This window comes from Limosilactobacillus mucosae (assembly GCF_046939755.1).
Classification (GTDB): domain Bacteria; phylum Bacillota; class Bacilli; order Lactobacillales; family Lactobacillaceae; genus Limosilactobacillus; species Limosilactobacillus mucosae_A.
The window spans coordinates 1-57,671 of record NZ_JBKZAY010000009.1 but is presented as its reverse complement, the minus strand read 5'-3'; the positions used below and the strand labels follow the sequence as shown (position 1 = coordinate 57,671).

At 47.3% G+C, this 57,671-nt stretch carries 54 protein-coding genes, 1 tRNA gene and 1 other annotated feature (1 of these 56 running past the window's edge); of the genes, 7 read left to right on the top strand and 48 right to left on the bottom strand.

Features of this window, described 5'->3' with window-relative positions; translation table 11 throughout:
* A protein-coding gene (gene mfd, locus ACLUWI_RS04755; protein WP_412146370.1) for a transcription-repair coupling factor crosses the window boundary here: on the bottom strand, positions 1-2,780 show its 5' portion. It extends 787 nt beyond the left edge of the window; the window shows 2,780 of its 3,567 coding nt (coding positions 1-2,780); it begins with the start codon at positions 2,778-2,780; its stop codon lies off the left edge, out of view.
* 18 nt (positions 2,781-2,798) lie between these two features.
* Positions 2,799-3,359: an aminoacyl-tRNA hydrolase gene (gene pth / locus ACLUWI_RS04750; RefSeq protein WP_412146369.1), complete on the bottom strand. Its 561-nt coding sequence runs from the start codon at positions 3,357-3,359 to the stop codon at positions 2,799-2,801.
* Between the two features lie 197 nt (positions 3,360-3,556).
* On the opposite strand from pth, the gene cbpA reads away from it, so the two are divergent.
* Positions 3,557-4,201, top strand: coding sequence for a cyclic di-AMP binding protein CbpA (gene cbpA, locus ACLUWI_RS04745; RefSeq protein ID WP_056968486.1), 645 nt, complete (start codon positions 3,557-3,559; stop codon positions 4,199-4,201).
* 54 nt (positions 4,202-4,255) lie between these two features.
* Here cbpA and ACLUWI_RS04740 read toward each other — a convergent pair whose 3' ends face one another.
* From ACLUWI_RS04740 to ACLUWI_RS04710, 7 genes are all read right to left on the bottom strand, one after another.
* The gene (locus ACLUWI_RS04740) at positions 4,256-4,600 is read right to left on the bottom strand and encodes a type II toxin-antitoxin system PemK/MazF family toxin (protein WP_412146383.1); all 345 of its coding nucleotides are present in this window, start codon (positions 4,598-4,600) and stop codon (positions 4,256-4,258) included.
* A gap of 24 nt (positions 4,601-4,624) precedes the next feature.
* A complete protein-coding gene (alr, locus tag ACLUWI_RS04735; protein WP_412146368.1) occupies positions 4,625-5,743 on the bottom strand; it encodes an alanine racemase in 1,119 nt (372 codons plus the stop codon).
* Entirely contained in the window at positions 5,736-6,110 is a 375-nt protein-coding gene (gene acpS / locus ACLUWI_RS04730) for a holo-ACP synthase (RefSeq protein WP_412146367.1), read from the bottom strand. The genes alr and acpS overlap by 8 nt, the downstream gene beginning before the upstream one ends.
* A gap of 3 nt (positions 6,111-6,113) precedes the next feature.
* Complete coding sequence (locus ACLUWI_RS04725; RefSeq protein ID WP_412146366.1) at positions 6,114-7,622, bottom strand: DEAD/DEAH box helicase; 1,509 nt, start codon at positions 7,620-7,622, stop codon at positions 6,114-6,116.
* 48 nt (positions 7,623-7,670) lie between these two features.
* Complete coding sequence (locus ACLUWI_RS04720) at positions 7,671-9,059, bottom strand: UDP-N-acetylmuramoyl-tripeptide--D-alanyl-D-alanine ligase (RefSeq protein WP_412146365.1); 1,389 nt, start codon at positions 9,057-9,059, stop codon at positions 7,671-7,673.
* Between the two features lie 196 nt (positions 9,060-9,255).
* Entirely contained in the window at positions 9,256-10,155 is a 900-nt protein-coding gene (gene htpX, locus ACLUWI_RS04715) for a zinc metalloprotease HtpX (RefSeq protein WP_412146364.1), read from the bottom strand.
* Positions 10,156-10,174: 19 nt separating this feature from the next.
* The gene (locus ACLUWI_RS04710; protein ID WP_412146382.1) at positions 10,175-10,732 is read right to left on the bottom strand and encodes a LemA family protein; all 558 of its coding nucleotides are present in this window, start codon (positions 10,730-10,732) and stop codon (positions 10,175-10,177) included.
* Positions 10,733-10,872: 140 nt separating this feature from the next.
* Here ACLUWI_RS04710 and ACLUWI_RS04705 point away from each other — a divergent pair, with 140 nt between their 5' ends.
* Positions 10,873-11,346, top strand: coding sequence for a low molecular weight protein-tyrosine-phosphatase (locus ACLUWI_RS04705; protein WP_412146363.1), 474 nt, complete (start codon positions 10,873-10,875; stop codon positions 11,344-11,346).
* Between the two features lie 69 nt (positions 11,347-11,415).
* On the opposite strand, the gene ACLUWI_RS04700 is transcribed toward ACLUWI_RS04705, so the two are convergent.
* The 6 genes from ACLUWI_RS04700 to ACLUWI_RS04675 all read right to left on the bottom strand — a co-directional run bounded on the left by ACLUWI_RS04700 (position 11,416) and on the right by ACLUWI_RS04675 (position 16,864).
* A complete protein-coding gene (locus ACLUWI_RS04700; RefSeq protein ID WP_412146362.1) occupies positions 11,416-12,117 on the bottom strand; it encodes a class A sortase in 702 nt (233 codons plus the stop codon).
* An 86-nt stretch (positions 12,118-12,203) separates the two neighbouring features.
* Positions 12,204-12,449 carry a type B 50S ribosomal protein L31 gene (locus tag ACLUWI_RS04695; RefSeq protein WP_169462291.1) on the bottom strand — a complete coding sequence of 82 codons (246 nt, stop codon included), beginning with the start codon at positions 12,447-12,449 and terminating at the stop codon, positions 12,204-12,206.
* Positions 12,450-12,552: 103 nt separating this feature from the next.
* Positions 12,553-13,812 carry a UDP-N-acetylglucosamine 1-carboxyvinyltransferase gene (locus ACLUWI_RS04690; RefSeq protein ID WP_412146361.1) on the bottom strand — a complete coding sequence of 420 codons (1,260 nt, stop codon included), beginning with the start codon at positions 13,810-13,812 and terminating at the stop codon, positions 12,553-12,555.
* A 199-nt stretch (positions 13,813-14,011) separates the two neighbouring features.
* A complete protein-coding gene (locus tag ACLUWI_RS04685) occupies positions 14,012-15,619 on the bottom strand; it encodes a CTP synthase (protein ID WP_412146360.1) in 1,608 nt (535 codons plus the stop codon).
* 161 nt (positions 15,620-15,780) lie between these two features.
* On the bottom strand, positions 15,781-16,362 hold the full coding sequence (rpoE, locus tag ACLUWI_RS04680; protein WP_109588365.1) for a DNA-directed RNA polymerase subunit delta: 582 nt from the start codon (positions 16,360-16,362) through the stop codon (positions 15,781-15,783).
* A 70-nt stretch (positions 16,363-16,432) separates the two neighbouring features.
* Complete coding sequence (locus ACLUWI_RS04675) at positions 16,433-16,864, bottom strand: DUF1934 domain-containing protein (protein WP_412146359.1); 432 nt, start codon at positions 16,862-16,864, stop codon at positions 16,433-16,435.
* Between the two features lie 125 nt (positions 16,865-16,989).
* Here ACLUWI_RS04675 and ACLUWI_RS04670 point away from each other — a divergent pair, with 125 nt between their 5' ends.
* On the top strand, positions 16,990-18,342 hold the full coding sequence (locus ACLUWI_RS04670; RefSeq protein WP_412146358.1) for an HD domain-containing protein: 1,353 nt from the start codon (positions 16,990-16,992) through the stop codon (positions 18,340-18,342).
* Positions 18,343-18,362: 20 nt separating this feature from the next.
* Positions 18,363-19,190, top strand: a complete 828-nt coding sequence (yidA, locus tag ACLUWI_RS04665; protein ID WP_412146357.1) for a sugar-phosphatase — start codon at positions 18,363-18,365, stop codon at positions 19,188-19,190.
* A 115-nt stretch (positions 19,191-19,305) separates the two neighbouring features.
* Here yidA and ACLUWI_RS04660 read toward each other — a convergent pair whose 3' ends face one another.
* The 23 genes from ACLUWI_RS04660 to ACLUWI_RS04550 all read right to left on the bottom strand — a co-directional run bounded on the left by ACLUWI_RS04660 (position 19,306) and on the right by ACLUWI_RS04550 (position 42,927).
* On the bottom strand, positions 19,306-20,751 hold the full coding sequence (locus tag ACLUWI_RS04660; protein ID WP_412146356.1) for a nicotinate phosphoribosyltransferase: 1,446 nt from the start codon (positions 20,749-20,751) through the stop codon (positions 19,306-19,308).
* A gap of 22 nt (positions 20,752-20,773) precedes the next feature.
* A complete protein-coding gene (locus tag ACLUWI_RS04655; RefSeq protein WP_412146355.1) occupies positions 20,774-21,328 on the bottom strand; it encodes a cysteine hydrolase family protein in 555 nt (184 codons plus the stop codon).
* A 65-nt stretch (positions 21,329-21,393) separates the two neighbouring features.
* A complete protein-coding gene (locus ACLUWI_RS04650; RefSeq protein WP_412146354.1) occupies positions 21,394-22,146 on the bottom strand; it encodes an NrtR DNA-binding winged helix domain-containing protein in 753 nt (250 codons plus the stop codon).
* A gap of 29 nt (positions 22,147-22,175) precedes the next feature.
* Positions 22,176-22,907 (bottom strand): hypothetical protein, encoded by a 732-nt coding sequence (locus ACLUWI_RS04645; protein WP_412146353.1) that lies wholly within the window; start codon positions 22,905-22,907, stop codon positions 22,176-22,178.
* Positions 22,908-23,009: 102 nt separating this feature from the next.
* Entirely contained in the window at positions 23,010-23,993 is a 984-nt protein-coding gene (locus ACLUWI_RS04640) for a ribose-phosphate diphosphokinase (RefSeq protein ID WP_006499391.1), read from the bottom strand.
* 71 nt (positions 23,994-24,064) lie between these two features.
* Positions 24,065-25,432, bottom strand: coding sequence for a bifunctional UDP-N-acetylglucosamine diphosphorylase/glucosamine-1-phosphate N-acetyltransferase GlmU (glmU, locus tag ACLUWI_RS04635; RefSeq protein ID WP_412146352.1), 1,368 nt, complete (start codon positions 25,430-25,432; stop codon positions 24,065-24,067).
* A 6-nt stretch (positions 25,433-25,438) separates the two neighbouring features.
* Positions 25,439-26,284 carry a pur operon repressor gene (gene purR, locus ACLUWI_RS04630; RefSeq protein WP_412146351.1) on the bottom strand — a complete coding sequence of 282 codons (846 nt, stop codon included), beginning with the start codon at positions 26,282-26,284 and terminating at the stop codon, positions 25,439-25,441.
* A 266-nt stretch (positions 26,285-26,550) separates the two neighbouring features.
* The gene (locus tag ACLUWI_RS04625; RefSeq protein WP_412146350.1) at positions 26,551-27,345 is read right to left on the bottom strand and encodes a metal ABC transporter permease; all 795 of its coding nucleotides are present in this window, start codon (positions 27,343-27,345) and stop codon (positions 26,551-26,553) included.
* The gene (locus ACLUWI_RS04620) at positions 27,338-28,009 is read right to left on the bottom strand and encodes an ATP-binding cassette domain-containing protein (protein WP_412146349.1); all 672 of its coding nucleotides are present in this window, start codon (positions 28,007-28,009) and stop codon (positions 27,338-27,340) included. Before ACLUWI_RS04620 ends, ACLUWI_RS04625 begins: the two co-directional genes overlap by 8 nt.
* A complete protein-coding gene (locus tag ACLUWI_RS04615) occupies positions 28,006-28,914 on the bottom strand; it encodes a metal ABC transporter solute-binding protein, Zn/Mn family (protein WP_412146348.1) in 909 nt (302 codons plus the stop codon). Before ACLUWI_RS04615 ends, ACLUWI_RS04620 begins: the two co-directional genes overlap by 4 nt.
* 192 nt (positions 28,915-29,106) lie before the next feature.
* Positions 29,107-30,528 carry a basic amino acid/polyamine antiporter gene (locus tag ACLUWI_RS04610; protein WP_412146347.1) on the bottom strand — a complete coding sequence of 474 codons (1,422 nt, stop codon included), beginning with the start codon at positions 30,526-30,528 and terminating at the stop codon, positions 29,107-29,109.
* Between the two features lie 305 nt (positions 30,529-30,833).
* Positions 30,834-32,057: an arginine deiminase gene (gene arcA, locus ACLUWI_RS04605; RefSeq protein ID WP_412146346.1), complete on the bottom strand. Its 1,224-nt coding sequence runs from the start codon at positions 32,055-32,057 to the stop codon at positions 30,834-30,836.
* Between the two features lie 327 nt (positions 32,058-32,384).
* Positions 32,385-33,236, bottom strand: a complete 852-nt coding sequence (gene ispE, locus ACLUWI_RS04600) for a 4-(cytidine 5'-diphospho)-2-C-methyl-D-erythritol kinase (RefSeq protein WP_412146381.1) — start codon at positions 33,234-33,236, stop codon at positions 32,385-32,387.
* Between the two features lie 152 nt (positions 33,237-33,388).
* Complete coding sequence (locus ACLUWI_RS04595; protein WP_412146345.1) at positions 33,389-33,631, bottom strand: Veg family protein; 243 nt, start codon at positions 33,629-33,631, stop codon at positions 33,389-33,391.
* Between the two features lie 90 nt (positions 33,632-33,721).
* Positions 33,722-34,615 carry a 16S rRNA (adenine(1518)-N(6)/adenine(1519)-N(6))-dimethyltransferase RsmA gene (gene rsmA / locus ACLUWI_RS04590; protein ID WP_412146344.1) on the bottom strand — a complete coding sequence of 298 codons (894 nt, stop codon included), beginning with the start codon at positions 34,613-34,615 and terminating at the stop codon, positions 33,722-33,724.
* On the bottom strand, positions 34,605-35,177 hold the full coding sequence (gene rnmV, locus ACLUWI_RS04585) for a ribonuclease M5 (RefSeq protein WP_412146343.1): 573 nt from the start codon (positions 35,175-35,177) through the stop codon (positions 34,605-34,607). The genes rsmA and rnmV overlap by 11 nt, the downstream gene beginning before the upstream one ends.
* A gap of 11 nt (positions 35,178-35,188) precedes the next feature.
* Positions 35,189-35,983, bottom strand: a complete 795-nt coding sequence (locus ACLUWI_RS04580) for a TatD family hydrolase (RefSeq protein ID WP_412146342.1) — start codon at positions 35,981-35,983, stop codon at positions 35,189-35,191.
* A complete protein-coding gene (gene metG, locus ACLUWI_RS04575) occupies positions 35,983-38,007 on the bottom strand; it encodes a methionine--tRNA ligase (protein ID WP_412146341.1) in 2,025 nt (674 codons plus the stop codon). The genes ACLUWI_RS04580 and metG overlap by 1 nt, the downstream gene beginning before the upstream one ends.
* A 71-nt stretch (positions 38,008-38,078) precedes the next feature.
* Positions 38,079-38,933 (bottom strand): DUF72 domain-containing protein, encoded by an 855-nt coding sequence (locus tag ACLUWI_RS04570; RefSeq protein ID WP_412146340.1) that lies wholly within the window; start codon positions 38,931-38,933, stop codon positions 38,079-38,081.
* A gap of 84 nt (positions 38,934-39,017) precedes the next feature.
* The gene (locus ACLUWI_RS04565) at positions 39,018-39,734 is read right to left on the bottom strand and encodes an NAD-dependent protein deacylase (RefSeq protein ID WP_412146339.1); all 717 of its coding nucleotides are present in this window, start codon (positions 39,732-39,734) and stop codon (positions 39,018-39,020) included.
* Positions 39,735-39,750: 16 nt separating this feature from the next.
* A complete protein-coding gene (locus ACLUWI_RS04560) occupies positions 39,751-40,722 on the bottom strand; it encodes an IpaB/EvcA family protein (RefSeq protein WP_412146338.1) in 972 nt (323 codons plus the stop codon).
* Complete coding sequence (locus ACLUWI_RS04555) at positions 40,719-41,993, bottom strand: hydroxymethylglutaryl-CoA reductase, degradative (protein ID WP_412146337.1); 1,275 nt, start codon at positions 41,991-41,993, stop codon at positions 40,719-40,721. The genes ACLUWI_RS04560 and ACLUWI_RS04555 overlap by 4 nt, the downstream gene beginning before the upstream one ends.
* Positions 41,980-42,927: a Ppx/GppA family phosphatase gene (locus ACLUWI_RS04550; RefSeq protein WP_006499373.1), complete on the bottom strand. Its 948-nt coding sequence runs from the start codon at positions 42,925-42,927 to the stop codon at positions 41,980-41,982. Before ACLUWI_RS04550 ends, ACLUWI_RS04555 begins: the two co-directional genes overlap by 14 nt.
* A 175-nt stretch (positions 42,928-43,102) precedes the next feature.
* Between ACLUWI_RS04550 and helD the strand changes: the two genes are divergently transcribed.
* A complete protein-coding gene (gene helD, locus ACLUWI_RS04545) occupies positions 43,103-45,418 on the top strand; it encodes an RNA polymerase recycling motor HelD (protein WP_412146336.1) in 2,316 nt (771 codons plus the stop codon).
* A 43-nt stretch (positions 45,419-45,461) separates the two neighbouring features.
* Here the strand turns inward: helD and ACLUWI_RS04540 are convergent, their stop codons facing one another.
* The 7 genes from ACLUWI_RS04540 to ACLUWI_RS04510 form a co-directional block, all read right to left on the bottom strand.
* Positions 45,462-46,637: a cation:proton antiporter gene (locus ACLUWI_RS04540; protein WP_412146335.1), complete on the bottom strand. Its 1,176-nt coding sequence runs from the start codon at positions 46,635-46,637 to the stop codon at positions 45,462-45,464.
* Positions 46,638-46,775: 138 nt separating this feature from the next.
* Positions 46,776-46,849, bottom strand: a tRNA-Thr gene (locus tag ACLUWI_RS04535).
* A 74-nt stretch (positions 46,850-46,923) separates the two neighbouring features.
* Positions 46,924-48,183 carry an MFS transporter gene (locus ACLUWI_RS04530; protein WP_412146334.1) on the bottom strand — a complete coding sequence of 420 codons (1,260 nt, stop codon included), beginning with the start codon at positions 48,181-48,183 and terminating at the stop codon, positions 46,924-46,926.
* A gap of 255 nt (positions 48,184-48,438) precedes the next feature.
* A complete protein-coding gene (locus ACLUWI_RS04525; RefSeq protein WP_412146333.1) occupies positions 48,439-49,899 on the bottom strand; it encodes a hypothetical protein in 1,461 nt (486 codons plus the stop codon).
* Between the two features lie 87 nt (positions 49,900-49,986).
* Positions 49,987-50,772 carry a sulfite exporter TauE/SafE family protein gene (locus ACLUWI_RS04520; protein ID WP_412146332.1) on the bottom strand — a complete coding sequence of 262 codons (786 nt, stop codon included), beginning with the start codon at positions 50,770-50,772 and terminating at the stop codon, positions 49,987-49,989.
* A 213-nt stretch (positions 50,773-50,985) separates the two neighbouring features.
* Positions 50,986-51,483, bottom strand: a complete 498-nt coding sequence (locus ACLUWI_RS04515; protein WP_412146331.1) for a phosphatidylglycerophosphatase A — start codon at positions 51,481-51,483, stop codon at positions 50,986-50,988.
* A gap of 75 nt (positions 51,484-51,558) precedes the next feature.
* Positions 51,559-51,732 (bottom strand): hypothetical protein, encoded by a 174-nt coding sequence (locus ACLUWI_RS04510; protein ID WP_412146330.1) that lies wholly within the window; start codon positions 51,730-51,732, stop codon positions 51,559-51,561.
* Positions 51,733-51,854: 122 nt separating this feature from the next.
* Between ACLUWI_RS04510 and ACLUWI_RS04505 the strand changes: the two genes are divergently transcribed.
* Complete coding sequence (locus tag ACLUWI_RS04505) at positions 51,855-52,451, top strand: alpha/beta fold hydrolase (protein ID WP_412146329.1); 597 nt, start codon at positions 51,855-51,857, stop codon at positions 52,449-52,451.
* Between the two features lie 47 nt (positions 52,452-52,498).
* On the opposite strand, the gene bsh is transcribed toward ACLUWI_RS04505, so the two are convergent.
* Both bsh and ACLUWI_RS04495 read right to left on the bottom strand, forming a co-directional pair.
* Entirely contained in the window at positions 52,499-53,479 is a 981-nt protein-coding gene (gene bsh / locus ACLUWI_RS04500; protein WP_412146328.1) for a choloylglycine hydrolase, read from the bottom strand.
* A 248-nt stretch (positions 53,480-53,727) separates the two neighbouring features.
* Entirely contained in the window at positions 53,728-54,534 is an 807-nt protein-coding gene (locus tag ACLUWI_RS04495; RefSeq protein ID WP_412146327.1) for a 2-keto-4-pentenoate hydratase, read from the bottom strand.
* 219 nt (positions 54,535-54,753) lie between these two features.
* Positions 54,754-54,995: a binding site (T-box leader), on the bottom strand.
* 193 nt (positions 54,996-55,188) lie between these two features.
* Between ACLUWI_RS04495 and ACLUWI_RS04490 the strand changes: the two genes are divergently transcribed.
* Positions 55,189-55,668, top strand: coding sequence for a hypothetical protein (locus ACLUWI_RS04490; protein WP_412146326.1), 480 nt, complete (start codon positions 55,189-55,191; stop codon positions 55,666-55,668).
* 34 nt (positions 55,669-55,702) lie between these two features.
* Here the strand turns inward: ACLUWI_RS04490 and ACLUWI_RS04485 are convergent, their stop codons facing one another.
* Positions 55,703-57,466, bottom strand: coding sequence for a glycoside hydrolase family 13 protein (locus ACLUWI_RS04485; protein WP_412146325.1), 1,764 nt, complete (start codon positions 57,464-57,466; stop codon positions 55,703-55,705).
* Between the last annotated feature and the right edge of the window lie 205 nt (positions 57,467-57,671).

Sequence of the window (57,671 nt, the reverse complement as noted above, 5' to 3'; positions counted from 1 at the left end):
TTGCTGCGGCCAATCCGTCCTCGAATCTGATAGAGCTGGGATAGCCCCATTCGATCGGCGTTTTCAACAAACAATGTATTAACGTTGGCTATATCGACGCCAGTTTCAATAATTGAGGTTGTCACCAAGACGTCATACTCGCCTTGAATGAAATCATATAAGACACCTTCCAGCTGTGCTTCGGTCATCTTGCCGTGAATATAGCCGACTCTGGCCTCAGGTACCAAATTCTGCAGCTCGGCAACGGTTCGTTCAATATCGTTGACGCGGTTATGCAGATAATAGACCTGCCCGCCCCGCTGCAGCTCGCGCAGAATTCCATCACGAATTGCGGCTTGATTTTGTTCCATCACGTAGGTCTGAATTGGATAGCGATCGGCAGGCGGCGTTTCAATCACCGATAGATCACGCACGCCCATCATTGACATATGCAGCGTCCGGGGAATCGGGGTGGCCGTCAGCGTTAACACGTCAATGTTGTTTTTTAGCTGTTTAAGCCGCTCTTTATGCTTGACGCCAAATCGCTGCTCCTCATCAATGACCAACAGTCCCAGATCATTGAACTGAACGTCTTTGCTGAGCAGTCGGTGCGTGCCGACTACGACATCAATCTTGCCATTTTTGAGACCCGCTTCGGTTTCTTTAAGCTGTTTGGGTGTCCGAAAGCGCGACATCATAGCGATCTCAATCGGGAAGCCTTCAAAACGGCTCTTCATCGTATCAAAATGCTGCTGGGCCAGAATCGTGGTAGGAACCAAAAAGGCCACCTGCTTGCCGCCTAAAACCGCCTTAAAGACCGCCCGCAACGCTACTTCCGTCTTACCATAGCCGACATCACCGACCAAGAGCCGATCCATGGGGCGCTCGCTCTCCATGTCGGCTTTAATCTCTTTGATGCTGCGCAGTTGGTCAGGGGTCTCTTGGTAAGGAAACTCAGCTTCAAACTTTTCCTGCAGATAATCGTCTTTAGGGAAGGCATAACCTTTTTCCGTTTCTCTGGCTGCATAAAGATCAACCAGCTCATCGGCAATATCCTCGACCCTGGCAGCCACGCGTGCTTTAGTTTTAGCCCACTCGGTTCCGCCCAGCCGATTGATGTGTGGAACCTTGCCTTCACTGGCCACGTATTTTTGGACCAGATCCAGCTGCGTGACCGGAACAAAGATCTGCGCGTGATTGCGATAGTTGATCACCATGTAGTCTTGATTGGCGCCATCAACCGTCATCGTCTTAATGCCAGAAAAGATTCCGATCCCATGGTTGACATGAACGACATAGTCACCAGGCTTTAAGTCAGCGTAGCTTTTAAGCCGTTCCGCGTTAGCCAGTTTCTGTGGTCGAATCCGGCGCTGCTTGACCTGGGCAAACATTTCATTTTCAGTAATGGCGACCAGATTAGCCTGTGGATATTCAAACCCGTTTGCCAAGGTCATTGCCGTCAGCTGTGTCTGATGCTCCAACAGCTGGTCAGGCTGCGTCTCAACTGCCTTGACGCCAAATTCGGCCATTGTCTTAGCCATCTGCTGGCGACGCTCTTGACTCTGCGCCAATAAGACAATTGTTTCGCCTTGAGCCTGCCAGCGCTGCAGTTCGCTTTTCAAAAGCGCCATCTGACCAAAGAAACGCTGCATGGGGCGCGTCTTTAAATCAGTCAGCGCGGCAAACCGTTTGGCACCCATCCCTTTTTTAAACAGTGCCAGGTACGTTTGTGCATGATCATCATCAGCTACCAGCTGCTCTGGCTCATGGCCCAGAAAACCGGCTTGTCCTCGTTCATGACGCTGCATTTTTTCGTCCAGCCAGCTTAGTTCGTCTTTTTCCAGACGCTGACCTGTTTCTTTAATGCGTGGCCAATCGTCCAGATACAGACTGCCAGCTGGCGGTAGATAGTCTAAAAGCGAGGCCGCCTTAGGGTAGACCAGATCGGCATATTCCAACATTTCAACTGGCAGCTCATGTTTTTTTAGCGCCGAGATCAGTTCGGCAAAATGACTATTGAGCACCTGTCTTTGTTCCTGATCGGTAACCAATGCCTGCAGATCAGCCTGCTCTTTGTTCATTTTCTGCGCAACCCGTTCAAACTCCGTAATTGGCAGGATAAAGTCGGTTGCTGGCAGAACCGTGACTTCAGCAAGATTTTTTTGACTGCGCTGAGATTCTGGATCAAAAGTACGCAGCGAATCAATTTCAGTATCAAAAAGATCGATTCGAATCGGCAGCTCAGTATTTAAGGCATAGACATCAATAATCGACCCTCGCATAGCAAAGTCGCCGGGTCTTAATACCATCTGCTGATATTGATAGCCCATTGCCCCCAGCTTGGCGCGCATCTTAGTTGGATCCAGTTCCATCCCTGGTTTCAGCTGTAGCGAGGCCTGAGCAAACTGCGCCGGTGCAATCAATTTTCGGCGCAGCCCGGCCACTGAGGCGATCACGATAGCGGGTGTCTGCTGCTGCAGTGCATTAAGGGCCAATACCCGCTGCAGCCGATAATTAGGCGAACTGGTCGCTACTTCAGCCGCCAGCACCTCTTCAACTGGAAACTGATAGATTTCAGTATCTGGCAACAGATTTTCTAGATCAGCTGCCAGTTTTTGCATATGATAAAGACTATCGACGATGATCAGCTGCGGCTGCGCCAGATTTTCATGCAGCGCTGCCAGCAATAGCGTCGTAGCAGAGCCAGCAATCCCAGTAATCAATTGATTTTTTTGATCGCGAATCATGTTCAGAATCGTTTTAAAATCCTTGGTTGATTCGATAAATTCCGTCAGCCGCACTATGCCAGCCCCTTTTTATTAATTATACTGATTCATCAATTGGTCAAACGTTTCGCCGTGAACCCAATCGATTAAGGCTCGTTCTGCAACTGCCACGGCCTGATCAAAAGCAGGACGCTCCTGTGACGTAAAGCGGCCCAGTACATGACTGACCACCGTACCATTTTGAGGATGATCGATTCCCAGCTTGACCCGATTGAAATTTTTGGTTCCCAGGTATTGAATGATGCTCTTTAAACCGTTATGGCCGCCAGAAGCGCCATGTGTCTTCAAACGCACGCGGCCAACCGGCATATCCAGATCATCAGCAACGATAACCAGGTCAGCCAGATCAACCTGATAGTAGTCCATCAACGGCTTAACAGCTCGGCCAGAATCGTTCATAAACGTGGTTGGCTTGACCAGCATTACTTTTTCGCCGTCAATCATCCCCGTAGCGGCCACGGCTTCGTATTTGGTATGGCTAAAGGCCCCCAGCTGATAGTCGCGCGCGATCTGCTCAACGACCATAAAGCCGCTGTTGTGCCGTGTCTCGTCATAACGTGAGCCAATATTACCCAATCCTACAATCATTTTCATTAAAATCACCTTTCTTTACACGCAAAAAGGCCGCACGGAGCCGTACCCCGTCCAGCATCAGTGCAATCATTATACCGCAAGTGACGATCAATCAAAAAGCAAATGCCTACGCTATTTTTGCTGATTAGACCATTGCTACTTGTGCTATCATGTTGATAGATCAATCCACAGACTGCAACTTAACTGGAGGCAAAAACATGATTTTTAACTCTCTGATCAAAACCAAGGATCAACTGACCACTCTGCCTGAAGATGCCACCTTGGCAGAGGCATTGACCGTTTTGGAAAATACCGGTTTTCGCTGCGTGCCGGTTTTAGACAAGACAGGGACGATTTTTCGCGGCAACATCTACAAGATGCATATCTATCGGCATAAATCACGCCACGGCGACATGGATCTGCCCGTTACCAGCCTGTTGAAGAACTCAACCAAGTTTATCTCAATCAAGGCCGCCTTTTTCAATGTCTTCTTTACCATTCGTGATTTGCCATATATTGCCGTTTTGGATGAGGACAATCACTTCTATGGCATCCTGACACACAGCCGTGTCCTGCGCATGCTGGCCGAAGCCTGGAACATTAATGCCGGCAGCTATGTCTTGACGGTAACGGTCCCTGATGAACGAGGCGCTTTGGTAACGGCAGCTAAGGAAATTACTCGTTTTACCGACATTGCCAACGTCATCTCGCTTAACCTTGATCCAACCCAGACGCACAACAAGCAGATCCTGTTTACGCTGCCAGCCAGTGCCGACCAGGCTTTGGTCGACAAAATCGTCAAACGGCTGAATCGCAAAGGCTTTGAAGTACCAGAAATCGAAGACCTGCATCCCAACTATTAAAACCGAATTCATCATGAAAAAAGATCCAGTCAGCAGCGACTGGATCTTTTTGATTTACGATAGATTCAAGCTAATGTGCAGTGCATGGTCGACGTTTTTCATGATTCGATCGTCAAAGCGCGTTAAATACTTTCTCAAACGCCGCTTATCAATCGTCCGCAGCTGCTCAAGCAAGATAATCGAATCATGGGCGATTCCCGATTCGGCCGCCTTGATCTTAACATGCGTCGGCAAGGTGCTTTTCGTCAGCTGTGCCGTAATGGCAGCTACGATCGTCGTTGGGCTGTAGCGGTTACCAACATCGTTTTGGATAATCAGTACTGGCCGCACGCCACCTTGTTCTGAGCCAATCACTGGCGATAGATCCGCAAGATAAACGTCACCGCGCTGAATCCGTATCTTCCCCATTCATCATCGCCTGCCCTAGTTTTTATAGCGTCGCATTAATCGCGGTGTAATACTCGTCAGGATTTCATAATTGATCGTGTGTGCATAATCGGCCAGATCGGTTGCCGAAAGCGTCTTTTCTTTTGAGCTTCCCATCAAAACGACCTCGGTTCCGACCGGCATTGATTCAGGCAGACGAATCATCATTTGATCCATGCAGATCCGCCCTAAAATATCACATTCTCGACCAGCCACCAAGACCTTAAAGCCCTGCATCCGTCGTAGGTAGCCATCCGCATAGCCAATTGGCAGGGTAGCGACCCATTCATCGTTTTGCGCAGTATAGGTCGCGCCATAGCTGATTGATTCACCAGCCTGTAGATGCTTAACAAAAGTCGTCTTGGCAACGATTGAGGCTACCGGTCGCAGATCCAGCGAATCAGGCAGCTCATGACCAGAAGGATTGCAGCCATACATTGAGATGCCCATCCGAACCGTGTTGGCTGCGATCGTTTCGCGATGCCACATACCGACTGCTGAATTAGCCATGTGAACGTAAGGCGGTTTCTGATCAACAGCGGCCAAAAAGTCATGCCAGCGCCCCAATTGCCGTTTAAAGTAGTTATCGTCAGCCGCATCAGCCGTGGCAAAGTGTGTAAACATTCCTTCAAAAACGAAAGCGGACTGGTTAACCAGTGCCAAAGCCTGCTTTAATTCAGTAACGTCACGAAACCCAATTCGTCCCATGCCGGTATCCAATGCCAGGTGAACCTTCAGCGGTGGCAATGACTCATTTTTGGCAAGTTCAGCGTATTCTTTGAGCCAGTTGACGCTACCCACCGTCAGCGAAATATCGTTTAAGGCAGCTACCGGCGCATAATGAACCGGCGTCAGTCCCAATACCAGCATCAGTTGATCGATGCCGGCATTTCTAAGCTCGAGTCCTTCATCAAGCATAGCCACGCAAAAACCGTCAACACCAGCCTCCTTAGCAGCATGAGCAACCGGGACGGCACCATGTCCATAGGCATCCGCCTTGACGACTGCCAAGATTCGACTGTTGGCTGGTAAAGCGGCCTGTTGCTGTTTAATATTATGCTTTAATGCCTTTAGGTCGACTACCATAGCGGCATCCCGCAATTGTGCGCTAATCATTTTTCTGATCGCTTGTCCTTTCCAAAATGATTTCAGTCATGACCAGGTCTTTCGTATGACTAACCGATGCCCATACTTGACCTTCAAATGGCGATTTAACTACGATTGGCCGACCGCTTTGATTATTGATGATCGCAATGTCTTGAAAGCCGACCTCGCGACCGATTCCGGTTCCCCAAGCCTTGGCAAAAGCCTCTTTTAACGACCAGCGACCGGCAATGTATTCATAGCGGCGCTGACCGCCTAATCTAGCCAACTGTTCCAATTCAGGCGGCGTAAGGATTCGCTTGACGAAACTGGGCGTCTTTTCAACGGCACGCTTCACGCGGGCAATTTCCGTTAAATCAATTCCAAATCCTTGAATCATTGTTTATTGTTCCTGACCACCACGGCGGCGAATGTTAAAGCCGCGACGTCCTTTGCCATGCGAGTCTTCACGATAGCTGCGACGACTCTTGCTCTGACCGGTACGCTTGCCGCCACGATAACCGCGATGCGATGAACTGCCATGGCGATAGCTGCTGCCACGATAGCCACTGCTCTGGCGACGCTTGCGCCGTGGTAATGGCCGTTCTGGCGTGATCTTAACCGGTACCTGGCTGGCAGCTTCTTTGGTCATATCATTAAGCAGGGCAGCTGCCAAATCAAGGGCATCATGCGTTTCCAATAGTTTTTGCGCGGCGTCGGCATAGCGCTGCGTAGATGGCTGCGCGATCAGTTCATCGATCTCGCTGACGGCGCTGGCCAGCTGTCCTTTAAATGCCTCTTCTTCAGTTGGTGGCTTCAAAGGCAGCATGCGTACCTTGGTCAGCTTTTCAATCTCATGCAGATAGTCCATTTCATTTGGCGTGACAAAAGTCAATGAAACGCCATGGTGCCCGGCCCGACCAGTTCGGCCAATCCGGTGAACGTAGCTGTCGGGATCAGATGGAATATCATAGTTGTAGACATGCGTAACGCCTGAGATATCAAGTCCACGCGCCGCAACGTCGGTGGCAACCAAGATATCAAGCTTGCCTTCCTTGAAACGTTTCATGATCTTGGTTCGCCGATCCTGTGTCAGATCGCCATGAATACCAGCCGCGTTGTAGCCGCGTGCCGTCAAGCCCTTCGAGAGTTCATCGACGCGCCGCTTAGTCCGGCCAAATACAATCGTTAGGTCTGGGTCTTGAACATCGATCAGTCGGGTCATGATATCGAACTTTTCATAATCACGCGCCCGAACGTAGTATTGATCCACCAGGTCGGTCGTCAGCTCTTGAGCCTGAATGCGAACGGTCTTAGGCTCTTTCATAAACTGCATCCCGATCCGCTTGATTTCTGGCGGCATCGTTGCACTGAACAGCAGCGTTTGCCGTGTTGCCGGCGTTTCGTTGATGATGGCTTCTATATCTTCCAAAAAGCCCATGTTCAGCATCTCATCAGCCTCATCCAAAACCAGCGTATTGATTTGGCTCAAATCAACCGTATGCCGCCGAATATGATCGCGCAGCCGGCCCGGCGTCCCAACCAGAATTTCTGGCTGATGCTTTAAGCTCTTGATCTGGCGGCGAATATCAGCTCCACCATAAACGACCTGAACCTTGGCCCGCTTGTCTTTTCCCAGCCGGTACAGCTCTTCTTGCGTCTGGATCGCCAATTCACGCGTTGGCGAAATGATCAGAGCTTGAATTGCCGAATTCTGAGGATCAATGTGTTCAAGAATCGGCAGTCCAAACGCTGCCGTCTTACCGGTCCCGGTTTGTGCCTGACCAATTACGTCATCACCGTTTAAAACCATCGGGATCGTCTGTTCTTGAATTGGTGTGGCTTCTTCATAGCCGCTGCGTTTGATGGCTTTAAGCAGGCTGTTTGACAACCCTAATTCTCCAAATTTCACTTAAATAAATTCTCCTTAAAATTCAATCATGACTAGCCATGATTATGATTACTTCTCATTGGCACTGGCCAGTTCTGCCAGTACCTTTTCCAGATGAATGCCATGACTGGCCTTCATCAGAATTGCATCGTCAGCCGTTAAGACCGACTTCAAATCACTCGTTAACTCTTCAAGCTGGTCAGCTGCATAGCTGTGAATGGCTTCTTTGGGGTAACCGTCTTTGATCAGCTGATCTTTTAAGTTATTCATTTCTTGACCAACCAGATAAACGGCATCGATCTGATCATGCGAAATTGCCTCAGCCAAGCTGGCATGCAATTTGGCCGAAGCATCGCCTAATTCAAGCATGTCGCCCAATACGGCAATATGCCGGCCATTGGTCTTGACCGTGGCCAGCGTCTTGATAACCTGCTTAACGGCCGTTGGATTGGAATTATAGACATCGCTTAAGATCGCCTCGCCAGCATCGCCTTGAATCCATTCAGCACGGTTGGCCGTTAATTCAACGCCAGCCAAGGCCTGCTGCATGTTTTCCGGCTTGACGTGCAGCAGCTTGCCAACCGTGATGGCTGCCAAGGCGTTGTTGACGTTGTATTCGCCACCCATCGGCAGATCAAATTTCAACCCTGGCCATTCGTTAACCTGGAACGTAACATGATTAGGAGCGGTCGTAACGCTGGTGGCATAAAGATCATTGCCCAACTCACGGCCAAACGTCTTGGTATATTGTTTAAGCTTGACGGCGCGTTCTTTAAGCAGCGGTTCATCACCGTTGTATACCAGCGTGCCATCCTCTTTTAACCCATGCGTGATTTCCATTTTGGCATCGGCAATCTTATCGCGTGTACCGAAAAATTCGATATGCGCCTCGCCAATCATCGTGATCACTGCAATGTCAGGCGTAGTCAACTTGCTCAAAAAGTCTAATTGTCCCGGACGATCCATCCCCATTTCAACCACTACGGCTTCAGTATTAGGATTCATGTTGAGCAGCGTAATCGGCACGCCAATCTCATTATTGAAGTTGGCATGCGTCTTGGTTACGTTCATTTGGGTCGCCAAAATTGAAGCCGTCATATCCTTGGTAGTCGTTTTGCCATTGCTGCCAGTTACGGCAACCACGAATGGATTAATCTTGTGCAGATAGTATTGGCTTAATTCCTGCAGTGCCTGCAGCGGATCATCAACAACCAGCAATGGCTGATCAGTTGATGGCAGATCGTGATCGCTGGCCCAAAGCGATGCCACCGCGCCATTTTCAAACGCACTGGCAACGTATTTGTGCCCATCCTGCTCGCCCATTAATGGAATAAACAGCGCCCCAGCTTCCAGAGCACGGCTGTCAAAGGCCACATTGGTTACTTCTAGGTCCTGCCATTTTGCAATATCATTTTGCACCCGAATTGCCTTTGCAATCTCGGCTAAACTCATCTTCATGGAAATTTCCTCTTTTATTTGTTTTTTGAACTTTCGTACCGACTAGTCTAACTGATTAATTATATCACCCTTATGATCACAAAACGAGGGTTATAAATTTATCAATGGCAAAGGTATTGAATTTTTTATGTATTAAAAAGGGCTCAAGGTTGTCGTCAAGCAAACCTTGAGCCTTGATTCGACTATTGATCAAGCCTTACATTTCTTCCAAGCGGGCAATTCGATCCTCTAGCGGCGGATGCGTGTCAAAAAGATGATCCAGCCAGCGATGACGCTTGGCATTCTCTTCAGGATCGGTAATATATAAAGACGCACTGCTGGGATCAGCCTGCTGCATCGGCTCGGCATGTTCCAGCTTACGCAGCGCACTGATCATCCCCTGCGGATTACGCGTCAACTCTACGGATCCAGCGTCAGCCAGATATTCGCGATTGCGTGACAGTGCCATCTGAGCAATGGCAGCTGCCAGTGGTGCCAAGATGATCAGCAGCAATGAAGCCAGCATACCAAAGATATTGACGCCGCGATCATCATCATCATCACCGTGGCCACCGCCCAGCCACCAAAAATTGCTGACCAGGTTAACCAAAAATGAGATTGCCGCTGAAAGAGCCAGTGCGATTGTCTGCAGGCGAATGTCATAGTTGCGAACATGGGTGATCTCATGTCCCATTACGCCTTCCAGCTCCTCACGATTCATCATCTGCATCAAGCCGGTCGTAGCCGCCACGGCAGAATGTTTAGGATCGTTGCCGGTTGCAAAGGCATTAGGACTGGGATCGTCAATAATAAAGACCCGTGGCATTGGTACCTGTGCGACCATCGCCATATCTTCAACGACATGCCAAAGTTCTGGCGACTCAGCAGCCGAATGAATCTCACGAGCATGATTCATGTTCATCACAACATCCGTTGACTGCCCAATCATGACCGAGGCATAGATCAGAGCAATCACCAATGCCATGATGATGCCAACAACGGTTGAGCCAGCCAGCCAGTAGCCAACCGCAGCTCCTACCAGCGCGACCAGCAGACAAAAGCCTACCACCACGTAGACTGTCCGCCGCTTATTCATGTTAATCTGTTGATAAAGCATGCGTTACCCCAAACCGTTTTTAAAATTCAACTTTGGGCGTTTCCCGAGCCTCAGCCGGTACCTGCAAATATTCAAATTGCGTAAAGTGGTGAATCTTACCGACCAGGTTGGAAGGAAATGCCTGCAGCCGTTCGTTAAAGCGTCGCACGCAGCTATTGTAAAGCTGGCGTGAGTAGGCAATCTTATTTTCCGTATTGGTCAGTTCTTCCATCAGCTTTTGATATTCGGCACTGGCCTTTAGATCTGGATAGGCTTCGCTTACGGCAAACAATGATTTCAAAGTGCCGCTCAGCTGGTTGGAGACTTCCATTGTTTTTTGCGGATCATCTGCCATATTCATTCCGGCTAACTGATTTCTCAAAGCCGTTACCTTTTCCAGCGTCCCAGCTTCGTATTTGCTGTATCCTTTAACTGTATTGACCAGGTTGGGGATCAAGTCATTTCGCCGCTGCAGCTGCACATCGATTTGACTGGCTGATTCTTCGACCTGATTGCGTGCAGTGATAAAACCGTTATAGATGCTGACATACCCAACAATCAGCAAAATCACGACCACTACAGCGATAATTGCTGCCATCATAAATACTCCTCCTTAGGAAATTGATTTTCTTAATCATAACAGTTAATACCTGACGAATAAAATAATTTTGCCGTTTTGCACTAAAACTTAATCTTTTATAAAATTAAGCTGCAAAACCATTTATAAGGAGCCTTTTTATGAAAGTCTTATTTGTCTGTCTGGGCAATATCTGTCGCTCCCCAATGGCAGAGGCAATGTTTAGACAAATGATCGCTCAAAATCAGCTTGCCGATCAGGTTCAGGTCGACTCGGCCGCAACCAGTTATGAAGAAGAAGGCAACGGTCCGCATCCAGGTGCGCTTAAGATCATGCATAAATATCATCTGCCGACTGCAGGGCTCATCTCGCGTCCCATCACTCAAGCGGATTTCGCTACTGCAGATCTGATCATCGGCATGGATGATATGAATATTCGGCATCTTAAAGCCATCGCGCCAAAAGAAGATCGCTTTAAGATTCATCAAGCCTTTGACGTGGTCCCCGGCAAAGCTGGTACATCGATTCCTGATCCCTGGTATACGCATCGTTTTCAAGATACCTACGACAGCTTAGCCGAGGCGCTTCCTTATTGGTTAGATGTTGTAAAGCGCCAGCTGCACGATCAGCATTGATTCAGCGACCGTAAAGCCAATCATAAATAAAAAGAGATCAGGCGTGAATTACTACGTCTGATCTCTTTTTTATTCTTGATCGCGCCCCGTCGTATACTTGCTGCTGAGAGCTTTTTGTGCTTTTTTAGGCGCTTGAGAGAATTTTTCGCTGCGGACCAGTTTTCCTCTGATCATCAAACGTCCTTTACCGGTATCATCACAGGTAATCAAAGTGACAATGGCATTTTTGGTATTATTGACCACTTGAACGTCGGTTGCCTTGATGAACTTGCGCTGATAGATTCGATACTCATAGACGCGACCCATATCGGTCAAATAGATCATCTGACCCTTTTTGGCATGATAATAAAGCGGTGAGAACAAGATCTTACTGCCATTGGCCATATTGTGTCCAGCCAAGGCATAGTTGCCCTTCCCCATCTGCATGTCTTCGCGCATAGTACCAGCAGCTAAAGCTAACGTGGTATTGTCGACTCCTTTGGCAATTGGCAGCACCATATCGATGTCAGGAATGGCAATCTCGCCAATTACATTAATAGCCTGCTTTTTTGCCCGTGCGGCCGCGACGCTTTGCAGGCTGAGGTCCTGGACGCTGTCAAAATCATAGCTGGCCTTTTTCTTTTGGTTTTTAACCACGGCTCGCCGCGTAACGGTCGGCCGATAGCTGTCAACCAAAGCCGACTTGATCTGCTGATTAAAAATTAAAGCCAGTCCAACGATAAACAGGATTATGGCAGCGGTCCAGCGCAGCCAGTTTAACTTGCGATGCATATTCGATCTCCTCGACTTTTATAACGATAAAACAAAAGCCCCACCGCGGAAAAATCCAGCAGTGAGACTTTTTGCCAAAATGCGGCTTACTTGAGGCCGTACTTCTTGTTGAACTTGTCCACGGCACCATCGGCTTGCGTGAACTTTTGCTTACCCGTGTAGAATGGGTGAGAATCTGAAGTAACTTCAACCCGGATCAGTGGGTATTCGTTGCCGTCTTCCCATTTAACGGTTTCTTTAGAAGTAGCCGTAGAACCGGAGATAAACTTGTAGCCGGTTGCTGAGTCTTCAAAAACTACCAAGTGGTAATCTGGATGAATTCCTTGTTTCATAAATTTTACGCTCCTTTTGCCATGAATCATTGCCTGAAACATAGATAATCAACCTTCACAGATTAACATATCTTTGTTCAACTTGCAACTACTCTGTCATTTTCTATTCTTCTTCAATCTTAACGTTGGCGTTCAGCCGGTTAAGTTTCCAAACAACCCGGTCATAGCCGCGCAGAATATGATCCGCGTCATGAATAACCGTTTGACCATCTGCCATCAGTCCAGCAATCATCAAAGAGGCCCCAGCACGAATCTCGCCAGCCTTGACATCGGCGCCGTGCAGCTTTTCCGTATGACGAACGGCGATCTGGCCATCTTGGGTCTCAATATTCATTCCCATCTTTTGCAGTTCAGGGATGTGCTTGACTCGTTTTGGATAGATCGTATCAACAATCGTGCTTTCCCCGTCAGCCTTGGAAAGCAGCGGCGTCAATGGCTGCTGCAGATCAGTGGCAAAACCAGGATAAGGCATCGTCTTGACGCTGATCGGCTTTAGATGATCCGTTTTGGGAACATAGATCTTATCACTGTCAATCTGTAAGTCGACGCCCATGTCAATCAACTTGCTGGTGTAAGCCTCCAAGTGCTCGGGAATCACGTTGTTTAACATGATCCCATCCCCCATCGCAGCTGCTAATGACAGGTAGGTACCGGTTTCGATTCGGTCGGCAATGATCGTATGCGTGTTCATTGACTGCAGCGTGTCGACCCCCGTAATCCGAATCGTATCAGTCCCAACCCCACGAATCTTGGCACCCATATTGTTTAAAAAGGTTGCCAGGTCAACGATTTCTGGTTCACGCGCTGCATTTTCGATAATCGTGGTTCCTTGAGCTCTAACCGCTGCCAAAACCGCGTTGATCGTAGCACCAACCGAAACCATATCCATAAAGATCCGCGTGCCATGCAGTCCGTTTGGCGCGTCCATCTTTACGGTACCGCCCGATTCGCTGACGTTAGCACCTAAAGCCTTGAAAGCCTTCAAGTGCTGGTCAATTGGCCGAGGACCAATGTTATCGCCACCTGGGAAAGTTACCGTTGCTCGGTGAAAGCGGCCAAGCAGGGCTCCCATGAAATAGTAGGAAGCCCGCAGACTCTTGATCGCCTTGCTGGGCAGTTCAGCTTCCATGATTTGAGTGGGATCAATGTTTAAAACGCCATGCTTGAATGATGACTTAACGTTCATTGACTCCAAAATAATCATCAGATTGTGAACATCCAAGATATCCGGCACGGTATCAAACTGAACAGGCGTATCGGCTAGAATCGCCGCCGGAATCAACGCCACGGTACTGTTCTTGGCTCCGCCGATGGTAACTTCGCCCGAAAGTCGGTTTCCTCCTTGAATGATCATTTTTTTCATGATTGTGTTTTCCTCGCTTACAAATTGATAATTGTTTTTTAGTTGAATCTTTCTTTATTTTTAAAACAGTCAGCTTTAATGATAATTAATAAGCCGCTAAATTACAACCTTTTCAAACAATCTTCACAACTTAAGTGTCGCTAGTCTAAAAAGCGACGTGACCATCTTTGATCGCGTCGTTTTTTATGATACAGACTAATTATTTTTGATTTTCGGCAGCTGCCTTAACGAACGCGGCAAACAAGCCTTCGGGACGGTTTGGCCGTGACAGGAACTCTGGGTGGTATTGAGCTGCCACGAAGAATTTGTTCTTAGGCAGCTCAACGACTTCAACCAGGTTCCGATCTGGATTAACCCCCGAGATCACCAGACCAGCTTTTTCCATGGGTTCACGATATTCATTGTTAAATTCATAACGGTGACGGTGCCGTTCATGAATCATCGTCTTGTTGTCATAGGCAGTCGCTGCTTTGGTTCCGGCCTTAAGCTTGCATGGATAGGAGCCGAGGCGCTGCGTACCACCCATGTTTTCAACATCCTCTTGATCTGGCATCAAGTCAATAATGTTGTGTTCAGTATTTGGATTAAATTCAGTTGAGTTGGCATCTTGGTAGCCCAGCACGTCGCGGGCAAACTCAATGCAGGCCGTCTGCATGCCAAGGCAAATCCCCAGGTATGGCACATCATTTTCACGAGCATACTTGATGGCAGCAATCATTCCTTCAACCCCACGTGAGCCGAATCCGCCTGGTACCAAGATTCCATCGTACTTACCCAGCTTTTCGGCAACGTTTTCGTCATTAATGTCCTCGGAGTTAAAGTGATCGATCTTAACCTTGGCATTGACTGGATAGCCGGCATGCCGTAACGCTTCATTAACCGAAATGTAGGCATCCTGCAGATCAGTGTACTTACCAACCATAGCGATTGTTACCGTATTTGTCAGACCATTTTCAATGTGGTGAATCATGTTGGTCCAGTCGCGCATGTCGGCTTCTGGAACGTCAAGACCAAAGTGATCGACTACCAGCTGGTCCATGCCTTGCTTTTGCAGCTTCAGCGGAATCTCATACAGCACCTTGACATCACGGGATTCGATAACGGCATTTTCATCAACGTCACAGAACATGGCAATCTTTTTGCGCATGCTGTCAGTAACTGGTGCTTCCGTCCGTACGACCAGAATGTTCGGCTGAATACCCAGACCACGCAGTTCGCGAACACTGTGCTGAGTCGGCTTGGTCTTCATTTCGCCAGCGGCATGCAAGTATGGGATCAGCGTAGCGTGAATGTAGAGCACGTTCTCAGCGCCGGCATCTTTTTTCATTTCCCGAATGGCTTCCATAAATGGCTGGGATTCAATATCACCAACCGTCCCACCGATTTCGGTAATCACGATCTCAGCATCCGTACTCTCGCCGGCCCGCTTGATTTTGTCTTTAATGGCATCGGTAATGTGTGGAATTACCTGAACCGTCCGACCAAGGTAGTCGCCACGCCGTTCCTTGTGCAATACTTCTGAGTAGATCTTACCGGTCGTCACGTTGGAATACTTGTTGAGGTTGTTGTCAATGAACCGTTCGTAGTGTCCCAAGTCCAAATCGGTTTCCGTACCGTCATCAGTAACGAAAACCTCGCCGTGCTGGTAAGGGCTCATCGTCCCAGGGTCCACGTTCAAGTATGGGTCAAACTTTTGAATGGCCACTTTCAGACCCCGGTTTTTCAACAGTCGACCCAGAGATGCCGCGATAATCCCTTTGCCCAATGATGAAACAACCCCACCAGTTACGAAAATGTATTTAGTCATTATTTCTCTCCTTTTGGAACTGCGTCCGGTTCTCTAATACAAAAAGGCTCCCCATTTCATTGAAACAGGGAGCCTTTAAAACGAAAAGTCCCAAGATAAACTTGGGAGCCCAAGTAAAATAATACAAAGACCAAACAAGTTAGTCAAGAGCGATGTATTATTTATTCCTCGTCATCATCGTCTTCAACGTCATCTTCATCATCAAAGTTTTCTGATGAAAGCTGATCTTCCAGATTGGTGTCCTCATCGTCATCGGCGAGTGGATTGTCTTCATCGTAATCTGGGTTGTCGTAATCTTCTTCTTCGCCGTCGCCGTCATCTTCATCATCAACGTCGGCCAGATCGTCATCTTCTGGGTCATCATTGTCGTAGTCGATAACGTCATCGTCATCGTCAGCCCCTGCCAAGAAGGCATTGACCTTGCGACGTTTCTTCTTTGGACGATCTTCTTCTTCTTCGTTTTCGCCAACCGTGGCTTCGTCGATTGATTCATATGGGTACCATGCACGCAGGCCCCAAGTATTGTCACCAAGGGAAATAAAACTGCCATCGACGTTCAGGTCCGTGTAGAACTGAGAAAGCCGTTCCCGAATTTCCTCATCGCTCTTACCAAGATATTGCTGAACCTCGTTGGTCAAATCAGCGAACGCCATTGCTTCACCATGGTAAGCCAAAATAGCATGCGCTACTTCGATCATGGACAGTTCCGACTTGTCTTGGCCATCGAAAACCTTTAAATCCAAATGGGTTAAATCCAAACTGGTGCACATCCCTTCAAAAAGTCTCAAAAAGTCTACTCTACATAATACGATATTACGCGCCAAATTGCAATTGAATCTGATAGTTGCCAATTAATTGATCCTGCATCAGCAGCTGATAACAAATCTCAACGCGACCGGCGACGGCTGCCAGATTCAAATCGGCAGCCAGGCGATTGGTAACGACACGCAGGGCAATTCGCCCGTATTCTGTTTGATAATGTGTCAGATGCTCACTGCCATTGGCAAAGCGAAAATGTGTCTTCTGCGCGCCGCTACGAATCAGATGAACCTCATCCGGCGCTAACCGAAATTGAACTGGCGTGGCTTGACTGCCTTGATGCTCGACATAGCGCAAATAATGCTGGCCGTTTTCCAGCGTAACGAATTGTCCCTCTTCTTCAAAATGGTAATGATCGCTTTTGCCATCTTGAGTCATTTTTGTTTTTAAGCTGACCTTAACGGGTACAATGGATTTGATAGACATCGGCCCCCTTTGCTCGATTTTTCAATTTGATTATACGCGGATTGTTTTTAATTTCTCAACCAATGCGGACTAAATAATATTTTTGTATAATTAGACCAACTGCTTTTTCTAAGAAAGGATTAGTCATGACATTTAAAGATGAACAGCTGCCGCGTGAAAAAGTCTTTCGTGACCCGATCCACGGCACGATTATCGTCGACAATCAAATCATTCTTGATCTGATTGACACGCCGGAATTTCAGAGACTGCGCCGCATTAAGCAGCTCGGCACCTCTTCAATGACCTTTCATGGTGCCGAGCATTCTCGCTTTGGTCATTGCCTGGGCGTTTATGAGATCACGCGCCGCATCTGTAACCTTTTTCAGCGCAACTATCCGCAACAATCGCCCCAAGATGGATTGTGGAACGATCAAGAGCGCCCCGTAGCCCTTTGCGCGGCACTGCTTCACGATCTGGGGCATGGACCTTACTCGCATACGTTTGAGCATATCTTTCACACTGACCACGAGCAGATTACGCGTCGCATCATCACCAGCGAATCAACCAATATTAATCGAATTCTGCGCCGTGTCAGCAGTGATTTCCCTCAAAAAGTCGCCAGCGTGATTGATCATACCTATCAAAATCCGCAGGTGGTCCAGATGATATCAAGTCAAGTCGATGCCGATCGGATGGACTATCTGCAGCGTGATTCGTACTATACAGGTACCAACTATGGCAAATTCGATCTTGATCGCGTTCTGCACATGATGCGACCGGCCAAAGAAGGCATTGCTTTTGAGATCAATGGCATGCACGCCGTTGAGGACTATATTCTAAGTCGTTTGCAGATGTATCTGCAGGTCTACTTTCATCCGGTTTCGCGCTCCATGGAAGTCATCTTGGATCACTTACTGCTACGAGCCAAGTGGCTTTATCAGCATCCAAGTCAATACCAACCCGAGTTCATGCCACGGCTGCTGATGCCGTTTTTTAATGGCCATTATGACTTGAATGACTATTTAACGCTTGACGATGGCGTTTTGACTACTTATTTTATTCATTGGATGAATTCAAGCGATAAAATCTTAAGTGATCTGGCCCAGCGTTTCATCAATCGACGACCATTCAAATCCGCCGTCTATGATCAGCAGACTCGGTTCATGCTGCCTAAGCTGCGTGAATTGATTGCCACGGCCGGCTTTGACGTTGACTATTACACAGCCGTCGACTCCAGCTATAAGTTGCCTTACGATACCTACAACCCGCAAGACTCAAAGCCGCAAACGCAAATTGAGCTCATCTATCCAAATGGCGAGCTGATTGAGCTGTCACAGATCAGTACGCTGGTAGCAAGCGTCTCAGGCCGAGAAGCCGGTGATCAGCGTTTCTTCTTCCCGCGCGAGATGCTGACTCAGCAAAATGACATCGAGATTTTCGAACCGATCTACGAAGCCTTTCAGCATTGCATTAAAAACAATCAAGTCGTTGCCAATTAAAAATCTAGGAGGTATTTTTCATGTCTATTAAACTTGTCGCGATCGATATCGATGGTACGTTAATCAATGACCATCGTCAGATTACCCCACAAACCGTTGCCGCAATTAACGAAGCCACTAAACGCGACGTTCGGATCGTTTTATGTACTGGTCGTCCTATGACTGGTGTGAAAGCCTATGTCAACCAGCTGGGGCTTGCTGATTCTGCAGGTGAATACGTTATCTGCTATAACGGCGCTTTAGCCCAGGCGACTGACGGTACCGTTTTGGCTCACTATACGGTCGATTTTGACGACTACATTGACTTTGAATCATACTGTCGCAAGCAGGACGTTTCATCAATTATTGAGACCAGCGATTATATCTACACGCCTAACCAAGATATCAACCCATATACGGTTTATGAATCCAACCTGGTATCCATGCCACTACGCTATCGCAACATGGATCAGCTGAACCATATGCGCGATTCAATTACGATTGGCAAGGCCATGATGACCGACAAAAAAGAAAAAATCGATGCTGCTTTAGCCAACATGCCTCAAGCACTCAGTGACCGTTTCCGAGTCGTTCGCAGCGAGGATTTCTACTTAGAGATGATCAACAAGCAGACCAGCAAAGGCGTGGCCTTATCAGCCTTAGCCGACAAACTGAATCTGACCGCCGACAACGTCATGGCAATCGGCAACGCGCAAAACGATGAATCAATGATTGAGTTTGCCGGAACTGGCGTGGCGATGGCCAACTCAATTCCGCATACGCTGCAGATGGCCGATGTCGTTACCGAAAATGACAATAATCATGATGGTGTTGCCGAGGCTATCAAAAAGTACGTTTTAAACGCCTAGTCATCAATCAAAAATAATTCTTCCAGTGGAATAGAACCATCTTTAATAATGAAAATGGCCGAAGATCAACGTTTTAAGCGACGCAATCTTCAGCCATTTTTTATTGATCTTATTTTTAAGCTTGAGCCTTTTGATGATGCTCTTTTATCAGTCGCTGTTGAAGCTCAAACAGCTTTGGCGTCAGGTAGACCTGGTAGACATCAGGATTGATCAAGCGCTGCGTGGCCTTAGGCAGCTGCGCCAATTGACGCTTCATCGATGCCTGCAGTTTCATTACATTGGTTTCAACTGGATTGGCCTTAGGACCGACTACCTCCAATTGCAGCGGCTTAGCAACAAAACCAGTCAATTCAATTTCATCATTGGTTGCCAAAGGATCAGCATTAATCGCTAATAGCGTTTCCGGTAATTCTTCATCAGCCAACGCAATCACATCGGCAAAGGCTTGGTCCGGCGCGTCTTTTCGATAAAGCCGATAAACCATTTTGTCGCCGGGCAGCGTAACCTTCTCGCGACTGTTGCTGAGCTTAATTTTTGGCTGCCATTGGCCATCAACCTTTAGTGCTGCCATTTTGTAGACTCCGCTTAAGACCGGCGAAGTCGAGCTGGTGATCAATTTTTCACCAATACCAAAGTTGTCCAGCGGTGCGCCTTCTTTTAGCAATGCTTGAATCACTGTCTCATCTAAAGCATTGGAAGCCGTAATCTTGGCATTTTCGAAGCCAGCTTCATCCAGCATTTGTCGCGCCTTGGTTGCTAATTGAGTCAAGTCGCCAGAATCAATCCGAATCCCAATCGGCTCATGACCAGCAGCCCGCAATTCCTTAAAGACCTTGATTGCGTTTGGCACGCCGCTCTTCAAAACGTCATAGGTGTCAACCAGCAGCGAGGCACTGTCTGGATAAACCTGCGCCCAGGCCCGAAACGCCGTCAATTCATCCGGATAGCTTTCAATCCAGCTGTGCGCCATCGTCCCGGCCGCTTGCAGTCCGAACTTCTTAGCAGCCAGACAGTTGGAAGTGCTGGTACAACCACCAATCACTGCTGCCCGTGCACCAAAAACCGAAGCATCTGGTCCTTGTGCCCGGCGCGCGCCGAACTCCATAACCGCACGACCTTCAGCAGCAGCACAGATCCGCCGCGACTTAGTGGCAATCAGCGATTGATGATTCAAGATATTCAATACGAACGTCTCCAACAGCTGGCACTGCAGCAATGGGCCTTTAACCGTCAGCATCGGTTCGCGCGGAAAGACCGGCGTCCCCTCAGGAATTGCTCGTACCGTGCAAGAAAACTTCAAATTAGCCAGATAGTCCAAAAAGCCAGCCGAAAATAGATTTAATGAACGCAGATAGCTGATGTCATCATCCGTAAAATGAAAATTCTGCAGTGCTTCAACGACCTGGGCCAATCCAGCCGCAATGACAAAGCTGCCATTGTCGGGAACGTTGCGGTAAAATACGTCAAAAACCGCTTCTTGATCATGCGGCAGGGTCGCATAATAGCCATTCGCCATTGAAAATTCATACAGATCAGTCAATAATTCTTCAGACATTGCCATTTCTTTTCTCCCTAAATTTCTTTCAATCTTCTATCCGAGCGTTCAAGACGTTCTTAAAATGCTTCATTGCCCAGGCCTGGCCAGCCGGATCAAAGGTTGCAACGGCTTTTTCGTGAACCACGATTTGATAGTTCAGATCATATGCCGCAATCGCCGTGTGCAGAACGCAGATATCCGTGCAGACACCGGCTAGATGCACCGTGTCAACTTTTCTTTCCCTTAGCCGCAGATCAAGCGGTGTCCCACAAAATGATGAGTAATGCGTCTTGTCCAACAATACGACATGCTCATCATCTTGGTGTTTCTGATACCACTTGCCAAGCCGTCCGTACAGCTCGCGCCCCCAGGTTCCTTTGATATTATGTGGTGGATAGAGCTGACTTTCAGGATGATACGGGTCATTTGGCTGATGAACGTCAGTCGGCAGATAGACCCACTTGCCAGCCTTTAGAAAATCATCTGCCAATTTTGTAATCTGCTCGTCTAAAGTCTGAGCAGCTCTGCCACAAGTCAGCGCGCCGTCATCAGCCACAAAATCATTGGTGTAGTCAATGATCAGCAATGCTTCATTTGCCATTTGCCTCACCTCTTTAAATAAAAGTATAAATTACTTTAATCGTTGTAAAAAAAGTAAAGTTGACTTTAATTGTTGTCAACTTTACTCCTTTCCAACGGATTTGGCAAGCTCGCCAACGAATATATCTTGGGTGGTCGACCGCTGCGTTTGCGAATTGTTGCCGTACCGACCTCTTTAAAAAGATGATGATGCGTCTTGCGGAAATTGGAATTATCGATCTGATCTGCCGTCAGCTGCAGAAATGGCGCATAGACCTCGCGTGCCTCCTTAAGCGTAAAAGTAGACCCCAATACCTGCAGAACCGTTGGCTGATAGTCCAATTTGTTACGAATGCGCTGAATGGCCGTAGTTACGATTTGATCATGGTCAAACGCCAATGCCTGTGAGGTAGCCGAAAGATCGAACCGACGCCTGCCATCACTCAACAGATAATGATGACCAAAATTCTCAAAAGCAAACCATTCCGCGGCAACTGCACCATATCCTGGTTTAAGCTTGGGCATTGCCGGTAAAAAAGTCATGTACACCAACGCCAATGCCCGCTCACCGACTGATCGGTGTGGCGCGGTAAAAGTTGCCAATTGTTCCGTTGCCGTTGACCGAACCTCAAGCCCGATTTTATCCTTGATCAAGCGCAATGCCGCATCATCGGCACTTTCCGTACTCCGCAGCAGCGTTTCCGGCAGCGCCCAGGCATCTTTAAACGGCGCTTCAGATCGCTTAATCAAAAGCAGCTGCATCTCATGCGTCTGCCGATTAAAGCTCCAGATGATATTGGTGATCGTAATCAACGGACGGGCAATGATTTCCTCGCTCATACCATTTCTCGCCTTCTTACTTAAACAGGTTAATTGATTTTAGTAACCGCGCCAGTAGCAGCGTTGTACTGATAGATACCAATCAAGTGAGCAACGGTATTATCATCGTTGTTTTGGCGAACCTCAAAGGTATATACGTCGCCATCCTTGCCTTCTGGAATGATTCCATAGCTCGACTGGTTAAAGTTCATCTTAGCCGCAAACGCGTTGATTACATCCATGCCAGTCTGACTGGCTGCTGTAGAGTTGACTGCCGAATTGGAACTTGAGCTGGATGATACCGCCGTGCTTGAGCTGCTGGAAGTAGCTTGACTGCTTTGAACAGAAGAGCTGGCAGAAGCTGACTGTTGAGCCTGCTTAGCCTTGTTCTTCATACTGATGAATGCTGAGCGCATCGGTTTGGAATTTGATGATACCGAACTAAGGTCATTAACGGCTTCATCATATTCCTGATCATTATAAGCATCTTGAGCTGCTAAGTACTTCTGCAGGTCTTTAATCATGCTGCGAGTCTGTGAATCCGGATTCTTGAGCGCCAGCAGCGTTTTTAAAGCTTCCTTATACTGACCAGACATAATCTGATTATTGGCTTGATCGCGGGCCTTGGAAGCAGCCGTTGTCTTGGTCGTTGATTGTGATGACTCAGATGACGACTCGCTTGACTGTGTGCTGGTCGAGTTGCCGCAGCCAACCAGGCTAATCCCGGCTGCAACCGTAACCGTGCCTAGCATCAGTCGTTTCAGCAAAGTTTTAAATTTCATTTTTTTGCTCCTTTTTCGTCTTGCCTCGACTATTATACCATGGACCGGCTTTTACCCTCAAAATCAAAAAAGCCGCTTAGACAGCGACTTTTTTGATTAAATCTAATCTTCGTTAGCCTGTTCAAAACGGTTGTTAAACAATGGACTAACGGGACGATTTTCATTGATTCGCTTGATTGCCGCGCCAATCAGCGGTGCCACGGAAACCTGCACGATCTTGTCAATCTGTTTTTCATCAGGCAGCTGGATCGAATCCGTAACAACGACCTGCTTTAATGGCGAATTGTCCAGACGCTCAATCGCCGGACCCGACAAAACGGCGTGCGTAGCTGAAGCATAGACTTCTTCTGCACCGGCATCCATCAAAGCTTGCGCACCTTTGGAAATCGTACCGGCAGTATCAATCATATCGTCAATCATGATACATTTCTTACCCTTGACGTCCCCAATGATATTCATAATCTTGGCAACGTTTGGCCGTGGTCGCCGCTTATCGATGATGGCAATCGGCGCCTTAAGAAATTCTGCCAGGGCCCGTGCTCGCGTAACCCCACCATGATCCGGCGAAACGACAACGGCATTGGCAGCCACGCCTTCATTGATAAAGTAATCAGCTAAAAGCGGCGCCCCCATCAAATGATCAACTGGAATGTCAAAAAAGCCTTGAATCTGGGCAGCATGCAGATCGAGTGCAACAATCCGCGTTACGCCAGAATTCTGCAGCATATTGGCTACCAGCTTAGCCGTGATTGGTTCTCGACTCCGCGCTTTTCGATCCTGCCGAGCATAGCCGTAGTAAGGCAAGACCACGTTGATCGTATTGGCACTTGCCCGACGCAAGGCATCGATCATGATCATCAGTTCCATTAAGTTATCGTTTACGGGAGCTGAAGTGGATTGAATAACATAAACATTATCGCCACGGACGCTTTCTTCGATATTGATTTGAATTTCGCCATCACTAAAGCGGTCAACCGAAAGCTTACCCAATTCTACCCCCACTTCGTCGGCAATTTTTTGAGCCAGTGGGCGGTTGGAATTTAAGGCAAAAATTTTTAATTTAGGGTCAGCATAACGTTCTTTCATGGGGTCCTCCGAAATCTGCATACTTTTTCTATCACTCTAATCATATTGATTTAAAGCTCAAAAAGCAACTGTTACCAGGGAAGCTTCTTAGCATAATCCGGTTTATTGACCTGTCGTGCCCGAGCGATTGCCATGTCAAAACGTTCCGTGCTGTCTGTAATCGTTGACCCAGCCGCAACAAATGAATCTTCGGCAATATTAACAGGAGCCACAATGTTAGAGTTGCTGCCGATGAAGGCATGATCGCCAACGTTGGTGTGGTGCTTTTTGGAGCCATCATAGTTGACAAAGACCACACCGCAGCCGATATTGATGTTCTTACCCAAAGTAGCATCGCCAACATAGCTCAAATGACCAATCTTAGTATTTTCGCCAATGTAGGCTTTCTTGATCTCACAGAAGTTGCCGATATGAACACCCTTGCCAATCTCAGCTTGAGGACGCAGATGACTGTTGGGACCAACGTCTGATCCCGTGTGCATTTCGGATTCTTCCAGCGTTGAGGCATAGACCTTGACGTCATCATGCAGGACTGAATCCTTGATGACTGAATGAGCGCCAATAAAGCAATCGCTGCCAATCGTAGTATTGCCTTTGATCACAACGTTGCCTTCGATTACCGTGTCGCGGCCTACCTTAACATCGGCATCGATATAAGTGGTTTCTGGATCAACCATCGTGACGCCGTCTTTCATCAATTGGGTGTTGATCCGCTTACGCATGATCTGGTTGGCCCGCGCCAAGGCAACGCGATCATTGACCCCCATTGATTCGTCAAAGTCATCCATTCGATAAGCTGTCACGATTTCGCCATGGTTCTTTAAAATACCGATGACATCCGTCAAGTAGTACTCGCCCTGTGCATTGTCGTTATTGATCAGCTTAAGGGCCTGGAACAGCTTTTGATTATCAAAACAGTAGACACCAGTATTGATTTCATGAATTTCCTGTTCTTCATGCGTGGCATCTTTTTGTTCAACAATCCGTTCAACAATGCCCACGTCATTGCGAACGATGCGGCCATAGCCAGTAGGATCAGGTGCCACTGAAGTCAGAATGGTAACTGCCGCATGACGCTGCTCATGGTATTCAAACATTTTGTTGAAAGTTGCGGCGGTAAACAAAGGCGTATCCCCACTAACAATCAGCGTTTCGCCTTCTTGATCACCCAGCAGCGATTCAGTCTGCATAACCGCATGACCAGTCCCCAACTGCTGTTTTTGCAAAGCATATTTGGTCCGATTGCCCAGCGTCTGCTCAACGGTTTCGGCACCATAGCCAACTACCGTCACGATGTTGTCGATCTTAGCTTCTTCCAGCTGACCTAAGACATGTTCAACCATCGTTTTGCCACACACTTGGTGCAACACTTTATAAAGTTTGGACTTCATCCGCGTACCTTTGCCGGCCGCAAGAATAATTGCATTGCGTTGCGTCATTTTTATTTATTTCTCCTTTTTATCGCCAAATACGGCTTCCATATAGCTGCCTGGCTGAGCAGTGATTTTCTTATTGGTCGTATCGTCAACGGCTTGAACCTTGATTAATGAAGTGCAGCCATCAACCAAACGCTGACCACTGAACTGCCCTTCCGCAAAGACTGTCATACCGACCAGATGCGCACCGAATTCTTCAATCAGCGACTTCATTCCGTTCAGCGTCCCGCCACCCTTCATGAAGTCATCAACAACGATCACGTTGGCACCTTCTTTAAGCGTCCGCCGTGAAAGCTCCATTTTTTTGATTCGCTGTGACGAACCTGAGACGTAATTGACGCTGACCGTTGAGCCTTCCGTAATGTGAGAACTGTTGCGCACGATTACGAATGGCTTATTCAAATACATCGCTACGCTTTGAGCAATCGGAATGCCCTTAGTCTCGACCGTCATTACCACGTCAACGTCATCGTCAACATATTGAGTCGCAATCAAGCGGCCGACTTCACGAAGCACGTCTGGCCGTCCCAAAAGATCCGATAGATAGACATAGCCACCTGGTAAGAGCCGACTGTCATCGTCAACCGCCTTGACCAGATCATCAATGACCTGCGCAGCATTTTCTTCAGAGTAGAGCAACGTCAAACGGGCCCCGCCACTGGCACCAGGCAGGGTTTCCAGACGACCGACGCCCCAAGTGTGCAGCGTCCGCCGAATGATGCTTAGATCCTCACTGATTGATGACTTGGCCGAGCCATAACGTTCGCCAAAGAACTTCAATGAAACCAGCGTCCGTGGATGTTCCATCAAATAGCGCGTCATATCAACCAAGCGATTACTGCGTCTGACTTTCATGTAATTTCCCTCTTTTACTTGAGCTAATAATTATTGATACCTTCAAATCATAACATAATAGTTCGTCTTTTACCGCAATTTTATTCAGAATCTTGCGGGCTGTTTCGGCAAACAATCAAGATGACTGCGCTACATAAAAGGATTAACCGATTTAATCAGGCAAAAAAGAGAAATTCCGGACTTGGATTGATACCTGATGACTGATTCGACTGAAAATAAAAAACACCGCCCAAAGATTGAGCCGTGTCTTATTTTAACACTTTCTGCTAATCGTTGACTAAGTGCTGAAAAATCAAGGCAGCCACATAGATCACTACTTCAATCACTGCAATAAAAAAACTGACCGGCCAGTTGGTCAAATATCCCAGATACAATCCCAGCCAGGTTCCCAGCATGGCAAATAGGATTGCTAAAACGATCATCTGGGCAACACCATGTGTAAAATACTTGGCACTGGCAGCGGGCAGCGTCAGCAGAATAAAGATCAGCAGCGAACCAACGATCTGAGCCGCCACGCTGACGCTCAATGCCAGCAAAAGCAAAAAAACGACCGAGACCAGCGTGCTGTTAATGCCGTTAACCCGCGCGCCGACAGCATCAAACGAATCAAACTTCAGCTGGCGGTAGCCAATCATTACGACTGTCATTACCAAAAGCGACAGGCCCACCAACTGCCAGACTTCTTGCCTGCTGATTCCAACCACGCTGCCAAACAGGATGCTGGTGGCTGAGCTGGCCGTTTGACTGGAAAGCGACAGAAACAAGATGCCCAAGCCGATAAAAAGCGCTGAGACCGCACTGATAACTGCTTCACGACGAGATTCCTTAATACTCATCTGACCAACTAAAACCGAGCTCAGCATGGTGAACAAAAGCATTCCGTTTAATGCCGGCCAACCCGCAAAGACCGCAAATGAAGCCCCCGCAAACCCGATTTCGGACAGTGTATGCGTCAAAAAAGACATGCTGCGCGCCATCACAAAAACGCCAATCATACCGCTGACGATGGCAATAAACGTTCCGGCCATAAATGCATTGCGCATAAAGCTCAACTCAAACATTTTTAACCCCCTGTCGGAATTCTTCAATCGATCCGGTCTGATAGCTGCCCGGCATCATCTTTAGGTAGCGCGTACCATAGCTGCGGGCCAGCTCCCAGTCATGCGTGATAAAAATAACGCTGAGTCCTTTTTTTTGCAGTTTGGCTACCAGATCCAAAAGTTCATATTTCATTTCGTTGTCGAGACTGGCTGTTGACTCATCTAAGATCAAAAGACGAGGATTGCCCAACAGTGCCTGTGCCAGGTAAGCGCGCTGCTTTTCACCACCTGAAGCCTGCCCCAACAAGCGATCCTGAATTCGTGTCAGATCCGTCAGCTCTAAAATATGACGCAGCTGCTGTCGTTCTTTTTGATTCAGCCATGGGCGCAGACTCTTGCCCGCATTTAAAGCTACAAAATCTTTAATTGATAGCGGATATTCTTCATCCAGATTGCGAAACTGCGGAACATAGCCGATCTTCAGCTTATCAGGCATCTCAATCACGCCTTTTTTGGGCTTAAGCTGTCCCAAAAGCGATCTTACCAGCGTGGTCTTACCAACGCCATTATCGCCAATCACCACCAAAAAATCACCAGACGCTAAAGAAAAGCTTAAGTCTTCAACGATATTTTTATCACCATAGGCTAAGGTCAGGTTTTTAACTGTAATAAGAGAAATGATCATTCACCTCGCTGTAGGATTCGATAGAGCTGCCGATACTGTCCTAGCATCCATTGCCGATAAGTTTTGCCATTAGGCTGGGATTCGGTAACGTTAAGAACCGGAACGTGATTTTCTTTAGCCAGTGCGACCAGGTTGTCGATTGTCTTGCTCTGCGACTGCTTGTTGTTAACAAAGAATGCGATCCGGTGCTCTTGAATATCTTGCTGCAGTTGCTGAATATCTTTTGGCGATGGATCGTTGCCGTCTTCAATTGCTTTTTCAAAATGACGGTCATTGATCTGATAGCCTAGATTCTCTAAGGCATAATCAAAAACCGGCTCGCTGACGTCAACTTTTTGCTTTTGGGCCAGCTGACGGCATTTTTCAATCTGCCGATCAATCGATGTCAGTGAGCGGACATATTTTCGGGCATTGCGATAGTAGTACTGTTTATGTTCAGGATCAAGCTTGGCATATTCTTTTGCCAGATAGTAAGCCAGCCGTTTCATCGTCTGAGACCGGTACCAAACGTGTTCATTGGCACCATCTTTTTGGCTGGCAATCTGCTTACCAACGTTGACAACCGTTTGCGACTCGTCTCGATTGGCCTTAACCAGATCATTCATCCACTGATCATAGCCCAGACCGTTTAAAATCACAACGTTCGCTTTGGCAACCTGCTCAGCTTGAACGGTTGCTGGCTGATATTCATGTGGGTCAACCGCCGCATTATCAATTACGGAAATAGTTTGACCATATTTTCCCGCAACGGCCTGGGCAGCTTCGCCATAAAAATTCAAACTGGCAACAACTCTAATCGGCCGCTGTGATTTTTGCCGCAGATGCCAGTCAGTAGCTGCCAGGAAAAAAATTACTGCCAATGCCAAGCTCAGGCCCGCCACAATTTTCCAAAAGCGTCGATCCATCTTTTCACCTCACAAAAATAAATAGTAATAATTACGATTTAACAACAGTGACTATCTTACCTAATTTTGTACATCAGCGCAATCCTTTATATAAAAAAAATCGTGCTGGAGAAATTCCAACACGATTTAAATTCGTCTTTAAGCTTTTACATAGTCTTGATTCAGTCAATGACGACCATCTGTCAAAAATCACTAGCTAATAGTGATCGTACCATTGCATACCAATACGATGGCAACAACGCTCAATACCAGAATCAGGCCCATCGTCCACAGCTCAGCCTTAGAGAATTTGTGATTGTTTTCCTTGCAGCCAGCGTAGTAGACACAGAAGCCTGGAATAAAGCTGATCGTAACCAGCAGCACTTCTTGCCAACCAGCCAGGAACATGCAGGCAAACATAAACAGTGCCGACAGTAAGCCAACCGTGTATTGACCCCATTCCTTACGTTCGGAACTCAACTTCATTTGGTAGAGACCAACAAACAGGTAGGAGAACAAAATTGCGGCAGCACAAAGTGAGTAGGCAAATTCATAGGCCTTTTCCGTAAACAGCAGCGAGAACAGGAAGATCGTCTGCAAAACGGCTGTGATCATCAGTGAAGTCGTTGGTGCATTCTTGGAGTTAACCTTGCCCCAAGCTTTTGGCATCGCCTTGTCATCAGCAACCAGCATCGTCGTTTCGGCTGGCAGCATCGTCCAAGACAGCCAGGAAACAATCGTTGAAATGATCAAACCAACGTTAATCAATACGGCACCCCAGTGACCAACCGTCATTTCCAGAACGTGGCCAATGGCTGGTTGACCCATGCCGGCTAATTGAGCACGCGTCAGTGCACCATATGGCAGAACAGAAATCAAAACGTAGATGATTACCAGCAGAATGAAACTGATAACTGAGGCTTGTTCAGCTTCAGAACGAGACTTTGCACGGTGAGCCATAACTGATGCCCCTTCGATCCCGATAAATACCCAGATCAGAGTCATCAGCGTACCCTTCATTTGAGCCCAGATCGAGCCAGTCGTCGTACCTTTAGTAGCGTTGCTTGCGACCTTGCCCCAGAAGTCAGCGGTAAACATGCCGCCCTTGAAGCAGACAAACATGATAATGATGAAGATTACCAATGGCACAATCTTGCAGATCGTCCCAATCATGTTAACGAAGGTGGCACTTTCGACACCATTGTTAACCAAAATCGTTAACAGCCAACAGAAAATAATTGCAACAATAATTGATGGAACGTTTTGGCCACCTTTAAAGGTTGGAATGAAGGTCCCAATTGAGCTCATCAGCATCGTAGCAAAGGCAATGTTACCCAGCCAAGCTGACAGCCAATAGGACCAACCAGAAATAAATTCACCCAATGGACCGAAACCTTCACCAGCGTAGGCGAAGATCCCACCTTCCAAGTCTGGCCGCTTGTTGGACAAATTGTTTAAAGAAAGCACCAGCATCAGGAAACCAAAGGCAACGAACAGCCATGCCAGCAGGGCTGGACCTGGAGCAGCCGCAGCCGCAACGTCACTGGTAATCCCGAAGATACCGGTACCGATACATGAACTAACGATCAGGGCAATCAGTTCGCCCTTACCGATACCTTTGTTTTGAGTATCCATAAATATCCCCTCGTTTCTATTCGTAGATTGACTAGACACTCATCATCAAATTAATCAAGTCTAAACCAGCTTAAATGACTTATAAATACTTCGACTAATACTCAATCGCCCACCTCTGAACCCTTACACACCTTAAAAAAATAAATGATCGAGAATTGTCTAATATTATTTTAATTCTTAATTGAAAAAAGCGAAAGCCGTACCGTTGCGAATTCATATCGCGATGATCCAACTTTCGCTTTTAATATGCACCAAATCTCATTGATCGGCGCCAATTTTTACGCGGTCAAGCCGCCTGCCTGCTTTTAAAGGTCTTCACGAACGATTGGGCAGGACATGCAACGCGGACCACCACGACCCCGAGACAATTCGCTTGAGCGAACCTCGTGAACCAAGATGCCGTGCTTGCGCAGCAAATCATTGGATACGTAGTTACGGTTGTAAGTAACAACTTCACCAGGTGCGATTGCCAACGTGTTAGAGCCGTCATTCCATTGTTCACGGGCAGCGATGATTGGGTCACCGTTACCAGTTGGGATCAAGTCAATGTCGTCCTTATTCAGGGCCTTCTTAAGCACTTCCTTGATGTCCGTGTGGTGTTCCATCGTGATTTCGCCATCTTTGCCTGGATGCAGTACCCAGTTGTCAACTTGACCATCTTCATCCAGAATTGCTGGGTGAACAGTAAACTTGTCATAGTCGATCATCGTAAAGACGGTGTCAAGGTGCATCATTGCGTGGTTGTGTGGAATCTTGATGGCAATGACCGTGTCGTAGTTTGACTTCTTGAACAGGTTTTTAGCGATGTCTTCAATTGCATCGGCAGTCGTCCGTTCAGAAATACCGATAGCAAATACGTGGTCGCTTAATACCAGTTCGTCCCCACCTTCAATGTGCGTTTCGTGGTTGCGGTCACGCCATACATTGACTTGACCGGCAAAACGTGGGTGGTGCTTGATGATGTATTCAGTGATTAAGGATTCACGCTGACGAGCTGGGAAAGTCATCCGGTTGATGGAAATACCATCACCGATTGATGCTTGCGGATCACGCGTGAAGTATGCGTTTGGCATTGGGTCCATTACGAATGGCCAATCAGCATCTTCAGCAGCTTGTTGCAGCGTCATGTGTGGGAGATCGATTTCTTCGCGACGAACCCCTTCGAAGATCTTGTTAACCATGTCTTGCGTGTTCATAGCCAACAGATATTCCTTCAAAACGTCGTGGATCAAACCAGCTGCGTAGCCGGATTCAGCAACCATACGGTCAACGAATTCTTCCTTAACGTCTTGGTCAGCCAGTGCTTCAGCAGCCAGCTTTTCGAAATAAAGAACTTCAATGCCTTGATCGCGCAGCGTTTGAGCAAAGTAATCGTGTTCTTCTTGCGCGATTGGCAGATATGGAATGTCATCGAACAGCAGACGGTACATCGAATCTGGCGTGAGGTTTTCAATTTCACGGCCAGGGCGGTGCAGCATAACCGTCTTCAGCTTGCCAATTTCCGAAGTTACATGAATTGGACTTGGCATAATACAGTCACTCCTTTTGTTTTCTTACTTGACTACGTTCTTAATATAACCCGTTAAGTAAGCGTTGTCAATCCTTTGGTATCAACGTTTTGATGATCGTTTAATATAAAATGAATACGTTTTCTCGAATATGCTTAAGCAGTCAATTTATGAATATATTTTAGTAAAATAATGCATAGAATGAGAATATCATTTTTTAAATAATTTTGAAAATGACTGTTTTTAAATCAACTAATAGTTGTAAAGGCAGCTATTGTTCATTACTCATAATTGAAAAATGAATAAAAAGCGTCAAACCGTGTTTCAACGTGCTTGACGCTTTCAAAACTATAAAAGCATAGCTAGATATACTTCCCGACAAAATCCGCATAAGCCATTATGCAGTCGTCTTGCCCTTGACTCGTTATGACACAGCGCAAAAACAGTCGGGCCCGTACCACTCATCTGAACGACGTCTGCCCCCAGCTTTTCCATCCGTTGCTTAAGCTGACGAATCTCAGGATATTCATTCATCGTAACCGGCTCCAAAACATTGCCCATATAGGCAAACGATTCCTGCCAGCGACCATTTTGAATACAGTCAACCAATGAATCGACATCCAGATGCTGCAGCTTTTCATAATTAATCTGCCGCAGAATCGTTGGCGTTGAAACACTGATCTTAGGCTTGGCCACTACTGCCCAATAATGTGGAAACGGTCTTAACACTTCGACCTGTTCGCCATGTCCGGTTACATGGGCCGTCTGACTGTAGACGCAATAAGGTACGTCAGAATCTATCGAAAGCGACAGCTGAGCAAGCTCTCTTAAAGAAAGTCCCAGATTCCAGCCTTGATTGAGCGCCCGTAAGACAGCAGCAGCATCTGATGAACCACCACCAAGCCCCGCTGCCACTGGGATTCGTTTTTGAATCTTGATCGTCACGCCCTCATCAATGTGAAATCGATTTTTAAGGATATGGGCCGCCTGGTAGGCAAGATTGCGTTGGTCATTAGGTAAAAAGCTGCTGTCGGTATAAACCTTGATACGATGCTGATGCCGATGCGTCTCAATCGTAACGTAATCCGCGAGATCAATGGAGTTCATCACCATATTCCAGCGTGGCAGACCATCAATATAGCGCATTGGGGTATCCAAAGCCAGATTGATTTTGGCGGGAGCTTTTTCAGTTATGATCAAGGTCATACCCCCCTTTTTTGACAAGTAATTTTAATTATTATACAAATGTGGCTGACCGAGTTGCAACTATTGCTCAAAGACTAAAGCCAGCCTTATGGATTCTTTTGTCCCTAAATAAAAAGCACCGTGCTAAACACGATGCTTTGGCTGAGTTATTCAGCTTCTTCAAATGTCAAAGAAATATTATTGGTCAAGAGATCGGCATAACTATAGGAGACCCGATCAAAAGAACCTTCACGCTTATTAAGCTTAACGATAAAGATTGCTGGATACGTCTCGCTTAAAATGCCTTGACGCTGGGTAACCTTTTTACGACCAGCCTGCGCCGTGACCAGTACTTTTTGGCCTACCTGTGCATCAAGTCTTTCCTTGATGCCTTCAATTGTCGTTGGCATGTATTCTCACCTCACAAAAAAATATTATACGGCAAGAATCTTTAAAAAGTCAAATTTTATCACAAGACTGCCCAAAAATCAATTTATTTTTTAAAGCAGTTTTTGGGCGTGAAGTTGATTAGCTAAAGTAATAAACTGCTCTAAGGTTAACTTCTCTGGTCGAATCTGCGGTGAGATGCTTAACTCTGCCAACACATTCTGAATAATAGCCTGTTTATCAGCATTCTTACCAGCTAATGGTTTGAGATTGTTCCATAGGCTCTTGCGACGATGAGCAAAACAATTCTTTACGAAGCCGAAGAATTTTCCTTCGTCATATGGCTTAGCAGCTAATGGTTGAGTACGCGGCGTTAAAACCACGATTGCCGAATCTACGTTAGGTGCTGGTACAAAGGCGTGACGCGAAACCCCAAATGCAATCCGGGCCTGCATGCGATACTCAATCGCCAGCGTCAGCGAGCCGTATTCCTTGGTTCCTGGCTGAGCCGTTAAACGCTGAGCAACCTCTTTTTGCATCATAACGCAAATCGCCGACCAGGCAACCGGGCTTTCCAATAGGCCCATTAAAATTGGACTGGTAATGTAGTAAGGCAGATTGGCAACCACTTTAATCGGCCGGTTCGGATCAGCGAACTGTTCTTGAATCAGTGCCGGCAGATCAGCTTTGAGCACGTCTTGGTTGAGCACTTTAACATTGTCGTACGGAGAAAGCACCTCATCCAAAACCGGCAGCAGATCCGTATCGATTTCTAAAGCCACCACCTGACCAGCAGCCTGTGCCAGCTGCTCAGTCAAAGCACCCAGTCCAGGCCCGATTTCGATCACATTATCTTCTTTGGTAATAGCAGCTGCTTTAACGATATTTTTTAAGACGTTGAGATCCGTTAAAAAATTCTGACCAAAGCCCTTTTTAGCGTGAATGCCATATTTTTTCATAATGGCTCGGGTCCGATTCAGACTGCCGATTTCCGGATTACTGCTCATCGATTTTTTCCTCCTGGTTGATTTTTTCAATGGCATTTTCAAACTGTTCTTGACTAATGCGGAACATATTAAGCCGTTTTTGCATCTGCTTGGCATTTCCATAGCCGATCCCCAGCAGCTGCCCAAGCCGCTCGCGCCGAGCACGGGCATTTCTGCCACCCGTCAAATCGGCCTGACGCATCATGGCAGTCGTAATCACCATTGCTGGCGCGGTTTCTTGTGTATAAACGTGTGCCAAGGCTTCCTTGATAACTGCCGGATCGGCATGCTCAACGCCTAGGCTGCCGTGTGCTTCATCCGGCACGCCCTGATCGCGTCTGATGAAGGCATGCTTGACGCCTGGAACGGCTTGACTGATAATCTTGCGCAGCCGTTCGCCATTAAAATCAGGATCCGTAAAAACGATCAAGCCACGTGCTGCTTGTAGTTTTGCTAACTGTCTAAGGTCTTTTGACGACAACGCCGACCCGTTTGTCTCAAACGTGTCGGCGTTGACGGCCTTAGCAATTTGTTTGGTATCATCCTTGCCCTCGACAACGATGACTTCTTTAATCTTTTCCATAAGGCCTTTCATTAATGATTCAAAAATAAGCGATTGGCATTCTCATACGTTGCCCTGGCAACATCCTCTAGTGATTCTTCGCGCAGCTCAGCAATTTTTTCAACCGTAAACCGCGTAAAGCCCGGCTCATTTCGCTGACCACGATATGGCACTGGCGTCAGGTAGGGAGCATCGGTCTCGACCAACAGATGATCCAACGGTGTTGCCAGCATGGCTGCTTGAACGTCCTTAGCGCTGTTGAACGTCACAACGCCACTGTAGGAGATCTCCATGCCCAGATCCAAAAAGCGCTGCATCCATTCCACATCGCCGTTAAAGCTATGCATAACCCCGCCAAATTCCTCCACGTGCGCGTTTTTGAGGATTTGATAGGTATCAGCCAAGGCGTCACGGCAATGGATCGAGACTGGCATCTTTAAGTCCCTAGCAATCGCTAATTGACGCTCAAAGACTTGTTTCTGCACGTCATGCGGCGAATGCTCATCGTTAAAGTAGTCCAAACCGATTTCACCAATTCCCACAACGACTGAATCCGTCAACTGTTTTAAGAGCAGTTCTTCTGCTTTTGCATTAAAGCGGGCAATATCTTCTGGATGCCAGCCAATCACGGCATGCAGTCCTGTATAATGGTGCGCCAGCTCAATGGCCCGCTGATTAAGCAGCTCATTAGAGCCGATCATATTCATTTCAACAACGCCAAAATGATGGGCCCGTGCCAAATAAGCCGGTACATCATCATAAAAGACATCGTCATTCAGATGCGTATGCGAATCATAGATTTTTAATTCAGGTTTTAGTCCAGTCATTAGCAGACCGTCGTCCCTGGCTGCATGTTTTCTGGTACCGTTACGACTTGAACGTTGCCGGCAGCATCCTCATCAGAAAGGATCATGCCTTGACTAAGTTCACCACGCATCTTGCGAGGCTTCAGGTTGGCAACGATTAAGACCTTCTTGCCTACCAAGACGCTTGGATCTGGATACCATTGCGCGATTCCAGACAAAATCTGACGCCCCTCAGTCGTACCGTCATCCAGTTGGAACTTAAGCAGCTTGTCGGCACCTTCAACATGATCAGCAGCCTTGATCTGAGCAACCCGTAGATCCACCTTGTCAAAAACGTCAATTCGAATATCTTTTTTCATTTCTGGCAACTGGGCTTGCGTCTTGGCTTTTTCGGCAGCTTCAGCCATTGCCTTGCGACCCTTGGCCTTTTGGTTGGCACTCATCTGACTCTTGATAAAGGCCACTTCTTCTTCAACATCACGACGTGGGAAGATTGGCGTTCCCTTAGCTGCGACCTTAACCTCAGCTGGGAAGTCGTTAAATGACAGGTTAGTCAAGGCAATGTCTTCTTTAGGCAAACCAAGCTGACCTAAGATTTCTTTTGGCGCATGCGTCATAATCGGCTGCAACATTGCAGCAACCATGCGCAGACTCTTAGCCAAGTGCGTCATAACGTCAGAAAGCTCATCTTTTTTGGCTTCATCTTTAGCCAGCAACCATGGCGTAGTTTCATCAATGTACTTATTAGCACGTGAGATCAGCTTCCAGATTGCGCTCAATGCATCGGCAAAGTGCGTCTTGTCCATCAAATCCTTGTATTCGGCAAAGGCCTGGGCTGCCGTGGCTTCCAGATCCTGATCGTAGTCAGTAGCAGCTGCATTTTCGCCTTTCAAGACACCATCTTGATATTTGTTGATCATGGCAACGGTCCGGTTAAGCAGGTTCCCCAGGTCATTGGCCAGATCAAAGTTAACCTTGTCGACAAAGTCTTCCGGACTGAACACGCCATCGTTGCCAAATGGCATCGCCTTCAGCAGGTAGTAGCGCGTAGCATCCAAGCCATAGCGATCAACCAGCGTTTCTGGATAGATCACGTTGCCTTTGGACTTGCTCATCTTGCCGTCTCTCATCGTCAGCCAGCCGTGACCGATGACGTGCTTTGGCAATGGCAACCCCAGCGCATGCAGCATGATTGGCCAGTAGATGGTGTGGAAACGTACGATTTCTTTACCAACCATGTGCACGTCAGCTGGCCAGTATTTCTTAAACAGGCTGTCGTCATCGCTGCCATAGCCCAGTGCCGTAATATAGTTGGACAAGGCATCGATCCAGACATAAACGACGTGCTTAGGATCATTAGGTACCTTAACGCCCCAGTTAAACGAGGTCCGCGTAACGGCCAGATCTTCCAGACCAGGTTCCAAGAAGTTTTTGAGCATTTCGTTCATCCGCGTATGAGGCTCGATAAAGTCAGGGTGTTCCTTGTAGTAGTTCATCAGCCAGTCCGCGTACTTGCTCATCTTAAAGAAGTAGGACTCTTCTTTGACCAGTTCCACCTCATGGCCAGATGGTGCCTTACCGCCAATCACGTTGCCATCTTCATCACGATAGACCTCAGCTAATTGACTTTCAGTAAAGTATTCTTCATCGTCAACCGAATACCAGCCAACGTATTCACCTTTGTAAATGTCGCCTTGATCAACAAACTTTTGAAAAATCTTTTGCACGGCTTTTTCATGATAGTCATCCGTGGTCCGAATAAACTTATCATTGGAGATTTCCAATTTTTTCCACAGTTTTTTAATGCCGGCTGCCATCTTGTCAACGTAGGCTTGGGGTTCCATCCCCAGTTTTTCAGCCTTTTCTTCAATCTTGAGACCATGTTCGTCAGTCCCCGTCAAGAAGAAAACGTCATAGCCATCAAGGCGCTTAAAGCGGGCTTCAGCGTCACAGGCAACTTCGGTGTAGGAATTCCCAATGTGCAGTTTGCCAGATGGATAATAAATCGGTGTTGTGATGTAATAAGTTGGTTTTTGTTCAGCCATGTTGGCCCTTCTTTCTAATACGGATTTAATAATCTTTAGTTTAACATAAAATGAGCGGTTTTTTCTTGATTTTAAAACAGATTCAGCTGCTCGGGATCATGCGGCGCCAGTCCCTTAAACTCAAGATGCAAGATTTGCTTCAGTTCCAAAGCGTTTGGCGCGGCATCTTTGCCTGAGTTGTTGTTAAAGATGACACAGATTTCTTGAGGTGCCGGCTCAAGATTTTGGATTAAAACCGCCAATCCCTGCAGTTCATGGGTTGAATAGCGATACAGCGTCCGTTTCTTTCGCCACTCTTTGTCTGGATGATCCCAGCCTTTTCGATTGCGGCCATGCAGTCTAATCATTACCAGTCTGGGATTGGTCGTGATCAGATAAAACGGTACGCTGGTCAAGGTATCATGCGGCTCATCAGCGGCAACCAGCGTAATGTGCAGATCGCGGCAAAATTCGGTCAGCGGTTGGAGAATCGCAGCTTGATACCAGCTGGCATTTCGAAACTCAACAGCAATTGGCAGATTCCCCATCAACAGGCGAATCCGCCGCAAATAGTCGATATGGTCAAGCTGTGCATCAAAAAACGGCGGAAACTGAAACAGTACGCACTTCAGCTGGCCAGCTGCGATCAATGGCATGATGGCAGTGCGATATTTTTGAAACACTTCTTCTAATGACAAGTCTTGCTCAGTCAGGTTCTCATGCTGAGTCATCAGCCGGTGCGCCTTAACGATAAACTGAAAGTCGCGCGGGACCTCAGTCAGCCATTTCTGGATGGTTGCTGCTTTAGGCAAAGCATAAAAAAAAGTATCGATTTCAACGGTAGGAAAATGTTGGGCATATTCATTAAGCGTTGTTGTCTGCCGTTGACCATCAATCAGCGCGGGGTGCTCTGACCAGGTCGTCAGGCCAAGCGTAATCTGAGTCACAAAACCATTCCTTTCGCCTTGGAATCATGTATCGAGATTAAGAAAGGCTCAGCTTGCAGCAGCAGGCTGGGCCTTCAGTAGCTTTTAAGCACGCAGTTCGGCAAAAAAGCTGGTGGCATCGGCTTGAATCATCTCAAACGGAAATGGGAGGTCAAGCTTTTCTTGATTGACTGCCATCACCTTGGCCTGCGGATTACGGTACTCCAACAGCCCGGCAAATGGATAGACGCGCATGCTGGTACCAACGATTACGACCAAATCGGCCTTTTGCATCGTATGAACTGAATCGAGAATATCATCCTGCTTGATGCCTTCATCGTATAAGACAATGTCAGGACGCAGCGGCCCTTGATCAGTCTGGTGCAGCCGACTGTTTAGATATTCACTGACTGGTACCGTCTGGCCGCATTTTTCGCAGTAGACACGATAGAGATTGCCATGAAAATCGATTAAATGTCTAGGTTTGGCACCTTGTTTTTGAAATTCCACTTCATAAAGATTATCGATATTTTGGGTAATAATCGTTGCTCGATCTTGAAGTGCCAAGGCAACCTGTTTTTGATGGATCGGGTTGGGCAGCGCATCGGGAAAATACAGGTTTTGCTTGCAGAATTCATAAAAGCCATCTGGATCAGTTTCAAAATAACGGTGGCTCAAATAGTATTCGGCATTGTGATTCTTCGTATACAAGCCATTGGCACTACGAAAATCCGGGATCCCCGAAGCCGTTGAAACGCCGGCTCCAGTCAAAAAGACAATCTGCTTTGCCTGATCGAACAATTCTTGATCTTTAGCGTCCATCAAACCACTTCCTTAGTTATTTTCTAACGATAAATGGCACGTTTAGATCCGTCAGCAGTTTTTCAACCGGCTCATCATACAGTTTCAAGAATTCAGCTGGCGCATCGTTTTCAGGTGCCGGAATCGTAAACGAGTTCTGTCCATCATTGCGTCGTACGCCGATGTAGGCCCGCTTGCCAGTCTTACGATCTTTCATGTCGGAATGGAAAATCTCAAATACCTGGCGAACGCTCAAGCGTAATTGCCGTTCGCTTAAAACTGGCGACAGCGTAACGAATTCCTTATTATGCAGCTTTGGCAGTCCCCAAGCCGTCATCTGCTCGTCAAACAGCTCAAACAGTCTAACAACGTTGCGACGCAAGTCAAACGGTGAATTGATCGGCTTTTCGACCAGTTTTTCATACATTGCCACGGCTGCCTTGGCTGCCACGGGATAAAGCTTGGTCAGCCGTGCCTCATATTCCGCCAGGTGATCGCCCGTTCCATAAAAGACCAGGGCATCCAAAAGCGTCAACAGCCGCATCGTCCGCTCATCATCAGCCTGGTCGGATTCTGGCGTCAAAGTATGTTCGATGCCTTTAAAATACTCTGCTTCGATCTGATCGTCAATCAGATCGTGCTTGCGCTGTTCGGCCACGACTACTCGATGCATGACCGTATCATAAAGATCGGTTGCCATGATCATCATCTGTTCATCTAATTCTTCACTGCCCAATGAAAGCTGGAAGAAAATCTGCGGAAAGCCACGCAAAAGCATCAACAAGTGCAGCAGTTCATGCGAAGCAGTATAGTCAGGGGCCGTCAGATCAGTCACCGTAATTACCAGCCCCCCAGGCAGCGTTGTCTGCCGAGCCTGATCATGTCTGAGCCAGCCGGATTTTTCGCCTTCAAACTGTACAAAGACGCTGCCTTGCGGATAGATGGCATTAACGGCATCCAACAGATTTTGGGCCTCTTGATTTAATTTAATTGGTTGTTCTTCTGTCATAGTGAGTCCTTTCTCAGTTCCTGCAATGCTTGCTTGGCAATATCCTGATTGACCTGCGGCAGTTTCTTGAGGTGCTTGACCAGAACCGGAACCTCAGCTGCCGTCGCGCCAACTGCAACGGCCAGTGAACGATACTGCATCTGCATATGGCCAGCCTGAATGCCATTGGTCGCTAGTGCCCGCAGCGCAGCCAGATTCTGTGCCAATCCGAGACTGGCTGCTACTCTGGCCAATTCGCCCGCGGAATGAATATCATTGATCTTAAAGTTGAGCCTGGTCAAAGGGTTAAGTCCAATTGAGCCGCCAACCGTTCCCAACGGTAATGGCAGTTTTATGCGACCCAATAAGGCATCACCGTCAATTTTCCAGGTACTGAGTCCTTTAAGCTGACCGCTGCTTGCTGCATAGGCATACGCACCGCTTTCGATGGCCCGCCAATCATTGCCGCTGGCGATCATCAATGCATCAATGCCATTCATGATTCCTTTGTTATGAGTAGCCGCTCGATATGGATCGACTTGCGCCAACTGGCTTAATTCAGCAATTCGCTGGGCCACGACTGCGCCATTCATCGTTGCCGTCGCCAGGTTCTTAAAGCTGACCCGACAAGCAGCCGACTGGAGGCTCATAAAGGCTGCGTTGCTCAAGATCGCCGTCAAGACGTCATAGCCCTGCTCTTTCAAGTAGTGGGCGACTGCCTCAGCCATCGTATTGACGGTATTGGCGCCCATTGCCTCACCCACGTCGATTATCAGATCAACGCTGACAAACGGCGTTACTTGTCTGATTCTCAGCTGTTTTGCTCCACCGCCGCGCCTTTGCATTGAGGGATGCGCGGCATTGGCAACTGTCAGGATCTCGGTTTCATGTTCCAGCAGCCACTTGTTTAATGCTGATGGGTCCGCAACGTTTTTTAAAACCACCTGCCCCAGCATTGCTCGTTCGGCTGTCGGAGCCGTAAAGCCACCGCTTAACGCTGCCCGATTAGCACCGTTGCAGGCTGCAGCTATGACGGAAGGCTCTTCTGTAACCACCGGCACGGTATAGGTTTTATGATTGACGACCAGATTGGTTACTACCCCTTCTGGCAAGCGATAATCGGTCAGATAGTTTTCAATCAGCTGACTGCCAAGCTGACTGGCATTTTCCTTCATCAAAGCCTGCTGATCATCTTTCAATGAAAATCGATCACTGATAATCTGCTGCCGCTCTCTGCTTGACAATCGGTAGAGGCCATGCATCCAATCATGATTAAGATCATTGTTTTTCATCGTTTTGACTCCGTTTTTCGCGCTGTTGAATGTATTCGGTAATAATTCCCTCACGTACGCCGCTTTCCGAAAAAATAACCCGGCCATCGCTGTTGCGCTCCAAAAGCGTTACTAATGGCAGCATGCCGCCAATGATGATGTCGGCTCGATCTGGCTCTAACCCGGGCATTTTCTTACGCTGGGCCAGGTTGCGGCTTAAAAGCTCACGATAGGTTGCATAAACCACTCGCGACGTTAAGCGATAACCATGAATCGAACCGCGATTTTTATGCCGATACGAACGACTCATCCGGGCCAACGTTCGATTTGCCCCGCCTAACAAAACAATCGGCATCCGGGTGGCATAGCGCAGCCACGGAATCTTATTGAGTCGATCACAGACAGCTGCCTGGGCCTTAAAAAGATCGGCACTGCGCACGTAACCGCCCAGATGATACTGCTCAGACAGGTTGACCGCGCCAATTGGCAATGAAATCAAATCCCTTGCCTTGCGATGCTGAACCAAAACCAGCTCACAGCTGGCCCCGCCAACATCCAGAATCAGGCAATGATTGAGCTTAAGGGTGCGCACCACGCCTAAATAGTCATAATATGCTTCTTTATAGCCGGAAAGAACACGGACCGTCAGACCGGTTTCTTGCTTGACCCGTTGAAGAAATTCTTGTCGATTCTTGGCTTGCCGCACTGCTGCCGTTGCAATCGCCTGGACCTGCAGATTGGGCAGGCCTTGATACTGACGCTTAAAGTGCTTGATTGCCTGAATTGTGCGTTCCATTGCCTCGGGTTGGAGAATCTTTTCATGACCCATCCCTTCCGAAAGACGCGTATTTTCCTTAACGCGCTTGATTTCCCGAAACTTCCCATCCGGAGAGATTTCAGTTACCGCCATTCGAGCTGAATTTGATCCCAGGTCAACAATTGCGAGGTTTTCCACCACTTTCACCTCCGCTTTACTTGTTGATCATTAATTTTTTCAATATCCATTTAATGTTACCATTATCTTTCGCCATAAACACCGATTTTGCCATTAAAATTCGGTTTATCCGCAATTGATGTTCGGACGTGCTAAAATAGTTAAGCTAATTTTTTGGAAAAGTGAGGAATTCAGCTTGGCAGACGAATACTCAGAACGAAAACTTGAACAGCAACGCGTTGACTGGACGATTCAGCAGATTGACGTCCAGATCAAAAAGACGCAGGCTGCCTTAGACAATGCCCACCAAGAAACCCGGGCTGTAGAAAAGAACTTTGGCGAAAATGCCTCGATTAACCGCTATGAAGTCGACGATATTGCCGAATCACGCTCCGAGCTTGAGCAGCAGCGGCAATTGGTTGCACGAACGGTGGAAAACGAGACCATCTTGCGCCATCAGCTGCAGACCTTGCAGCAGTTACGGGAATCGCCTTATTTTGGCCGCATCGATATTCTGGATCCTGGTGAAAAAGACCCGGAATCGCTTTACATCGGGACGGCTTCTTTAATGAACGATGACAAGACCGATTTTATCGTCTATGACTGGCGTGCACCAATTTCGGGAATCTATTACAACGGCACGCTGGGCAAGGTCCAATACCAGACGCCGGCTGGCATTCAGTCAACGACACTGGTCAAAAAGCGGCAGTTTACCATTAAAGATGGTCAGATCATCAATATGTTCGATACCAATGAAACCGTTGGCGATCAAATGCTGCAGGAAGCTTTAGGCCATCAAAACGACCAGTACATGCAAAATATCGTGGCGACGATTCAAAAAGAACAAAATGATATTATTCGCGATACCAAAAGCGATCTGCTGTTGGTTCAGGGGGTGGCAGGATCCGGCAAGACTTCAGCCATTCTGCAGCGAATCGCCTACCTGCTCTATCATAGCCGAACCGCACTCAATGCCGATCAGATTGTCTTATTCAGTCCCAACCTTTTGTTCAGCCATTATATCTCTGACGTGCTGCCCAGCCTTGGGGAACGCAACATGCGTCAGGTAACGCTGGAAGGATTTTTAAGACGACGGTTTGAAGGACTGAACGTTGAATCTTTGTTTGAGCGCTATGAAACACGATCCCAAAACCCTGGCATCAATCAAGAAATCGCCAATTATCTGGAAAGCACCGACTGTATGCATCAGGTAAAATCATATCTAGAATTTCTCCAACAGCATCCGGAAGCTATCTGCTTTACCGACTTAAACTTTAGACAGCAGCCGTTTTTCAGTGCTGCGCATATTCGGTCGATCTATCAAGCGCAGCCAGCAGCCATGACGATTGCCGATCGCCTGTTGAAAACTAAAAATGCCTTGATCAAAGAGCTGAAGAACCGCATTCAAAATGTTGCCAAAAGCGACTGGATTGCCAAGGAACTAAACGATCAAGACGTCATCGGCCTGCATAATCTGTATGGTCAGAAAACCATTGACGACTTTGCTGATGAGGATGAGCAGTATGCCTATCTTTCCTATCAGTTGGCCAAAAAACAGCTCCGGATCGTCTATGATGCCATCTATAACGATTACTTCATCGACTTTAACACCCAATACGAAAAGTTCCTGCAGCATCTCAGCCGTCCTGCGGCAGTTAAAAACAGTGACTGGCAGTCAATGCTCTTTGGCTATCGTCAACAGCTTGAGTATCATCGCATCGCCTTAATGCATACGGCACCGCTGATGTATCTGCGCGACTTGATGAGCGGCAGCGGTCAGAATCGTTCTTTTCAATATGTATTTATCGATGAGATGCAGGACTATTCGCTGGCCATGCTAATCTATTTAAAACACGCTTTTCCTAAAGCCAGGTTTACGATTCTCGGCGACAGCGAGCAGGCCCTCTTTAAACCGCTCCAGCTTCCCAATCAGCTTTTGCAGCAGCTAAACGATGCCCTGGCATTCAAGCATCCCAACCTGATCGAGCTCAAACGCAGCTACCGTTCAACCATGGAGATTACCAATTTTGCTAAGAGCCTGCTGCCAGATGGCGATCAGATCATCTCGTTTACCAGACATGGTGCCAAACCGCGACTGATTGCCACCGCTGACTCAGCCAGTGCCGCCACCGCGCTTTTGCAGCAGGCCGCGGCTTTTCGCGAGCGCTACGCAACAATTGCCGTTTTAACTAAGGACCGCGCGCAGGCCAAACAAGTCTACCAAACACTGCACCGGCAGTTTAAGTCGATCGTGCATCTGCTCGACAACCAAGACAGCGTGCTGCCAATCGGAATCGTGGTCTTGCCAATCTATCTGGCGAAAGGATTGGAATTTGACGCCGCAATTGCCTGGGACGTCTCAGACCAAAATCTGCCGGCCGATCGTGCGGTTGGTTTGATCTATACAATGGCCTCGCGTGCAATGCATGAGCTGACCTTGATCAGTGTTGGTCCCGTCAGTTCGGTGATCGATCAAAATGCAATCCAGCTCTTGGAAACCACAGAATCCTGACAATTCAAAAAGTCCCCGCGCCAATCTGCACGGGGACTTTTTATCATGCTTGACTTTCCGCTGTCTGCTTAACTTTTTGCAAAGCATGCTTTAAGATAAACGGCGCCAGAATCGTTGCCAAAACGATTACTGTAATCACATCTGAATAGTACTTTTCCGAAAGCAGATGAGCCTCATAGCCAATCTGAGCCGTAATCAAGGCCATTTCACCACGTGCGACCATGCCGCTGCCGATCACGTAGCTGCTGTTAAAGTCAAAGCCCATCAGCTTAGCACCGCCACCACAGCCAATCAGCTTGGTCAGGCAGGCCAGAATCGTCATGACGATGATAAACAGCAATGAGTCGACAAAATGATCCAACCGCATGCTCAAGCCGACATTTACGAAAAATACCGGAATAAATAGGGCATAGCCAAGTGGTACGAAACTCTGGTTGACAACTTCGCTGGTCTTGGTATTACCGATCGCGATTCCGGCAAAGAATGCTCCCACGGCGCCACTCAAGCCAACCTTATCAGCCAATGCGGCCATCGTCAGACAGATGATCATTGCCGCGACTGCAGGGGCCGCGATTGTCAGCATGCGTTGACTGGCATGCATCAAATAGGGCGCTAAAAACTTAACCAGCAGGTAGGTGCCAACAAAAAACAGCAGCTGTAAAAAGATGGTCAGGCCGAGACTCATATTCTGCTCGCCATCGAATCCCTGGCCGCGCATCATGCTGATCAAGATGCTCAGTGCAATCACGCCGCCAATATCATCGGCAACCGCCGCGCCAAGAATCGTCGCGCCCTCTTTGCTGTCGAGCTGCTGATACTCACGCAAAACGGCCACTGAGATGCTGACAGAGGTGGCTGAAAAAATCACGCCGACAAACAATGATTCAAACCACTGCATCCCGAACAAGTCTGATGCAAATCCCATGACCACGACTGGCAGAATCATCCCCATCAAGGCCACGACCACTGCCGGCTTAAGATACTTCTTCAGCAGGTTCAGATCACTTTCCAAACCGGCGATAAACATCAGAATAATCACGCCGATCTCTTGAAACTCATTGATCATTTCCGTTTGGTGAACCCAATTCAGCATGGCCGGCCCAGCCACGACCCCGACTAAGATCTGCCCAATGACATCGGGAATACCCCACCGCGCGAACAAATGTGAAACAAGCTGCGTGGCTAAAAGGATTCCCGCCAAAGTGGCAATAAAACTCATGTCTTTCTCCTTTCTTCAGTGTTCAAAAAACAAAACTATATTTTTATCTTACCAAAAACAATGATTAGCTTCATCAAAAAAAGAAAAGCCTTCTGCCAAACTGCAGAAAGCCTTTGTAAATTGTCGCTTGTTTGATAGAGCCGTCTAGCGGACTTGAACCGCCGACCTCATCCTTACCATGGATGTGCTCTACCTATCTGAGCTAAGACGGCACTGGTAGTATAGCGAAGAATCGCGCTCCACGCAAGTCAGCAGTCAAGCTGTTTGATCTGATCTTTAACTTTGCCTATTCTGGTTTGACATCGTTCAGGCGTGGCAGAATCAAGAAGATACCCAGACCGATCACGAAAAGAATTACCAAAGAAAAGATCCCCCAGCGCGAGTTGCCGGTCCATTGCGTTGCCAGCCCAACCAAAACCGGTCCCAGAATCGCCGAAAACTTGCCCAGAATGTTATAAAAACCAAAGAACTCGCTGCTGTCGCTTTTAGGAATCAAGCGGCCAAAATAAGAACGGCTCAGTGCCTGAATGCCACCTTGACTGGTCCCGACTAAAATCGCCAGCACCCAGAAATCAGCAGCAGACTTGAGCTTCAGCGCATAAAGGCAGATCAGCATGTAGACGATAATGCTCAACAATAATGCCCGCCGCGTTGAGGTCTTCTTGGCCAGCCAGGCGTATAGCATTGAAAACGGCGCGGCAATCAGCTGGACCACCAGCATGACAATCATCAGCGTCGTCGTCTTGATGCCCAGATCCTCACCGATGACCGTAGCCATGGTAACAATCGTGTCAACACCGTCAATAAAGAAAAAATAGGCCACTAAAAACCAAAATGCCTGACGATAGTGATTAATATGCCGCAACGTCTGCAAAACGCGCTGCCAGCTGTTAGCAATACGGTTTTGGGTATCTGGAACGCCATAGCGCTGCTGGCCGTTTTTCATCAATGGCCAGGCAAACATCAGCCACCAGCCGGCCGAGAGCCAAAAACTGAATCTGGCCACGCCATTGCCATCCAATACGCCAAAGCCATTCGTCAACTCGGCGGCTAAAAAGACTGCAAATGAGAGCACACCGCCCAGATAACCAAAGCCAAAACCGGCCGAAGAAACTTCATCCATCTGTTCATCGTCAGCCACGTCGGTTAAGAAGCTGTCGTAAAAAAGATTGCTGCCCGAATATCCCATATTGGAAATAATGTAGACAATGATCAGCCATAGCCAAGCCATTGTGCCATTTGCAGGCAGGCTGCCTAAAATCATGGCAGTCACGATCCCCAGCCAGGTAAAAATATTCAGCCAGCGTCGCTTAGCATGCGGATAGTCGGCCAATGCTCCCAGCAAAGGCGCCAGCAGTGCAATGATCAAAGTACTGAAACTATTGGCATAGCCCCAATAGGCAGTTGAATTTGCTGAAGAAACGCCACCGTGCAAGGCAACGGCTTTAAAGTAAATAGGAAAGACTGCGGTCGTTACCAGCATGGCATAGCCGGAATTGGCCCAGTCATAAAAGATCCATTCCCATTGCTGCTTATTGAATTTCAAATTAATCACCCTTTCAAGACGTAATTCCAAACATATCGATCGGTTTTTGACTGAAAAGATTCTCTCTAGATTATAGTTTAGCGCTATTTGATCAATATTGATGCATTTGCTGGAAAATTAAAGGAGTTGGGAATAAAGGCCGAAAATAGAAAAACGGCTGAAGATCGTATCATTCAAAACGTTGATCTTCGGCCATTTTTCATTGTTAAAGATTGTTTCATTGGAAAAATTAGTTTTTCACCGCTTACCGGCATCCTAATCCTCATCAGCTTGATAAGGACCAATGATCAGCTTGGTTTTTGACAGTGGATAGGGAACGTGCTGACCGTCGACGATCTGGATTCTTTCGATGCGGCCAACTGCCAGATGATTATCCCGCCCCACGGGAACTCTGACCAGATCGCCTTCTGCCAAGCGCTCGTCTTCCGTGCGATAACAATACGTTCGTCCATCTTCTTCAAAGGAAACATCGCAATAGATATATTGGCCTGGCCGCCGCCATTGATGATTGTAGAGTGCCGGATCGATAAGCTCATTGTTGCCGTAAAAGCTTAAGAAGTCTTCGATTATCATGGCCAGTTTGGGAAAATCAACTGGTAACCCCTGCTTATCAAACGAGCCATTGATGATTCGGGTCTGACCAGTAGCAGTTTGAATCTCAATTGCATACTGGCGTTGGTCATCCGGGTCAAACACCACGTCGTCATCATTGCCATTGACGTATGCCAAAAAATCCGGTGTCTGCAGAACGTCCAGCAAGGCATCAATCGCATCCGCAATATGGTAACGATGCTCCATTTCGCAATCGCTGCTCAGATGCTTGCGATAGATCAAATCCTGCTGGGCACGGTCAATTACAATGCTTTCCAGATAATCAAGCTGAACCGGCTCGCCATCTTCTTGATAGGCATTGATATGTCGGTGATAGCGAATCGTGAGCCGATCGATCTTTTCAGCGTGGACCAGACCATCAAACAGCCATAGCTTGGCATCCCCAGGCCAAATCTGCCGCAGCTCTTGAGCCAGCTCACCCAACGCCGCGTCCGTCAGCCAATGTCCTCGCGTCTGAAACTTTTGACCGTTCGTTGCCGTCAAAGTCAGCTGCCATTCGTTTTCAATATTGGTTGGCTTAAAGTCATGTCGTTTGGCAAAATAAAGGGCCAGTTTCTCTAAAAAGACGTTGAGCTGAGAACTTTTTAGATTCGCTTTCTGCGTTGTCAGCAGCTCGTATTGATCGTTCATGACGCGCAGCTCGGCTTTGCCATTGCGACCAATCTTCAGCCATTGCACGCTTGCCGGTGAATCGGTGGCGGCCTGAGAGATCAGCTCCAGATGCGCGATAACGCCATGAAACACAAACGGCAAGGATTCGTTGGCCAGCGCCAATTTTTTTAACTGCCGCAGGGCCGCGATCAGCCAGGCCTTTTGCCAGTCGGCTGGTTTGGCTTGCCAATTTTGCCACTGATGATAGATCGCGTGACCTAGCATCATTTTGTCATTGATTTTAGAAATGATTTTTTTCAATCCGGTCAGCGACGTCATCGGCTGTTCGATTGGAAAGGCCGCATCCAAATCAAGCGCTGGCTGATCAAAATGCAGTTCTTGGCATTGCCAGACAAATTCTGAATCCAGCAGTGCTTCAGTCGGCTGTGCCTGTTTTAACAGCACAGCCAGCCATTGATCGACAAAATCCAAAATTGCTTGATTCTTTTTCATCTGTGCATCCCCCTTTGAACTGATTATTCCTAATTTAACATTCTTTGTAATTTAAGGGTCAAAAAAAGCGCTGCAACTGAGCAACGCCTATGAAAAATTGCGAATCGTCAGCGAAACCGCTAAGATCAAGGCACCGATCCCGACCAGAATCTGCATCAATCGACCTGGCAGGTGGCGCACGATAACCGGTCCCAAGACACCGCCAATAATATTACCGATCATCAAGGGTAAAACATAGTGCCAGCGAATCGGCGTCTCCAAAGCAAACACGATCCAGGCTGTTGTATTGGTTGCCGTCATTGCCACGTTTTTTAAGGCGTTGTTGATGGCAAAACTCTCTTGACGATTGATGATCGAAAGCAGCGTCAGACACAAAACGCCCGCGCCAGCATTGAAGTATCCCGCGTAAACCCCAATCAAAAAGATCCACAGCATATTGAATCCACGCTGCATCAATGACTTGCCAAACATGCGACTGTTGGCTGACATCGTTGCTTGTGCCTGCTTGGGCTGATGGGGGAACAGCAAAATAACCCCGCCAATGCCGATACAGATCGGTACCAGATACTTAAACCAGGTTCCTGGCAAGGCAAACAGCAGCCAAGCACCCAGGATCGAACCCACCAAAACCAATGGCAATACGATTTTTACCTGCTTTTGATGGCCTTGCAGCTCCTTGGTTGAAGCAAATAATGAGCTGTAGCCGCTGGCAATCGTTGAAAAGGCACTGGTCACATTCGCCGTTACTGGCGGCAATCCCATGGCTAACAGCGAAGGATAGGTTACCAGCGATGCCAAACCGGCCGCGGCACTGATGATCCCTGCTAAAATACCAATACCGATCATTAAAAGGATAAACTCCACTCCCGTCATCTCTTTCCCTAAATAATGTCAGAATTGTTTTTTATTATAGAACATTCATCGATGATTTAGGTCTGACCTTCGTGAAAAAGGCTTAAATTTTTTCCGGCAATCGCTCTGAACGCTGCTGCTGATGAATTCTTAATTGCTAAAGTCATCTCGTCGCCAGCTGTCGATGCGGAATCCAGAATCGTTAAAAGACCAATCGCCCAACGATCCGTGATGTTAGGCATATTTATGAGCAATCTTGCCACAGACCGCTGCCACGATCGCGCCCAATAGATCATCAATAAACGTGTTGATATGTTTTTCATCGGTATCAAAGCTTTTAATGATGCCATACTTGACGCGATCCAGATAGCCGAAGTTAGTTGCGCCGATCGTACCATAGATATCCGAGATCTGCAGTGCCAAAGCCTCATCAACGCCAAAAACGCCGGCATCCTTTCTGATGATCGAAAGCAGCGGTTCTTTGATTTGATTTTCTTCCGCCAGGCGATCCAATTCCAGTGCCACCATGGCATTATTGAGCAGCTCACGTTTGTGCATGACGTTGAGCAGCTCCTCATAGCAGTCAGCCTCCGTCAATTCCGGAATAAACTGCTGCTGCAGGTCAAAGGCAATCTTGGCCAGCTGATGCAGATCAACACCACGCTCTTTTAGCCGCGTAACCACGAATTCATGAGCCTTGGTATCAGGATACTTAAAATCTTTTGTCAGCAAAATCTTCACCTCATTTTAAATCACTTACTGCGAAAAATCATAGGCATCAACTTGACTTCAGTAGAAAATCGCCGTTTAAGCCAATGACTTTCCTGCTGTCTGCCACCACCAAAACAGCAAGATCAGCAATCCTGCCAGACCAATCAGTTCAACGATCAGCCACAGTTTCTGGTGAGAACCGGTTGGCAGTGGAAAAATAAATACAAAGGGCAAAATCAGCCAGCCATGCTTTAACAGCCAAAACAGCATTTGAATCCCTTTTAATCTAACACATTGCAATTATAACGCCAATGAGCTTCACCTCGGCTTTTATTGCCATTTTGTGGTAAAATATTTTTCTTAAAGAACATTATAGAAAGTTGGCACTAGTTATGGGAACGGTCATCGTCTTGCCTGATTTAAAACAATCATCAGCATTTTGGCAGCAGCTTAAAGTCGGTTATCATCAGCTAAGGCTCGTTGATTATCGTCAATTCAGCGATGCAGCTTTAGACTACCAGTCCTTGGCACAGGCCGTTGAACAACTGGTGCGCCAGGTTCCACAGCCGGTCACGTTGATTGGCGATGGTATTGGAGCCATCATCGCGCTTAAAGTCGCCGTTACCGCGTTTGGACGTATTGACAATCTGCTGTTGGTTAAACCGCAGTATCAAATCCCGACGGCCCGCTTGAAACGGCAGGCAACCCGCTGGCGACTGCTTCCCCAAGGCAGTTTTAAAGACCGGCCGCTTGATAAAAAATCATCCTTAGCGCTGCTGCAGTCGTTGTATGACGTCGACCTAACCAATCAGCTGATGCACGTTCAATGCCCCACTACCGTTTTCTGCGGCACCCGCGATCGGCAGAACCGCGTGGCAGCTCAAGGCCTTAGCAACCGGCTTTTTGATGGTCATCTGATTTGGATCGACAAAATGGAGGCGACCATTAATGGTGACGGTTTAAAATCATTGGGCAATCAATTACGCTAATCGAACAAAAAACCGCTTGGAAATTTTTCCAGGCGGTTTTTTCAGATTTAATTTTGCCAGTTGATGTTTTGTTCGTTTACCAAATCATAATCAATCAATTCTCGGCCATCCAAGTCAACCTTGTGCATGTCAACGGCATTGATCTGATTGTTGTCGTAGGTGGTGTAGTAGTAGATACCCCGGTCAGCATTGACACAGGATGAATAAATCGTAAATTCAAATTGATTATTCTCGACGCCATCCAGGTTCTTTTGCTGTTCAACCGAGTGCAGAATGTGGAAGAAGTTGCCGACGTTCTCGTTTTCGGTTTCTCCCTTAGGTGCGTTAAGCTTGGTAAAGGCAACCTTGACAAAACGCGACATTGAGTCCATCCCGCCAGGCAGGCCCCGCGTTCCCAAGCCACGACTGTAGTTATCGAGCTCAAGGTCTTGGCTGAACTTGTTTTCTGGCTGCTGAGGACTTAAGAACTGGTAGTTGTTCAAGTTGAACAGCTGCTTGTCAAATTGAGGATTGTTGGTCAAGACGCCAACTGGATTGTCATAGACGTGCAGACCATCACGATCACATTCAATCGTTAAAGTCTTTTCAGATGCCGTCTCAGCCATCAGCCAGTGTAGCGGTGAAAGCGGCAGCTGTTCGCTAAAGTTGATCTTAACCAGGTTGATCTTGTCTAACAAAACCTTAGCCTCGGCTAGTGTTGCGCATTGGCCCAGGATCCATGATACGAACTCAAATGGTGATACGTTGTCCTTACCTTCTGCGTATGGTTTGTAGTCAGCGTTACCTGGGTAGTTCAAGCCAGCCATGCTTAATCCTTTTTCATTGGTAGCGTCAAAATAAAGCGGATAATTGTCGACCGTCGTTGCCATCCCGATCAAAGCATAGTGATGTTCAAGCGTTGGCATCTTGCGGAACGTCAGCGGAAAATTGCGTGGCGTGATCGTAACCTTTTCACCATAAGACAGTTCCAAATCCAAATTCCGACCAAAATAGTGGTCACCAGCAGTATAGGTTGCTGCAGTACACATGAGCCTTCACTCCTTTACAGATGTAAATTATCATTTTCGATCATCATTTTAGTGCAAACTATTTTTAAAACAAGTATTGTATAAATAAAAAAAACTGCTACCACGAGGGCCCAATCCCGTTATAACAGCTTTTCTTACGTTTTGTCGATTAATAGATTTAAATAATTTTTATTGTGTTTTTAAACAATTCTTAAACTGATTTTTTGTCAATTTATATAAATACAAAATCAGGTAGGGAAAACATAATCCTAATCGGTAACGTTCAGTTCAACCGTACCAAAACCATGATCAAACTTGGCTTCCCACTTGCCGGCAGCCAGTTTTGGCGGCAGCACAAACGTTCCGGAAGATACCAGCTGACCCTTCTTAAACTGTTTGCCTTGAGAAGCCAGCTTGGCAACCAGCCATTGCAGCGACTTCAGCGGATTGCCAAGAACTTCTGAGGAATCCCCTTCATCTTTCTTCTCGCCATTAAAATATAGCTCGGCGTGAACTTTGGCTGCATCTTCTGGCGTGGCAAAGACCTTATCAGTGTCGCGTTCTTCACCATAGACAACCAGGCCGCCAACCGCACAGTCTGACATAACGTTGTACTTGGAAAGACTTGGGAACCAGTCTTTAAAGCGTGAGTCGGGAACTTCAAGCGTCCCGCAAACCGTCGTCTTCTTCATCAGATCTTCCAAAGAATCGTCTGGTGAAAGATCTTCCTTGGCCCGAAAGCCCAGTTCAACTTCAGCCAGTGCCGCCATGCGATCACTGAGCTTAACCGTTGCTGGCGACTTTAAGAAGTGGTCTTCAACCTGTTGACCATACAGTGGTGAGTCAGAGTCAAACATCTTTTGAGTTTGTTCACTGGTTAATGAGACCTTGTAGCCGCCAACTGGTTGATCCTTGAGTGCCATGACGCGATCTTGAACGCGGTAGGCCGTATCGTCATCGGTAACGACGCCTTCCCATTCAGATTCCAGCAGTGGGTTGCCAGACTTGTAGGCGTCATACAGTGCTTGAGCAAATTTTTCTTGTGCATCGGTCAGGGTTGCTTGTTGTTCAGTCATAATTAGATTCCTCCATTTTTAATTGCCTCACGCTGGCAGATTATAATGGTTCCGGCGTGAGTGTCCTTGTTTTAGTAGTTTCGCGCTTTGGATTTGAATGTTGCTAATGTTGCTAATGTTGCTAATGTCGCTGTCCTTCATGACACTCACCTCTTTTAATTGTTTGATTTGAATACGAATTAAAAAACGTCCTTTAATTGCCCTGCTTTCGCAAAGCACTTAAAGGACGTCACATGGGCGTGGTACCACCTTTTTTCGTTAAGCTGGAAACTTAACCTCAAATGAACCCAAGAAAATTGGATTCATCGGCACGATAATGGGTGCTGCCAGGTGCGTCTTACTAAAATTTTGACGCCCAACTCATAGGTGATTTTCACTTGACCGCGTGACTGACTCGCAACGACCGTCAGTTTTCTGCTTGGCTGGCTGATCAAGCTACTCTTCCTAATCAACGTTTTTAATTGATTTCTAATTCGTATTTAATTTATGCTTATATAATAAGCACCACAACCACTAATGTCAACATATTTTTTAATTTTTATCATTATTTTCTAATTTTTCACCGTAAAATCCGCCCGTCTTGCTCATGTTTGACATTCCATCATCAACCCAGCCGGCGTAAAATAAAGACATTCTATAACATGAGGTGAGAAAATGCGCTGGAACAATAACCATATTAATAGTGCCAACTACCGCGCGCTGATCAGATTAGCATTTGCCATGGCAATTATTACCGCAATGCTGATGGCTATTCTGGACCACCGGGAAGAATCCAGCCTTGCCATCTCATCTGACAGAATCATTCAATTGGAGCGGGCGCTAAGTAAGAAACTCAGCCATGACCACTACGCTAAAATCAGCGTAACGAGCACCCGCATCATCTTAAAACGGTCGGCAGCAGCGACAACCGATCAACAACTTAAACGGCAGCTAGATAAATTAAGCGAGCAGACCAATCAGCTTCAGCGGCAGTACAAGACCCGCCTGCCAGTCTACGTTCAAAATCAAAATGGCCAAATCATTGCTGAAATCAGCTTCAATCATCAAGGCTGGTATCGCAGTCAAAAGGGGCTTAAAGTCAAAGCCGTATTCGGAAAGCAATCGTCATCGCCAGCAGCGGTGGTTTTTATTTAGCCACGACTAAAGCTCCAAAAGCCTAAGCCAATAATTAGCTTTGCATGGCAATCACGAATCCCTTAGGACGCAGCCGCCGTTTTTGCAGGCCCTGCGAAATCAATGGCACCAGTTGGCAGTCCAATGACTCACGCCCCGTGTTGAAAACTGCCGTTAACTGCTTATGCCGCAGTTGACGCTTAATTACGATGCCTTGATCATTCGGCAAGGCAGTCAGCTCAAGCGTCCCTTGAGCAATCAGCCGCCAGTTTTCTTGGCGCAGCTTAATCAAAGCTTGGACAAAATCATACATTGCCAAAGCCTTGGTATCTGGATGCCAGTTCATCGGCTTGCGGCAGTCCGGATCACTGTCACCCGTCATTCCATATTCGGTGCCGTAATAAATTGATGGACAACCTGGCTGCAGAAAAGTAAACGCCAGTGTCTGTCTAACCAAGGCAGCATCTTCATGGGCGACCGTCATGATTCGCGCCGTATCATGCGAATCAAGCACGTTAAACATCATCGCGTTGGTTTGATCACGATAAAGCATCAGTTGGCGACTTAATTCATCGACCAATTCTTGAGCACTTAAGTCATGCTTAATCAGGCAGCTGATAATTGCTCCAGTGTAGTCATAGTTCATCACGCCGGTAAACTCATCGCCATTGAGCCATGGCTGGGCAGAATGCCAGATTTCGCCCAGAATATAAAAATCTTTCTTTAATGCCAGCATCTGATCATGAAAGCGGCGCCAGAAATGATGGTCGATCTCGTTAGCAACGTCTAAGCGCCAGGCATCGATATCAAATTCACGTACCCAATATTTGGCAATGTCCAAAAGATAGTTCTGAACCGCGAGATTAGCCGTGTTAAGTTTAGGCATATGCGGCGTGTAAGCAAACGTATCATAGGTTGTATCTTTGGCAAATTCAAAGTTGGCTGTTGGCGTATAGGTGGCTGGGAACTGATTAATGTGGAACCAGTCAGCATATCTTGAATCCCGGCCATATTTCAAAACGTCTTGCCACATCGGCGACTGATCACCAATATGATTAAAGACGGCATCCAGCATTACCCGCATCCCCTTTTGATGAGCCAGCTTAACTAGTTTTTTGAATAGCCGCGCGTCGCCAAAGTGCGGATCGATTTGATAATAGTCTTGCGTATCGTATTTATGATTGGAAGGTGCTTTAAAAATTGGGTTAAAGTACAGCCCATTGACCCCCAGCTTCTTTAAATCATCCAGGTGATTGATCACGCCCTGCAGATCGCCGCCATAAAAGTCCTGGCGCCCAGGATGCGTTTGGGGATCCCAAGGCTTAGTGCCTACCGGATCATTGGCAGCATCGCCATTGGCAAAACGCTCTGGAAAAATCTGATACCAAACCGTCTTTTCCACCCATTTTGGCGCGTGAAATGCATCAATATCTTGAAAATAAGGCATGCGAAAATAAGTATTGGCATCGTTCAGCTTCTTTTGGTCAGTCGGCTGGATAAATCCCTGATCAGAATAGATTATCCGATTGCCGTTTTGGTCAGTCACTTCAAAAGCATATGCTAGGCGCTTTCGGGGTTCGGTAACGGCTGCCTGCCAATAGTCATACACACCATCCGAGTAAAGCTTTTTCATGGGCATTGGCTGCGTGTAAAACTTAGGCAGATCCGGCCGACTGGATAAACTATAAGGATCACCATGTAATAAATCAGCTTGTGAGATATCTCCTTTAGCAGTCTTTAGACGAATGTGCATAACGTCTTTAGAATAGAGATAAGCCATTTCGCTTTCGGGGCGATGATAGATTCCTGCTAGATTCATAGAAAACTCCTTTGCTAATTGCGCTGATTGCAAATTGCTCCCAGCTTTTATGGTGTAGATGAGTTATGGGTAGACTATGATCAAAAATAGACAGTCGCTGCGTAATGGTGAATTATCCTGTCTGTTTTTAGTTATTTTTAAAGCAGAAACATTTCGCCGTCGATTAAGAATCGGTGAATTCCTGCCTAGCACTTAAGTCAAGCTA

Coding starts and splice junctions, on each gene's coding strand:
- ACLUWI_RS04710 (WP_412146382.1), bottom strand. CDS start 10,732: ATGGCAGCAATTATCGCTGTAGTGGTCGTGATTTTGCTGATTGTTGGG.
- htpX (WP_412146364.1), bottom strand. CDS start 10,155: ATGCTTTATCAACAGATTAACATGAATAAGCGGCGGACAGTCTACGTG.
- ACLUWI_RS04650 (WP_412146354.1), bottom strand. CDS start 22,146: ATGAGCGAGGAAATCATTGCCCGTCCGTTGATTACGATCACCAATATC.
- purR (WP_412146351.1), bottom strand. CDS start 26,284: ATGAAAGTCAGACGCAGTAATCGCTTGGTTGATATGACGCGCTATTTG.
- ACLUWI_RS04615 (WP_412146348.1), bottom strand. CDS start 28,914: ATGGATCGACGCTTTTGGAAAATTGTGGCGGGCCTGAGCTTGGCATTG.
- ACLUWI_RS04690 (WP_412146361.1), bottom strand. CDS start 13,812: ATGAAAAAAATGATCATTCAAGGAGGAAACCGACTTTCGGGCGAAGTT.
- alr (WP_412146368.1), bottom strand. CDS start 5,743: ATGATTAGCGCACAATTGCGGGATGCCGCTATGGTAGTCGACCTAAAG.
- ACLUWI_RS04695 (WP_169462291.1), bottom strand. CDS start 12,449: ATGAAACAAGGAATTCATCCAGATTACCACTTGGTAGTTTTTGAAGAC.
- arcA (WP_412146346.1), bottom strand. CDS start 32,057: ATGCCAAGTCCAATTCATGTAACTTCGGAAATTGGCAAGCTGAAGACG.
- metG (WP_412146341.1), bottom strand. CDS start 38,007: ATGGCTGAACAAAAACCAACTTATTACATCACAACACCGATTTATTAT.
- ACLUWI_RS04705 (WP_412146363.1), top strand. CDS start 10,873: ATGAAAGTCTTATTTGTCTGTCTGGGCAATATCTGTCGCTCCCCAATG.
- ACLUWI_RS04645 (WP_412146353.1), bottom strand. CDS start 22,907: ATGAAATTTAAAACTTTGCTGAAACGACTGATGCTAGGCACGGTTACG.
- ACLUWI_RS04495 (WP_412146327.1), bottom strand. CDS start 54,534: ATGACTGAACAACAAGCAACCCTGACCGATGCACAAGAAAAATTTGCT.
- ACLUWI_RS04580 (WP_412146342.1), bottom strand. CDS start 35,983: ATGACTGGACTAAAACCTGAATTAAAAATCTATGATTCGCATACGCAT.
- ACLUWI_RS04625 (WP_412146350.1), bottom strand. CDS start 27,345: ATGTTTGAGTTGAGCTTTATGCGCAATGCATTTATGGCCGGAACGTTT.
- ACLUWI_RS04555 (WP_412146337.1), bottom strand. CDS start 41,993: ATGAAAAACAATGATCTTAATCATGATTGGATGCATGGCCTCTACCGA.
- ACLUWI_RS04610 (WP_412146347.1), bottom strand. CDS start 30,528: ATGGATACTCAAAACAAAGGTATCGGTAAGGGCGAACTGATTGCCCTG.
- cbpA (WP_056968486.1), top strand. CDS start 3,557: ATGATTTTTAACTCTCTGATCAAAACCAAGGATCAACTGACCACTCTG.
- ACLUWI_RS04700 (WP_412146362.1), bottom strand. CDS start 12,117: ATGCATCGCAAGTTAAACTGGCTGCGCTGGACCGCTGCCATAATCCTG.
- ACLUWI_RS04620 (WP_412146349.1), bottom strand. CDS start 28,009: ATGATCATTTCTCTTATTACAGTTAAAAACCTGACCTTAGCCTATGGT.
- ACLUWI_RS04595 (WP_412146345.1), bottom strand. CDS start 33,631: ATGCCAACGACAATTGAAGGCATCAAGGAAAGACTTGATGCACAGGTA.
- ACLUWI_RS04640 (WP_006499391.1), bottom strand. CDS start 23,993: ATGAAAGAACGTTATGCTGACCCTAAATTAAAAATTTTTGCCTTAAAT.
- ACLUWI_RS04720 (WP_412146365.1), bottom strand. CDS start 9,059: ATGAAGATGAGTTTAGCCGAGATTGCAAAGGCAATTCGGGTGCAAAAT.
- rsmA (WP_412146344.1), bottom strand. CDS start 34,615: ATGAGCAGTAATCCGGAAATCGGCAGTCTGAATCGGACCCGAGCCATT.
- ACLUWI_RS04560 (WP_412146338.1), bottom strand. CDS start 40,722: ATGACAGAAGAACAACCAATTAAATTAAATCAAGAGGCCCAAAATCTG.
- ACLUWI_RS04520 (WP_412146332.1), bottom strand. CDS start 50,772: ATGACGGGAGTGGAGTTTATCCTTTTAATGATCGGTATTGGTATTTTA.
- ACLUWI_RS04525 (WP_412146333.1), bottom strand. CDS start 49,899: ATGAAAAAGAATCAAGCAATTTTGGATTTTGTCGATCAATGGCTGGCT.
- ACLUWI_RS04660 (WP_412146356.1), bottom strand. CDS start 20,751: ATGGCAATGTCTGAAGAATTATTGACTGATCTGTATGAATTTTCAATG.
- ACLUWI_RS04670 (WP_412146358.1), top strand. CDS start 16,990: ATGACATTTAAAGATGAACAGCTGCCGCGTGAAAAAGTCTTTCGTGAC.
- acpS (WP_412146367.1), bottom strand. CDS start 6,110: ATGATTCAAGGATTTGGAATTGATTTAACGGAAATTGCCCGCGTGAAG.
- ACLUWI_RS04490 (WP_412146326.1), top strand. CDS start 55,189: ATGCGCTGGAACAATAACCATATTAATAGTGCCAACTACCGCGCGCTG.
- ACLUWI_RS04505 (WP_412146329.1), top strand. CDS start 51,855: ATGGGAACGGTCATCGTCTTGCCTGATTTAAAACAATCATCAGCATTT.
- ACLUWI_RS04675 (WP_412146359.1), bottom strand. CDS start 16,864: ATGTCTATCAAATCCATTGTACCCGTTAAGGTCAGCTTAAAAACAAAA.
- ACLUWI_RS04685 (WP_412146360.1), bottom strand. CDS start 15,619: ATGACTAAATACATTTTCGTAACTGGTGGGGTTGTTTCATCATTGGGC.
- ACLUWI_RS04510 (WP_412146330.1), bottom strand. CDS start 51,732: ATGCTGTTTTGGCTGTTAAAGCATGGCTGGCTGATTTTGCCCTTTGTA.
- ACLUWI_RS04565 (WP_412146339.1), bottom strand. CDS start 39,734: ATGGACGCTAAAGATCAAGAATTGTTCGATCAGGCAAAGCAGATTGTC.
- ACLUWI_RS04485 (WP_412146325.1), bottom strand. CDS start 57,466: ATGAATCTAGCAGGAATCTATCATCGCCCCGAAAGCGAAATGGCTTAT.
- ACLUWI_RS04540 (WP_412146335.1), bottom strand. CDS start 46,637: ATGAGTTTTATTGCCACTTTGGCGGGAATCCTTTTAGCCACGCAGCTT.
- yidA (WP_412146357.1), top strand. CDS start 18,363: ATGTCTATTAAACTTGTCGCGATCGATATCGATGGTACGTTAATCAAT.
- ACLUWI_RS04655 (WP_412146355.1), bottom strand. CDS start 21,328: ATGGCAAATGAAGCATTGCTGATCATTGACTACACCAATGATTTTGTG.
- glmU (WP_412146352.1), bottom strand. CDS start 25,432: ATGACGCAACGCAATGCAATTATTCTTGCGGCCGGCAAAGGTACGCGG.
- bsh (WP_412146328.1), bottom strand. CDS start 53,479: ATGTGTACTGCAGCAACCTATACTGCTGGTGACCACTATTTTGGTCGG.
- pth (WP_412146369.1), bottom strand. CDS start 3,359: ATGAAAATGATTGTAGGATTGGGTAATATTGGCTCACGTTATGACGAG.
- rnmV (WP_412146343.1), bottom strand. CDS start 35,177: ATGGAAAAGATTAAAGAAGTCATCGTTGTCGAGGGCAAGGATGATACC.